We start from the raw sequence: 57,406 nt of genomic DNA on the forward strand, positions 1-57,406 counted from the left end.
TTTCTTACGCTCGTAGAATATTGACTCTGAGCGGAGCGCTATCAAGCAGCCCAAGACGTCCTGGGCGATTTCCAGTCTATGAGCATCTGATGGTTGGATCATCTTTGAGACCTCCTGCTGATCATGATCAGTACGTCATGTGCGAGTTTCTGAATTTTGAATGCTTTCGTAATCGATGCTCATCGTGACTGTAGCTCGGCTGCTGTGGACTGCATCGAGTTGTAGCTGGGAAACATCCCGCGATCTAGGACACGTTTTGACAGACGCTGTTGTTAGCTGAAGAATGGCTGCATGCACAAAACAGAATCAGAAACTTTGGGTATTGAGGAGTATGAAGCATTCGAGCTTGTGGCTCGGGAGCTCCATACCCATTTTTCAAGCGGGCGGAAAAATTTTGCGGTGCGAGTACCCTTAAATTTAGTGAGCTATTTGTTCATTGGGATTTTGCGGAAATCTCGGTTGCCGAAAATTCAACTTGAAGAGGCTATATCGAAATTAGAGCTTGCTGTCGAGGCCAGGACGTTACGGCGGTACGTCAGCGGGCATGCCCGGATGACATGGTTGGCGTTTCAACGAATGGTTTTCTGGGCGCGGGAACAGAAGTGGATTAGCACGTGGACGTGCTGCGACTTGATATCGAAAGCCCATCTCTGTGAGGTTGCTCAAATCAGTGCGCGAGAGCTTTTGAACGAGCGTAAGCGCCTTGTTTCAGCGACTGAAATACGCAGAGAGGAAATGGTCACGCGCTTTTATGAAAACCTCGCACTCAAGGACTTAGAGCGAGAGAAAAAAGCAGTCCCATCTATTCGAAGATACGATGAAGTCAGAGAGCTCGCGCGCTCCCTGGGATTAGATACACCTGATTAGCCTCAGGCCAGCTTGGCCACCAACGCTTCAGCATGTCTACCTCGCGATGCTCGGTGACACTGACATGCGCTGCAATTTCGCGTTTGCTCCGGGGCGCTTTTTTTTGACACAAAGTCCGTATCTATTTTTATGCTCTGCCACTTGTGAAGGGAATCCTGATGTCCGTTCCGACATACGACAAATTCATTGAACCGATCTTGCGCTACTTGGCAGCTAATCCCGAAGGCGCCACAGCACGCGACACCCATGAGGCTGCGGCCAGGGCTTTAGATTTATCCGAGTCACAACTTCAAGAGCTAATCGCGAGTGGGCAGGCGACTTATAAAAACCGCGCCGGATGGGCTCACGACCGCCTCAAACGTGCCGGTTTATCTTCCAGCGCCAGGCGAGGCTACTGGAAGCTTACCGAAGCTGGGACGGATTATTCCGTCCAGCACCCGTCACCGCTAACAGCCGATCAGGTGGAAAAACTTGCCATAGGTTTTATGGACGTGAGGCTGAGGAGCCCTACCGATGCCGTCCCGCTTGACGGGGTAGAGCAAGGCGAAGACACACCAGTATCAGCAACAGTTAGCCCTGACGATCGGTTGGATCAGGCTTTGCGCGAGCTACGTGATGCAACCGCAAGAGACCTACTCGATAGCCTACTTCAAGTCAGTTCAAACCGTTTTGAAGTTATTGTGCTCGACGTATTGCACAGCCTCGGCTACGGAGCTAGTCGAACAGATTTGCAGCGTGTGGGAGGTAGCGGAGATGGCGGAATTGATGGAGTAATTTCCCTCGATAAGCTCGGTCTGGAAAAAGTGTATGTCCAGGCCAAGCGCTGGCAAGGCACTGTCGGTCGGCCTGAGTTGCAAGCATTCTATGGTGCTCTTGCTGGTCAAAAGGCCAAACGTGGGGTATTTATCACCACCTCCGGATTCACCAAGCAAGCTATAGACTTTGCCAGCTCTGTGGAGGGCATGGTGCTCGTGGACGGGATCCGTCTAGTTAACCTGATGATGGACCACGAGGTGGGCGTAACGTCCAGGCTTCTCAAGCTTCCGAAACTGGATAGCGATTACTTTGACGAAGAAAGAGGGTTTTGATCGCGCCATAACTTACATTTGGCAAAGCCGTCGCGATTAAAGGTAATGCCGTTACCAATCAGGCTCTAGCTCTGTGCTGAGGTGGATGCCCATAATCCTTGCTTTGCGGTACCTCAACGGCTCAGCATTGATCTCCAAGGCAACGAGGCGGCTTGCAGCGGTCACTAGGCTGTTGAGGCGGTCGTTGTGAATAGCTACATACACGACCAACTTTTTGTCAGACGCCTGCATTGAGCCGATGCAGAGAGGTGATGACTTGCCCTGTAGAAGTAGCGGGTCAGCGTATAGGTAGCACTCTATTGTTGGATATTTGAATGCTTCGGGATGTCGGACGGAACCGTAGAGCCTAAGCGCAGCATGCTCGAAGTAATAGTCACCGATTGGCTTGGTATCCGTAGCGGTGGCCATGCTAAAGGACCATGACATATCCCATCTCCATATCCGGGCTTGGACAATTATTCGCTCAACAGCTCCACGATTTCTTCCTGCCACAGCATCCTTCCTCTCGAGGGGGCCGACCTCTGTCATGCCCTGCAACCTGCTTCTCACCGTGGAACAGATCCACTCAAATTTTCAGCTAGATACAAGGTTAAGGCCATAGCATTCTGCGGCTTACCTGATGCAGATCGGTAGCTTTCTGCCATCGCATTGACTACGAGCTGAGGCCCAAATCGAAGTTTTCCGCTGGTCATTGCCTTCACAATCCCCCTGTGAACATCCGTCTGATGCTCTGCGGGAATTCCGGACATATCCAACTTGTTGGAAGCAAAATACGACGTTTGGGTTTCAGTTAATGGTTGAGGTTTAGTGTTATGCCGAACCTGGTCCGATACGGTATCGATACCGCATCCGTGGGGTATCGATATCTGTTCCAAACCTGGGTCTGGGGGCAGACGGAGGGCCTCATTGATCCATCGCTGCTGATCCGCCGTCAGCCTTTCTTTAAAGTCGCGCAGGAAATCGTCAAGCCACTCGCTCGGAATGCGGCGAATTTCTTCAAGCGCTCTCGCTCTCAGCTTTGGCCCCGTCACCTGAGTAGCGGTGTGGTGATCCCACCAGATACGTACCCAAACGACGTATCTGACATGATCGTATCTAGCCAAGCCCTCATCTTGTAGTCGATGAATGACCTGTAGCCATTGATCTGCCGTCCAGCCAATCTCAGCTCCTGCGATGCGTGGCACAAGTGGGTACACGCCTGTGATGTTGCTGTCAGGAGCCGTTAGAAGATGCAGCAACGCAACTTTGTCTTCAGTGGTGCAATTCAGCAGACGCGGGGAGCGCCAAAAGTTCTGATCCCTGATGGTTCGTTGTCTGCCCATACTCACGGCTCTTGGTGCAAACATACGGGAATGACGTAAGGGACGATCATTGCCGTGCCTCCACCTGTGCTTTCTTGGTTGGCCTCCCTATGTGTTTTGGTTTTGATAGGGCATTGGTCATGGAGGGGCGAGCAGGGCTTTCGGTATTGCCGGTGCGCATCCACGCTCTTAAGTCACCGAGCCTCCATCGCAGCCTTGATAGTCCTGGCACAGGTTCAAGCCCTGGCAACTTACGCTGACGGACCGTAAGCACGCTGAATCCCGTCAACGCAGCAACTTCAGACACGCCGATCAGGACGTCGTCGCCAAGCTTCTGTATTTTTTGGATGGTTTCGTAATCTACTGGCATCGGGTTATCGCTCGATTGATCTGTTCGGCACAGATTTCCCCAGTCGAGCGGTTAACAACTAGGACATCTTTTTAACAGATGGCTTGTGGGGAGCGGTAGCGGGGCTTTAGCCTGCTTTGGAGACCGACCGTTCGTATGGACTGCTATCGGCCATTGTGTTGAAAAAGTCGGCTTGCCCAAAACGCTCGAATACTGATGGGTGAAAAGACCTCTGTTCACGCTGCTACGTGAAATCCAAGCCTTCAACCCAAGACTCAGATTTCAATCTCCGGCGCGTTCTTTTCTGCCGTAGAGTCCGAATCCGACTTTTTCAACAGAATCGGCCAAAAGAAGACCCTCATCCACAAGCTTCCGACCCAGGCTGTGTGAAAACGCCTGCACCGTTTTTAGTCTGCGTTGCTACGTAAAATCTGTCAGCGATGGGCTGGTCTGCAGACCTGAAATTTACGTAGGAACAAGATTTTCGTTCCGGTTCCGACTAACAAACTAGCTTTAAAAGGTTTTCACACAGCCTGGACCCATAGCTGCCGGTAACGGTGTTTTGACGGATTAGATATACACCCTTGGTAGCTTGCTAAGATCGATCCGACAAAGATGAAGGCAGGACGATCTCAATAGTCCACGTACCGCGTAGCCAGATAATTGATTCTGGCCTTGTTCCTGTCCTAGGGTGTAATGTGGGGCGGATCGAAGCTAGACCCCTTGAATAACCCATACTATTCTGATGCTAATTCAAGGGCGGTGGTCCTAAGAATATTTTTTCAAGTGTATCTTAGCGGATTTTTTGTGGGCTTACGTGTAGCTCTGCTGAGTTGAGAAGCTGCATAATGGATAGCTAAGTAAAGAGCCTGATCAGTAGCGGGACCAGAACGCTTAATATATTGATAAATTTTTTGAGAGCTACGGCATGCTTAATGGAATAACGGCTTTGAAGATTAGCGACATTTACTTTGGCAGTATTGATGCTAAGCATGAGGTGGAGGGTAGGACTCCGGCCGAGATAAAGTATTTCGAAGATAGCTTTGTACTGCCGCCCAATATCGATATAAATAAGTATTTCGATTCGAAAAAGTACTACGTTTCAGGTTTGAAGGGAACTGGGAAAACAGCACTTCTGCGATATATTCAAATCAAGGCTGACAAAGAGAATATTAAGACTAGCTTTATCTTGTTTAAGTCGGAGTTTGATTCCTACGAGCGTGAATCTCTTCACAATTCTATTTACGCCGTCATCCCGGATGCCGATCAGGAGTCGAAGGTCGCTTATGATTATGAGCAGGCTTGGAGAATGTATCTCTATCAAACAATTGTCTCCTTAACCGAGTCGGGCAGGCTCGACGTATTTCAAAGTAACACGATATGGAGTGAGTTTAAGGAGTTAATTCATGCGGTAATGCCGATCAATAAGGGAGTTTCAATTTCTCTGCCGAAAATAACTGGTGGAAAGGTAACATTGTCGAAGGATCCGAAAGTTGAAATCGATTTTGAATTGGTTGACAAGAAAAAGTCAGTAAGTTTCTCTGAGTATTGCCGTATCTGTGATGCGAAATATAAAGAGTTAACTCCAAGCGCAACTAAGAACATGGTGTTTGTAGATGAGCTTGAGATTCGGGCCCTGGATGATGCCTCCACCAATCGTGACATTCACCTCGTTCGCGATCTAATTGTGAGTATAGATAGGCTGAATCAGCTAAGTCGCATGTTATCCTACAATCTAAGTTTTATATTGGCTGTTCGCTCAGAAGTCATGCAGTCAGCCATGAGCATTGGGAAAGAAATCAATAAACCATTGTTTGATTTTGGTGATACTCTGACTTGGGGGCAGTATTCAAAAAACAAACTTTCCCATCCGCTGCTAAAAATAATAGAATCGAGAATCATATCTACTGAAAAGTTACACGGCATAACAAATCATGGAGATGTCTGGATTAAATATTTTCGCGGAAATTTTCACGGGAAAGATTTTCGAGAGTTTGCACTTGAGCAGACCTGGTACCGGCCTAGAGACATGGTTAGGCTGATGGAAGTTGCGCTGAAATCGTTCAGTGGTATTGATGTTTTGTATCAGAAAAACTTCGATGAATCAAAAAGGTTGTATGCTACTGAGAGTTGGGTTGAAATTGGTGAGGAGCTATCTGCCTCTATGACCTCTGAGGAAATTGAAGGACTATCTAGAGTTCTTGGGAGATTTAGAAATCCCTTCACCATCAGGGAGTTTAAACTTCAAATGAATGAGCTAGGCGGCATCTACTCTGAGGTGGATAGTTTGGAGAGAAACCATAAGCCTGGCGATTTACTGAAGAAGCTGTATACAGTGGGTGTGCTAGGCAACTACATTACAGGTAAACGAGGTAATAAGATTCCGCAATATGCCGCCAGAGGTAACACCAAGGTGCTCCTGGAAGAGCAATTTATTGTACACCCTGCAGTTAAGCCATTTTTCAGCACAAATCTTTGAATATGTATTTCGACGGCGAGGTGAGTAATAGGATACTCGCTTCGTACCTTGCCTTATTCACTAGGTTGATCTATTTTGTAGATGCTCTAACTTCGCCACTTGCAAACATAATATCTGTGTTTTTAGTGGTCAGGATGGGCGGGACGTCAATTCGTTGAAGTTGAAATTTTACGTCAGCTTCTGACGGACTCCTGCCCGCCAGAGGCGTCAGTCAACCGATGGGGTTGGACCTAAGGGGTTCCACTCCTGCTGCACCTACTGTCTAGTGTGAAGACCCTTATATATTTACAGAGTGTTACCTTCCTCGCAGGCTGATAACGTCCTTTTGAAAATCGATGATAAAGTCTAAAAAGTCCCCCTGTTTTAGCGACAACAAAAACTCATCTGCAGGGTACCGATCTCCGTGTAGGCCTACAAAAACTTTACCCTGCCTGTCGCCGGTGCGGATAGATGATATATTTGTTTCGAGCATCGCAATCACCTCTAGCAAGCTGGGATTTGAGAGATAGTAATTAACTGTCATAGCGTACTTAAAATCTCTTGCTGTTACTTCTTGGTTTTTTTTAAACTGCCGCTTATGTATCCACGTTATTAAGGAGCACTCTTGAACAGGCTTTTCTAAGCCCATATCGGCACTGCTCGTCAGCAGGAGAAGAGCACCATTTGGGGTTGGCACGTGCCGTTTAATTCCACCGGAACCATACCCCTCAGTCCTGCCAGCAAGTTCACTTCCAGACCCTTCAAGCCACGTTATAGCAGGCAAGATTTCGTTTATGGCGTCATAAATATTATCCAGCCCAAGCCGTTGAATAAGACGTTCGAGACAATGCTTTTTGATCACCCCAACGGAATGCGCAGAAAACAACTCTTCCTTATTATGCCCTCTAGTCTTGAACAACAGCAGAATCAGTTCGTTTGTGATAGGCTTTGAACCATCTTTCACCACAAACACATTTGTGGTCTTTTTGCTCAGATTGTACGCATGCTGTGCAGACAACTGATTATTTGCAGAGACTTTCTGTTTTTCGGATTTTGAAAGTGCTTTTTCATAACTTTCGTCAAGATGGCTTTCAATAGCCAATACATGGCTTATTCCAATCTTTACTTTTTTCGAATATATTCTAGGCTTTCCCTTGGCAAGGTATTTACCAACAAAAACATCTCTTTTTTCAGTACTATTCACTCCCCGCGCTGCGTGGTACATTTTACGAGTCAGATCCTGAAAATCATCCAAAGTCCCGATCCAGTTGTCCAAACCGCTTCTTACGATTCTTTTGGCTTCAGCGTCATCCACAGTTTTCATTCGCGGCTAGTCCTACAGTAAAATTAAATTCTGTCGCTTGAAGTAGCTAGTCTGCTCACGTAAATAAATAATAAATATCTATCGTCGGTTGATGATAGATAGAGGTGGGCTAACCAGAATATCTTGAAGCTTACCGATCCGCGTAGTCAATGCAGTGCTAAAGCTATCAGGTCCGCGTAACTTGTGCTCATTTGCTACGTTGGATTATTCTAAGCGTGGCCTGAGAGACTGCTTAGAGTCGATTCTGCCGTTGACCAGTGATCGCTATTGATCTACTTCTAAGGGTCGAGGTCCTCAACTTTACTGCTCAAATTCGATGCAAACGACTAACCAAGTCGAATGCAAATGGGCCCCGTCTGAGTAATAGCCACAGACGGGTGTGGTCCGATCAGGCCAGCTTTGCTGCCAGCTCTTCCGCAGTAATGTTGTAGTAACGCTTCAGCATGTTCACCTCCCTATGTCCCGTTACGCTGGCAAGCTCGATCAGATTCGGCAGCTTGGTCGCAAGCCGACAGGTCGCCTCATGACGCAGGTCGTGAAAGCGTAGATTGATCAGGAAGTCCTCCTGTGGCGTTACCTGCGCCACCCCGCAATCTGCCAAGTATTTCAGCCTCGCACGCTCCAGACCTCGCACAAAGGCCTTCTTGAGTGCATCTGTAGTGGTGGGGAAGACTCGCCCGCACAGCGAACGCGGCAAGTCCTTCAGCAACTGAATAGCCTTCGGCGAAAGCGGGACGGTTCTGGGCAGGCCATTTTTGGTTGCGGGCAGGTGCGCGGTTCTACGGTCCAGATTCACATGCTTCCAGCGCAGCTCGAAAATCTCACCACGGCGCATTGCTGTCTCAATGGCCAATTGGACGATGGGCCGTATCCAAGGGTTGTGTGAGGCATCGGCATAAGTGCCGTCAGCACGGCGCTCACAAAGCTCCAAAGCGCCGAGCATGTATTGCTCTTCAATTGGGTCAAGGCGTCGCGAGCGCTCGTCGTTGTAGCTGGGACGGCTGACCATCCTGACTGGATTCTCTGCCATATGAATTCCCCACTCACGTCGAGCGACCTCGATCACGCATTGAAACAAAGCCAGCTCACGCTTCACCGTATTACCCTTGCGGATTTTCAAGCGCTCGTCACGGTAGCGGGCAAAATCTGAAGAGGTGAGGGTGGCAACGATACGTGTTGCCAATGGATGACGCTTGAGCGCTTCCAGACGTTTGATTTCCGAATACGCGCCTTTGTGCTTCGGAGCAATCTCGGAGATATAGCGATCAATGAGTTGGTGAAAGGCGGTGCGTTCAGCCTCGACCCGAGAAACAAAAATACCCCGGTCGATTTCGCTTTCGATCATGCGTGCCCAGGCCTGGGCATCGGATTTGGTTTCGAAGGTTTTGCGCTGGGCTGGATAGCCCTTACGGCGGATTTGCGCTTCCCACTGATACTCGCCGCGATTCCTGATTGTTGCCATTTCGACCATTCCCGCCACTTTTGAGTGTGGCAAATTTGTGGCAAAAACGACTTTCAGGACTAGGACAGGTTTCTATCAGGAGCGCTATCCCCTTGTAATACAAGGGAAAGAAGATGGTGCACCCGGCGGGATTCGAACCCACGACCCCTGCCTTCGGAGGGCAGTACTCTATCCAGCTGAGCTACGGATGCTTGTGCGGGCGACATCATACCCATGTCGACCTTGGGCGTCCATGCCGGTCTTTGGCCCTTTATAGGTAGGAATTTGCCCCCCCAGAGGCCCTGCGCCGGGTGCCAGTGGTCGCTGCGGTGGAACCCGGCTGAATCACGCGGATCAGAAAGATCTGGTAAATGCGCCGTTTTCGTTCTTTTTTTCGAACAGACTATTGCCCTGTACCCCCATTGATCCTAGGATTCGTTTGAGATTTCAAACGCTCTGTCTCCCGTGCGCTCTTTCACTTTTCTCGCGTGCTGGGGCTGATTTCCCTGACGGCAGCCCACAAGGCGCCTTTCAACAACTCTAATTCGCTCCGCGTGCGCGCGGTGCTGTTAAGGAAAGCCGACATGCAGCTCAAAGATACCCAGTTGTTCCGCCAGCAAGCCTTTATTGATGGCGCTTGGGTGGATGCGGACAACGGTCAAACCATCAAGGTCAATAACCCGGCCACGGGCGAGATTCTCGGTACCGTGCCGAAGATGGGTGCGGCCGAAACGCGCCGCGCCATCGAAGCGGCCGACAAGGCTCTGCCGGCCTGGCGTGCACTCACCGCCAAGGACCGCGCCAACAAGCTGCGTCGTTGGTTTGAGCTGATCATCGAGAACCAGGATGACCTGGCTCGCCTGATGACCCTAGAACAGGGCAAGCCGCTGGCCGAAGCCAAAGGCGAAATCGTTTACGCCGCCTCGTTTATCGAGTGGTTCGCCGAAGAAGCCAAGCGCATCTACGGTGATGTGATTCCGGGCCATCAGCCGGACAAGCGCCTGATCGTGATCAAGCAGCCGATTGGTGTTACCGCGGCTATCACGCCGTGGAACTTCCCGGCCGCGATGATCACCCGTAAAGCCGGCCCGGCCCTGGCCGCCGGTTGCACCATGGTGCTCAAGCCGGCGTCGCAAACCCCGTTCTCGGCGTTTGCCCTGGCTGAACTGGCCCAGCGTGCAGGTATCCCTAAAGGTGTGTTCAGCGTGGTCTCCGGCAGCGCCGGCGATATCGGCAGCGAGCTGACCAGCAACCCGATCGTGCGTAAATTGTCCTTCACCGGCTCCACCGAAATCGGTCGCCAGCTGATGGCCGAATGCGCCAAGGACATCAAGAAAGTCTCCCTGGAGTTGGGCGGCAACGCGCCGTTCATCGTGTTTGACGACGCGGACCTGGATAAGGCTGTCGAAGGCGCGATCATTTCCAAATACCGCAACAACGGCCAGACCTGCGTCTGTGCCAACCGCCTGTACATCCAGGATTCGGTGTACGACGCCTTCGCGGAAAAACTCAAAGTGGCCGTGGCCAAGCTCAAGATCGGCAACGGTCTGGAAGAAGGCACCACTACCGGCCCGCTGATCGACGAAAAAGCCGTGGCCAAGGTTCAGGAGCACATCGCTGATGCCCTGAGCAAAGGCGCCAAGCTGTTGGCCGGTGGCAAGGTCATGGAAGGCAACTTCTTTGAGCCGACCATCCTGGTCAACGTGCCGAAAGACGCTGCCGTGGCCAAGGAAGAAACCTTCGGCCCACTGGCGCCGCTGTTCCGCTTCAAAGACGAAGCCGAAGTGATCGCGATGTCCAACGACACCGAGTTCGGCCTGGCGTCCTACTTCTATGCCCGCGACCTGGGCCGTGTGTTCCGTGTGGCCGAAGCCCTGGAATACGGCATGGTCGGCGTCAACACCGGGTTGATTTCCAACGAAGTGGCGCCGTTCGGCGGCATCAAGGCCTCGGGCCTGGGCCGTGAAGGTTCCAAGTATGGGATCGAGGATTACCTGGAAATCAAATACCTCTGCCTGGGCATCTAAGCCAGGCACGAGCATGCAGTAAACGCAGAGGGCACGAGAGCGCTGTCCCTTTGCGTGTTTCAAACCGTAATTCGTAGTGGCCGGGAAAGCTGTGGCAGTCGATCATCGCATGCTGCCGTAGTTGCCTCCCCGCCACGTATTCCTTGGACCACGCCACCCGATGAGTGGCGAATGAGGACTTTATGAGCAAGACCAACGCATCCCTGATGAAACGCCGCGAAGCCGCTGTACCGCGCGGTGTTGGCCAGATTCACCCGATCTTCGCCGAATCCGCGAAGAACGCCACCGTGACCGACGTTGAAGGTCGCGAGTTCATCGACTTCGCCGGCGGTATCGCCGTGCTGAACACCGGCCACGTGCACCCGAAAATCATCGCCGCCGTGACCGCGCAGCTGAACAAGCTGACCCACACCTGCTTCCAGGTACTGGCCTACGAGCCTTACGTGGAACTGTGCGAAAAAATCAACGCCAAGGTGCCAGGCGACTTCGCCAAGAAAACCCTGCTGGTCACCACCGGTTCTGAAGCCGTTGAGAACGCCGTGAAAATCGCCCGCGCCGCCACTGGCCGTGCCGGTGTGATCGCCTTCACCGGCGCCTATCACGGCCGCACCATGATGACCCTGGGCTTGACCGGTAAAGTCGTGCCTTACTCGGCCGGCATGGGCCTGATGCCAGGCGGCGTATTCCGCGCGCTGTTCCCGAACGAACTGCACGGTGTGAGCGACGACGACGCCATCGCCAGCATCGAACGTATCTTCAAGAACGATGCCGAACCGCGTGATATCGCTGCCATCATCATCGAGCCGGTGCAGGGCGAAGGCGGTTTCTACGTCGCGCCAAAATCCTTCATGAAGCGCCTGCGCGAACTGTGCGACAAGCACGGCATCCTGCTGATCGCCGACGAAGTGCAAACCGGCGCTGGCCGTACCGGTACCTTCTTCGCCATGGAACAGATGGGCGTTGCTGCCGACCTGACCACCTTCGCCAAATCCATCGCCGGCGGCTTTCCGTTGGCCGGTGTGTGCGGCAAGGCTGAATACATGGACGCCATCGCTCCAGGCGGCCTGGGCGGCACCTACGCCGGTAGCCCGATCGCTTGCGCCGCTGCTTTGGCGGTGATGGAAGTGTTCGAAGAAGAACACCTGCTGGACCGTTGTAAAGCGGTCGGCGAGCGTTTGGTAACCGGCCTGAAAGCCATTCAAGGCAAGTACCCGGTGATCGGCGAAGTGCGTGCCCTGGGCGCGATGATCGCCGTGGAGCTGTTCGAAGAGGGCGACAGCCACAAGCCGAACGCCGCTGCCGTTGCCTCCGTGGTGGCCAAGGCGCGCGACAAAGGCCTGATCCTGCTGTCGTGCGGTACCTACGGCAACGTGTTGCGCGTGCTGGTTCCGCTGACCTCGCCGGACGAGCAGTTGGACAAAGGTTTGGCGATTATCGAAGAGTGCTTCTCCGAGCTGTAAGCGGATTGACCTGATCGACAGAAAAAACCCGCTTCGGCGGGTTTTTTTGTGGCCGATGCAACACATTCAGGCCTTGTTCATTGTACGTAGGCGGCTTGATTGTCTAAGGTGCAAGCATTGCCGATGGAGCGTGCTGGATGACTGCAGTTGATTTACCGGCTGTACCCCGAGTGTTGATTGCTGAAGCGGACCCTTGGTCGCGGGATTTGCTCAAGCAAGTGTTGTTGAACGTGCGCTGCGACGCACGGCTGGATGTATGTGGTGACGGGCAGCAAGCAGCGACGCTGTTGCGAGAAAAAACCTACGACCTGATCCTGGCGGATTGGGAGCTGCCGGGCATCGATGGTCTGAGCTTGCTGCGCAACGTACGCCAGCAGCGCCGTTCGCTGCCGTTTATCCTGCTGAGCAGTCGCAACGACAGTGCCAGCGTGCGCGAAGCCTTGCCGCTGGCGCCTACCGCGTACCTGACCAAACCGCTGAACATGGAAGGCCTGACCCAGCGCCTGCAAGACCTGCTGCTCAACGAAGGCGAAAGCGTGTATTGCGAAATTCCGCCGCTGGCGCCTGGCGTGACCTTGCCGGTGTTCCTGGAGCGGCGCCGCGAAGCCTCCGACGGCGCGCCGCTGCGCGTCGACGTGAAAGCCGCCGTGCAACACAGCCTTGAACCTGATGGCCTGGACCTCAAGCGCCTGGAAGACCAGGTGCGCATGGACCCACAAATTACCGCCGTACTGATCGCCGCCGCCAACAGCGCCGGGCATCACGGCACGCCGGTGCAAACCCTGTCGGCTGCGCTGCACAAGCTGGCGGCCGGGCAGAGCATGAACTTGATCCTGGGCCTGGCCCTCAAGCACAACGTGGTGCTGGGCGACCCGGCGCTGGTGGACTATGCCGAGCGCCACTGGCAGTTGTCAGAAGACACCGCCGACTACGCCCGCCGCCTGGCGCGCTTGCTCGAGCTGGACCACGAGCGCTGTTACTGCGCCGGCATCCTGCACCGGCTGGGTGACTTGGCGTTGCTGCGTTGCCTGGAGGATTGGCGCCAGGGCGGCGGGGCGTTGGATGACGAGGCGATTGGTGAGTCCCTTGATACCTTTGGTGCGGCCTACGGCTCGGCATTGCGTGCGCGCTGGCGCTTGCCGTTGGAGCTGCGCCAGTTGATTGCGGCGATCTATTCGCTCGAAGGCGGGGTGTATTCGCGTGAAGCGTTGGTGATGAACCTGGCGGCGCAGATGGCGCGCCTGACCGAGCACGAAGGGCTTGAGGCGCTGGCGAGGAGCAAGACTGCGCGGTTGCTGAGGGTCGGGTTGTCGGAGTTGATGCGAGTGCGCAAAAACTAGCTGGCAACGAGGATCAAGTGTGGGAGCGGGCTTGCTCGCGAATGCGGTGGATCAGTCAATATTTTCGGCGACTGGCACACCGCATTCGCGAGCAAGCCCGCTCCCACATTTTTGACCGAGTTCTAACTCGCTATGACGCGGTTCTTGCCCTGGCGCTTGGCCTCATACATGGCCGCATCAGCCCGCGCGAACAGGCTGTCCAGGGCTGAATCGTCTTCGCGCAAGTTGGCCAGGCCTTGGCTGACGGTCACCGTGAATTGCCGGCCTTCATAGCTGAAACTCAGCGCCTGGATTTCCTTGCCCAGCCGCTCGGCCACCTGCAACGCCATGTGCGGCGCACAACCGGGCAGTACGGCGGCGAATTCTTCGCCGCCAATGCGCCCGAACAGGTCGCCACGGCGCAATACACTGCGACCGCTCTCGGCGATACGCCGCAACACCTGATCGCCCTCCAGATGGCCGTAGGTGTCGTTGACGTCTTTGAAATCATCGATGTCCAGCAACAGGAACGCCAGCGGTGCGCCCTGGGCACAAGCGCTGTCGAAGGCCTGGTTGGCGCATTCGAAGAAGTGCCTGCGGTTGCTGCTTTGGGTCAGCACATCGGTGGTGGCGAGGCGGTGCAGTTCCAGCTCCATCTGTTTCTTTTCGGTGATGTCTTCGGCCATGCCGACCACAACCACCGGCTTGCCGGGCTGGACCTGCTGGTTGATATAGCACTTGTCGCTCAGCCAGCGAATTTGCCCGTCGGCGGTGATGATGCGGTACTCGCGGTCCTCCACGGCGCCTTGTTCCAGCACGCGGGCGAGGCTGTGTTCGGCATAGTCGAGGTCTTCGGGGTGAACGCTGTTGCGCCATTCGCGGTAGTCGGCGAGCAGCAAACCGGCCGTACGGCCAAATACCCGCTCATAGGCCGGGCTCACATACAGCACACGGCGCGTTTCCCAATCGATGGCCCACAGCACGGCATTTACACTGACCAGCAACGAACTCAGCAACTGCTCGCGTTCGCTCAACCGTTCGACTTCACCCTGGGCATGCATCAACGCCAACAGGGTTGCCGCCGCGGCCGGGCGGGGAGCCTCGGCAGCAGGGGCATCTGGCAGGTAGGGATGTTCGTGAACCATCGGTACAACTCTCTCTGGGCGCGCCGCAGGATGGAGCAGCGGTCACTACAAGGGTTCACCATGATGGCGAAGTGTTCTCTGAGAGAGGGTAAATGCAGTGAAGTTCCGTGAGCGGGCTAACTAAGAAATGGCGCCAAAAACCGGTGGTAAGCCAAGCCCTGTGCTGAATGGGTCGGTTTTAGTGAGCGGGCTTGTTGTGGCAACAAGCCCGCTCGCCACAGGAACGAGCGGGGTGTGCATGCCCGGTCAGACCGCTGCAGGGCGCAGCGAATAGGTCTTCAATTGATGGGCAAAATCGCGCAGTGACTGGATGCCGCTGGCTTCGGCCTCATGCACCCATTCCTTGATCGCGGCCAGCATGTCGTGGCCATTGGAACTGGTTTTCAGCCAGATCTGCTGCAACGCCAGGCGCTTCTCGTAGATCACTGTCAGCGCCTGGCTGTGCTCCAGCAGGCTCTGGATGCGCACGTGATGGCGGTCATCCAGCAAGCTGGTTTCACGCGACAGCAGGCGCTTGGCGCGGTGGAACTGGTGGCGCACCGAATGATCGACCTTTTCCAGCTCCTGCTTGACCAGTGGGCCGATCACCAACTTGCGGTACTGGGCCATGATCTGGAAGCGGTTGTTGAGGATCGCCATGGCGGTGTCCATGTCCAGGTGGCCTTTGCCCTCCACGCGGTGCGCGATAGGCGCCACGCGCTGCACCTTGGCCAGGCGCAGGAAGCTGAACACTTTGATCCACGCCCAACCCAGGTCGAACTCCCACTTCTTCACCGACAGCTTGGCCGAGTTGGGGTAGGTGTGGTGGTTGTTGTGCAGTTCTTCGCCGCCGACAATGATGCCCCACGGCACCAGGTTGGTCGCCGCGTCCCGGCATTCGAAATTGCGATAGCCCACGGCATGCCCCAGGCCGTTGATCACGCCGGCGGCCCAGAACGGAATCCACATCATCTGGATCGCCCAGATGGTGATGCCGATGGTGCCGAACAGCAGCAGGTCGATCACGCCCATGATCGCCACGCCCAGCAGCGGGTAAGGCGTGTAGATTTTGCGTTCGATCCAGTCATCCGGGCAGTTCTTGCCGTAGATGCGCAGGGTTTCGGGGTTTTCGGCCTCGGCGCGGTACAGCTCGGCACCTTTGCGCAACACGGTGGACAGGCCTTTGATGACCGGGCTGTGCGGGTCGTCGACGGTTTCGCATTTGGCGTGGTGTTTGCGGTGGATAGCGGTCCACTCGCGGGTGTTCTGCGCCGTGGTCAGCCACAGCCAGAAGCGGAAGAAGTGTTTCAGGCCGGCATTGAGCTCCAGGGAGCGATGGGCTGAATAGCGGTGCAGATAGACCGTGACCCCAACGATGGTCACATGGGTCATCAACAGAGTGACTGCAACCAGTTGCCAGGCTGACAAGTCAAGAAAACCGTTGTACCACATAGGCTGTATGGCCCTCAGATAAAGAAAAAAACAGCTCACGCATTATCACTAAGCCTACAGAGAAAACCAGCCGCCCTTTCAGATAGAAGTGACTGGATGTTTCTTATTCTATAATCCGCAGCCTTTGTGGGGCGATTTTGTTTTTTGGTAAGGATTACTGACTCTATGCTGTTTTCATACCGAGGTGCCCTGCGTGTGGGGCTGGTATATCTGCTGGTTTCCATTGTGTGGCTTCAGCTCAGCCACCACCTATTGATCGACTTTCTCGATGACCCGCGGGAGTTGGTCCGCTGGCTGCAGCTGCGCGACTATGTGTGGGTGGCCCTGAGCGCGGCGGCGATTTACTTGCTGTGCGCGCGTTTTGCCCGCACCCACCAGGTGCAGCAACCCCTGAAAGAAAACCGTGAGCGCCTGCGCCAGGCGGCTGCCGTGTTCGATTGCACCCGCGAAGGCGTGCTGGTCACCGACGCCGACGGGCTGATCGTGCACGTCAACCGGGCGTTTATGGAAATCACCGGCCACAGCCGCAAGGACGTCATGGGCGAGCGGCCGAGCCTGTTCAAGTCGGGGCGCCATTCGTCGAATTTCTACCTGCAGATGTTCCAGACCCTGGAGCAAACGGGCGAATGGAGCGGCGAAATCTGGAACCGACGCAAAAGCGGTGAAATTTATCCACAGTGGCAAACCATCCGCGTGATCCGCGATGACCACGGCAAGGTCAGCCACTACGTTGCGGTGTTTTCCGATATCAGCGCCATCAAGGATTCCCAGCACGAACTGGCGCACCTCGCCCACCACGACCCGCTCACCGACTTGCCCAACCGCCTGTTGTTCACTGACCGTGCCGAGCAGGCGCTGGCCTCGGCGCAAGTGCATAAACGCGGCTGTGCCTTGCTGCTGCTGGACTTGGACCATTTCAAGATCATCAACGACAGCCTGGGCCATAACGTTGGCGACCAGTTTCTCAAGGCCGTAGGCGAGCGGCTCAAAGGGCTGTTCGGCCCCGGCGTGACCTTGGCGCGCTTGGGGGGTGACGAGTTCGCTGTGCTGGCGGAAAGTTGTCCACAGGTGGTGCAGGCCGCCGCGATCGCGCAGCGCATGCTCGATGCGATGAAGGAGCCGTTCGTGTTTGATGGCAACCAGTTGTTTATCAGCGCCAGCATCGGCATCAGCCTGTTCCCCAGCGACGCGTTGAGCGCTGAACAGCTGCTGCGCAATGCCGATTCGGCGTTGTTCAAGGCCAAGAGCGCCGGGCGCGAAGGCTACGCGCTGTACACCGAAGAGCTGACCGCCCACGCGCAGAACCGCGTGGAAATCGCCAGCGAACTGCGCCGCGCCCTCGATCAGCAGGAACTGCGCGTCTACTACCAGCCGGTGTACGACCTGCGCGGCAGCCGCCTGGTCGGCGTCGAAGCGCTGGTGCGCTGGCAGCACCCGGCGCGCGGCTTGGTGCCACCGGGCGAGTTCATTCCGATTGCCGAGCGTACCGGGCTGATTGCCGACATCGACGCCTGGGTGATGGACCAGGCCTGCCGCCAGATGTGCCGATGGTTGGCCGATGGCGCACCGCTGAGCTTTATTGCGGTGAATGTTTCCAGCCGTCTGTTCGCCCGGCGCGAGCTGTACGAGCAAGTCGCCCAGGTGCTGCACGCCACCGGCCTCGACCCGGCGTTCCTGGAACTGGAAGTCACCGAAAGCGCGGTAATGGATGACCCGGAGGTCGCCCTTGAGCAACTGCACCGCCTGCGTGAGCTGGGCTTGCGCCTGGCCATCGACGATTTTGGCACCGGCTATTCCTCGCTGCTGCGCCTAAAGCGCCTGCCGGTGCAAAAGCTCAAGATCGACCAGGGCTTCGTCGCCGGGTTGCCGTGGGACGAAGACGACGCGGCGATTGTGCGCGTGGTGATCGCCCTGGCCAAAAGCATGGGCATGCAGGTGCATGCCGAAGGTATCGAGCAGGTTGAGCAGGCGCGGTTCTTGTTGGAGCAGGAGTGCGATATGGGGCAGGGGTATTGGTTTGGGCGGCCGATGCTGGCCAGTGAAATTGACTGGGAGCGTGCGCCCGCCATTCGATAGGCACAACTCGGTCAATGTGGGAGCCGGGCTTGCCCGCGATGAGCATAGGTATCTACACAACTTTCAAAGGCCGCCACATCCCTCTGTGGCGAGCGGGCTTGTCGAATCGTCGCACCGCCGCTCCCACATTTAATCTTCGCTGCTTTGGGCATTGCGTTCGCTTAACTGAACGGCATCAGGGCAAGCCCGCTCGCCACAAAAGCCCATCTGCTACAGATTTTGCGCTCACCGAAAGTTGTGTAGATACCTATCCCGCGATGAGGGACTTTCAAGCGAAATGTTCTGTGCCTGACACACCGCTATCGCGGGCAAGCCCGGCTCCCACAGGGTTCAGCAGCGCCTGGGTATGAGTATTTTCGGTACCAAAACCCGCGCAACCCCACGTCCTGCCAGAAAATTCTTTCTGGTTATATAAACATTCTTAAATAGTATTTTTAAGAATATCCGCGCTTATCTACTATCGCCCTCACGCCGCAAGCAGTGCCGCCACTGCCAGGCACTATTCATTTCAGGAGCGAGACCATGAGCGCATCTCTACGTAGCGTCGACGGCCAGGACGAAGCAGCCATTTTGCGTGAGATCCAGAGCGCCTTGCGCGACCTGCGGTTTGGCGCGGTGGAAATCACTGTGCACAACGCCCAAGTGGTACAGATCGAACGCAAGGAAAAATTCCGTTTGCAAAACCCGGGTAACAAACCGAGCTAAGCACTCACGGCGATAGACCCCCGCATCTATAAGAAAAGCCAACACCAAGAATTCTCAGGAGCCTTCTATGTCGTCGATTCGCCGTTACGCCCTGGCCGCACTGGCCAGCGCCGTGTTTGCCGGTTCCGCTGTTGCCAAGGACTACGAGTTGCTCAACGTCTCGTACGACCCTACCCGTGAGCTGTACCAGGACTACAACGCTGAGTTCACCAACCACTGGAAACAGTCCCACCCCGGCGACAACGTCAAGATCCAGCAATCCCACGGTGGTTCGGGCAAACAAGGCCGGGCAGTGATCGACGGCCTGCGCGCCGACGTGGTGACCCTGGCCCTGGCCGGCGACATCGACGAAATCGCCAAATTGGCCAAGACCCTGCCGGAAAACTGGCAAACCCGACTGCCGGACGCCAGCACCCCGTACACCTCGACCATCGTGTTTTTGGTGCGCAAGGGCAACCCTAAAGGCATCAAGGATTGGGGCGACCTGATCAAGAAAGACGTTTCCGTGATCACCCCGAACCCGAAAACCTCCGGCGGTGCGCGCTGGAACTTCCTCGCCGCCTGGGCCTACGGCCTCAAAGCCGGTGGCAGCGAAGCCAAGGCCCAGGAATACGTGAAAGAACTGTTCAAGCACGTGCCGATTCTCGACACCGGCGCTCGCGGTTCGACCATCACGTTCGTCAACAACGGTCAGGGTGACGTGTTGCTGGCCTGGGAAAACGAAGCCTTCCTGGCGCTGAAAGAAGACGGCGGCGCCGACAAGTTCGACATCGTCGTGCCTTCCCTGTCGATCCTCGCCGAGCCGCCAGTGGCGGTGGTCGACAAGAACGCCGAGAAAAAGGGCAACACCGAAATCGCCACTGAATACCTCAAGCACCTGTACAGCCCCGCTGGCCAGGAGATTGCGGCGAAGAACTTCTACCGCCCACGCGATGAAAAAGTCGCCGCCAAGTACGCCCAGCAGTTCCCGAAACTGGACCTGGTGACTATCGACAAAGACTTCGGCGGCTGGAAAACTGCCCAACCGAAATTCTTCAATGACGGTGGCGTGTTCGACCAGATTTACTCGGCGCAGTAAGCCAAAGTACCTGTAGGGGCCTGATTTTCTGTAGGCGCTGGGCTTCTATGGGAGCTGGCTTGTCGAATCGTCGCACCGCTGCGATAGCATCACCGCGGTGTGACTGACACACCAAGGTGCCTGTATCGCGGGCAAGTCCGGCTCCCACAGAAAAGCCGGCCCCCACAGAAAGCGCGCTCCTACCGTGGTTTCTACCTTTTAACCAAGGAGTCTTATGTCGCGTCGTACTTCCCCCGTCATACCCGGCTTCGGGCTGACGCTGGGCTACACCGTGGTGTACCTCAGCCTGATCGTACTCATCCCCCTGGCGGCGATGTTTGTACACGCCGCTCAACTCACTTGGGATCAGTTCTGGGCCATTATTTCCGCACCACGCGTGCTGGCGGCGTTGAAACTGAGTTTCAGCACCGCGTTGTACGCTGCGCTGATCAACGGCGTGATCGGCACGCTGCTGGCTTGGGTGCTGGTGCGCTACACCTTCCCCGGCCGCAAGATCATCGATGCGATGATCGATCTGCCCTTTGCCCTGCCCACGGCGGTTGCCGGTATTGCGCTGACCGCGTTGTACACGCCGACCGGCCTGGTCGGCCAGTTCGCCGCTGACCTGGGCTTCAAGATCGCCTACAGCCCGTTGGGCATCACCCTGGCGCTGACCTTCGTCACGCTGCCTTTCGTGGTGCGCACGGTGCAGCCGGTGTTGGCCGATATCCCCCGGGAAATCGAAGAAGCCGCCGCCTGCCTAGGTGCCAAGCCGTTGCAGGTGTTCCGCTACATCCTCGTGCCCGCATTGCTGCCCGCCTGGCTGACCGGCTTCGCGCTGGCCTTTGCCCGTGGCGTGGGTGAGTACGGGTCGGTGATTTTCATCGCCGGCAACATGCCGATGAAAACCGAGATCCTGCCGCTGCTGATCATGGTCAAGCTCGACCAATACGACTACCGCGGTGCCACCTCCATTGGCGTGTTGATGCTGGTGGTTTCCTTTGTCTTGCTGCTGCTGATCAACTTGTTGCAGCGGCGCATCGAACGTCCATAAGGAGGCGCGGAACATGTCCCAATCGTCTATTTCCGCTGCGTCCTCGGCCAACGCTGCCCGTCGTGGCAGCGCGGTGTCCCGGCGCATCCTGATCAGCCTGGGCTGGCTGGTGTTCTTCCTGTTCCTGCTGCTGCCGCTGTTTATCGTGGTGTCCCAGGGCTTGAAGAATGGCCTCGGCGCGTTCTTCACCGCCATCCTGGAACCCGACGCGCTATCCGCACTGAAACTCACAGTAATCGCCGTGTTGATTTCTGTGCCGCTCAACGTGGTGTTCGGCGTCAGCGCCGCGTGGTGCGTGAGCAAGTACTCGTTCCGTGGCAAGAGCATCCTGGTCACGCTGATCGACTTGCCGTTCTCGGTATCGCCGGTGATCGCGGGTTTGGTCTATGTGCTGATGTTCGGCGCCCAGGGTTTCTTCGGCCCATGGCTGCAAGACCACGACATCCAGATCGTGTTCGCCTTGCCCGGCATCGTACTGGCAACCATCTTCGTCACCGTGCCGTTCGTGGCCCGTGAACTGATCCCGCTGATGCAGGAGCAGGGCACCCAGGAAGAAGAGGCGGCGCGCTTGCTCGGCGCCAATGGCTGGCAGATGTTCTGGCATGTGACCGTGCCGAACATCAAATGGGGCCTGATTTACGGCGTGGTGCTGTGTACCGCACGGGCCATGGGTGAGTTCGGTGCGGTGTCGGTGGTGTCCGGCCACATTCGCGGCGTGACCAACACCTTGCCGCTGCACGTCGAGATCCTCTACAACGAATACAACCACGTTGCCGCGTTTGCCGTCGCGAGCCTGTTGCTGATCCTGGCGCTCTTCATCCTGCTGCTCAAGCAGTGGAGCGAGAACCGTATCAACCGCCTGCGCAAAAGCGCCGGTGAGGAATAAGTCATGTCGATTGAAGTCCGTAATGTCAGCAAGAATTTCAACGCCTTCAAGGCCCTGAACAGCATCAATCTGGACATCCAGAGTGGCGAGCTGGTGGCGTTGCTGGGCCCGTCCGGCTGCGGCAAGACCACTTTACTGCGCATCATCGCCGGCCTGGAAACCCCGGATGACGGCAGCATCGTGTTCCACGGTGAAGACGTGTCCGGCCACGACGTGCGTGATCGCAACGTCGGCTTTGTATTCCAGCACTACGCGCTGTTCCGCCACATGACCGTGTTTGACAACGTCGCCTTCGGCCTGCGCATGAAGCCGAAAAACCAGCGCCCGAACGAGAGCCAGATTGCGGTCAAGGTGCACGAGCTGCTGAACATGGTGCAGTTGGATTGGCTGTCTGATCGCTACCCGGAGCAACTCTCCGGTGGCCAGCGCCAGCGTATCGCCCTGGCCCGCGCCTTGGCGGTAGAGCCCAAAGTGCTGCTGCTGGACGAACCCTTCGGCGCCCTCGACGCCAAGGTGCGTAAAGAGCTGCGCCGCTGGCTGGCGCGCCTGCACGAAGACATCAACCTGACCTCGGTATTCGTGACCCACGACCAGGAAGAGGCCATGGAAGTCGCCGACCGTATTGTGGTGATGAACAAGGGTGTGATCGAACAGATCGGCTCACCGGGTGACGTCTACGAAAACCCGGCCAGCGATTTTGTGTACCACTTCCTGGGTGATTCCAACCGTCTGCATCTGGGCGAGGACAAGCACGTGCTGTTCCGGCCGCATGAAGTGTCGCTGTCGCGGCATGAGTTGGAGGATCACCACGCGGCTGAGGTGCGTGATATTCGGCCGTTGGGCGCTACCACTCGGGTAACGCTCAAGGTCGAAGGCCAAAGCGAACTCATCGAGGCTGAAGTGGTGAAAGACCACGACAGCCTGACCGGCCTGGCCCGTGGCGAGACCCTGTTCTTTAAACCCAAGGTCTGGCAAAAAGCTTAAGCACCCTGCAAAAAACCAATGGGGAAGCTGGCTTGTCGAATCGTCGCACCGCTGCGATAGCATCACCTCGGTGTGACTGAAGCACCGAGGTGCCTGCATCGCGGGCAAGCCCGGCTCCCACATTGAATCTCTATTAACCCTTAGACCGCTGCCCTTTTTCCGCGCACCGCCACCGGCCCTGACCGCTGCTCAATCTGCTGCTTAAGCCCCTGGCGCAACCCCAGCAAAAACGCCAACTCCGCCACCACAAACAACGGCCCGACGATCAGCCCCGACACGTCATCCACAAACGCGGGCTTTTTGCCCTCGTAATAGTGGCCGACAAACTGGATCACCCAGCCCACCACAAACATCCCAATGCCGCTGCTGAGCCACACCAGCGTGCTCTGCGCCGCCAGTACATGCCCGGCCCACACCGACAAGCCCATCAACAGCGTCATCAGCACGCCCAGCGCCAGTTCCAGGCGCAGGTAAAACCACGCCGAGAACAACGCGAGCAGCACCGCTGGCGACAGCCAGAGGCCGCCCACTGCCCATTCGGGGCGTGACAGCAGCACGGCCACGGCGACCACAATCAGTGGGATGCCGATAAAGTGGCTGGCGATATTGCGTGGGTCGCGGTGGTAGGCGGCGTATTGACTGAGGTGGTCGACGAGGCTTTTCATTGTTGTTCCTCCTGTAGGATGCTTGATCATGCCCTGCCAGCCTGCGCCTGACTGTCAGCTGGGCGACAATCATCGGAGTTCTCATGGGCACAGAGAAATGGCACTCGCGGCTGGCCACGGGTCATTGGTTCAGCCACTTGCCTGCCTCGTTTCAGCATAGCCTGCTGGCCCACGCCCGGCAGCGGCAGCTGGCGGCGGGGCAATACCTGTTCAAGCGCGGCGACCCGCCGTGTGGCCTGTATGCGGTGCTCGACGGCACCTTGCGCATCAGCGCGGTGAATGAGCATGGCAAGGAAGCGCTATTGAGCCTGGTGGAGCTGCCGTACTGGTTTGGCGAAATCTGCCTGTTCGACGGCCTGCCGCGCACCCATGACGCCTGCGCCGTGGGGCCATGCACGCTGTTGCAGGTGCCGCAGCAGGCGCTGCTGAACATCCTCGATGAGTCCCCGCAATACTGGCGCGACCTGGCCTTGTTGATGAGCCAGAAGCTGCGCCTGAGTTTTATCAATATCGAGCAACTGAGCCTGATGCCGGCCTCGGTGCGGCTGGCGCACCGCTTGTTGATGATCGTTGAAGGTTACGGCGATACCGAACACGCAAAAAGCATGGTGCAACTGCCCCAGGAAGACTTGGCGGCGCTGTTGAGCCTGTCGCGCCAGACCACCAACGCCTTGCTCAAGGACTTGCAAGCCCAGGGCATCGTGCGCCTGGGTTATGGCGAGATCGAAATCCTGGATGCCCAACGACTGCGTGAGGCGGCGCACACCTGAGGGTGGTAGCCTGCAAGCCTGATTAATCGAGGTATGTTATGCGCGTCCTGTTAGTGGAACACGAATCCGAAGAGGCACAGCGGATGGCCCAAGGCTTGAACGAGGCCGGCTACAGCGTCGAAGTCGCGGCCAATGGCATGGCGGCGTTGCGTTTAGTGGAGAGCGCCGACTACGAGCTGGTGATTCTGGATGTGATGCTGCCGGGCTTGAATGCCTGGAAGTTGCAGCAGGCTATTCGGTTGAAGGGTGCCACGCCGGTGTTGTTCCTGACCACGACGGGCGGGATTGAAGACCGTCTGCGTGGGTTGGAATTGCATGAGGATGATTATTTGCTCAAGCCGTTTGATGCCCGTGCATTAGCGGCTCGATCAGCCAAGCTGTTGCGTCGAGATCGAGGCCGCTGACAGGTGCATACCTGTCAAGTTTGACAGTAGATGAACGATGATCGGAATAGCACACTTGAGTTGTCAATTTTGACGCTCAAGGAATTAACATCATGTCAACTACTACTTCCGGCAGGGATACTGCTCCTGTTGTTATATCTCCGGCCCAAAATGGCAGGTATTCGCAAATGGTCGAGTTTTCGGGTACTGGCGCTCCGGGTTGGCTCGTCTGGCTTACACTCGTTCCAATTGATGCAGCTAATCAACAGCTCCAAGGTGCTCTCGTCGATCCGGGGGGGAAATGGAAATTTACCCAAAGAATTGACCGTGGCATTAAATCGGTAATTGCCTTTCAAAGCTTTAACCGTGAGCGATCCCCACTTTCGGGCATCATCAAATTCACGGTGTTGTAGTTCACTGGCTAGGCTAGTGGACGGGTGGCCGAGAGGGAGCAATAAGTTTGGGGCGCAGTTACCCCACACTTTCCCGAAAATGCCCCGGCGTCATCCCCGTCCAGCGCTTGAACGCCCGGCTGAAGCTGCTAGTGTCGGCAAACCCGAGCAAATGACTGATCTCGGCCAATGAGCACTGCGGGTCCCGCAGGTGCAGCAGCGCCAAATTCTCCCGGCACTCATTGAGCAACGCATCAAACCGGCACCCTTCATCCGCCAGATGCCGCTGCAAACTGCGCAAACTCAAGTGCAGCGCCTGGGCAATCCGTTCGGCACTCGGTTCACCTTCCGGCAATTGCGCCTCAATGGCCGCGCGGACCTTGCGCTCCCAGGTCAGCGGTTGCAGTTGGGCGAGAGTGCGTTTGAGCACGGTTTCGTTGTGTTCGGCCAGCTCCGGGTTGGCGTCATCCAGGTGGCTGTCGAAGTCATGCGCGGCAAACTCCAGGCGGTCTTCTTCGGCGCCAAAGAAGACCGGCGCGCGGAAGACCGTGTGCCAGGGCTTGGGGTCAATGGGTTGCGGACGGCGCAAATAAACAGCCAGCGGCGCGTATTCACGGCCCAGCCGATTACGGCAAGTGCGCACATAAATTGCCGCAAACGCATCAATCGCTTCCAGCGCCGGTGCCGGGTTGCCCGGCGGTTGCAGCAGGCGAAAACGGTAGCGTTCGCCGTCTCGGCTAAGTTCCAGCGTCAGGGCATCGCTGACCACCTGGTGGTAGCGCACGATCCGCTCGAACACCTCGCGCAAGCTGCCGCTGGCCACCAATGCATAACCCAGTGCATGAAAGGTGGTGGGGCTGACGAACCGCGACACCCGCAAGCCGATCGCCGGATCACCGCTGGCCTGCACCGCCAGCGCCCACAACCGCGTGGTCGCCGACAGCGGGTAGCGCGCGTTAGGGTCATCCATCTGCTGCGGGTCGAGCCCGGCCTGGGCGCACAGCGCGGCGCTGTCGAGGTCCAGGGCATCGAGCTGCTTGCGCAGGGCGCGGGTCCAGCTGGCGAGTGAGGTGGCTTCGGTCATGACGATTGGCGCTTGCGGTCAACAAGTTGGCGTCCGCGGCTAGCGTCCTGCCAGATCGCTTGGGGCAGGATGGACGTATCAATGAACAAGAGAATGGAAGCATGGACGGTACTTGTGCAAGCCCCCAACAGATGAACGCGCAACAACGCTCAGCGCATATCCGCGAAGTGGTGCTGGCCGAGGGCGTCAGGTTGCGCCAGCAGCACCCCTGGCTGCTGCATCAGGACGCGCTGGGCGCGGGCATCCTGGCGTTTGCGCTGGTCGGCATGCTCGGCTCGGCGGCGCTCTACATCAGCGGCCATATGGCTTGGTGGGTGTGCCTGCTGCTCAACGCCTTCCTCGCCTCGCTGACCCACGAGCTGGAACACGACCTGATCCACAGCATGTACTTTCGCAAGCAGCGCCTGGCGCACAACCTGATGATGGGGCTGGTGTGGCTGGCGCGGCCGAGCACCATCAACCCGTGGATACGCCGGCACCTGCACCTCAATCACCACAAGGTGTCGGGCACCGAGACCGACATGGAAGAGCGCGCCATCACCAACGGCGAGCCCTGGGGCATCGCGCGGTTGCTGATGGTGGGCGACAACCTCATGTCAGCCTTCATCCGCATGCTGCGCGCCAAAACCTGGAAGCACAAATTCAACATCCTCAAGCGTGCGCTGCTGGTGTACGCCCCGCTGGCACTGCTGCATTGGGGCGCGTGGTATGTGTTTTTGGGCTTTCATGCGGCCAATGGCATTGCCAGCCTGATGGGCGCGCCGATCGAGTGGTCAGCCGGCACCTTGCAGATGATGCAGGTGATCGACATCGCCGCCGTGGTGATCATTGGCCCTAACGTGTTGCGCACCTTTTGCCTGCACTTTGTCAGCTCCAACATGCACTACTACGGGGACGTGGAGCTGGGCAATGTGATCCAGCAAACCCAAGTGCTGAACCCGTGGTGGATGTGGCCGCTGCAAGCGTTCTGCTTCAACTTCGGCAGCACCCATGGCATTCACCATTTTGTGGTGAAAGAGCCGTTTTACATCCGCCAGATGACGGCCAAGGTGGCGCATAAAGTGATGCGCGAAATGGGCGTGCGCTTCAATGATTTCGGCACCTTTGCCCGGGCCAATCGGCTTGAACGCCAGGAGCGTTCGCAGCCCCGGCTTAATCCGGCTGAAACGGCGATGCGCTGAGTGCCGCGCCGGTTTTGTCCGCCAGGAAACCCAACCACGGCTTGCCGGGGTGGCGCGCACCGGCTAAACCCATGGCGGATGCGGCCTTTAATGCGGCTCGTGGGATGCCATCAGCGTTTGTACCGTTTGGGGAAGCAATAGTGCCAAACGATGAGTCCCCACGTAGCGGCTTTCCCGTGCGCCCTCAAATACAATGAGCAAATTGATAGCCAGTACCTCGTGGTTCTTGAAGCCTGCGGCACGGCACATCCCGATCAGATGATCGAGGTGTATGTGCTTGATCTCATCAAGCGCCACTCGCGCTGGATGTTCAGCATCGCTGACATCTAGTGCCTTATCCATGAGTTTGCAGGTCGGTTCGTCTGGCGACTGGATATAGGCATACATCATTTCTAACCAGCCGTTGAGTTCTCCACGCGGATCATTCAGATGCGCCTCGTGCAAGGCTTTCCACGCAGCTTCACTCGCTTTGTGATGCTCTCGAATGGTGGCTTCAATCAACATCTCCTTAGAGGCAAAATGCCGATACAAGGTCATTTTGTTGCTCTGCGCTGCTGCTGCAATCGCCTCAACGCCGACGGCGTGAATGCCGTATTTGTGAAACATCTCGCCTGCAGCACGCAAGATTCTCTCTCGCGGCGGAATTGAACTCGCCAATTTTTCGGCAGGCGGTACCTGGTCCGTTGAAGTGTTAGCCATCACATAACGCCTATTTTTTGGTATAGGTCCCGCTGCACTTGACATGTTACTTACCGGTAAGTAACATCGTGTGTAAGAGGGTAATTATCGCGCGGACTATACCGTGAATCTGGCTAGCGTTGCGCTGGGGGAGGCGATCGCTCAGGGGAAATACAGGCTTGGCGACTAAGGCTTAGGTGGCATCAAGCTCACTGCCGCAGGGGTGTTGTCGGTTTTGTATAGCGATGCCATCCCATCGACCATAGGCGTCGAGGATGTTTGGTGTGGCCAGGCCGTGCAATCGGATTTAGCGGTGAAGCTGAAAGGGTAGTTAAAAAAGAATCTGTGTCAGTGGTTTCTTTGGGCGCACTCTTTAGTTTGAGAGTGTGTAGGGCAACCGCTTTTTCAAGAATGTTATTCAGGTGTGTTGTTGTTATGGGTCTGTGTTACGGGCGTTTACATAGCCCGTGCAGAGGTTGCCCTTGAGTCTGCCGAATATGCTTTAGTTGGTTCAATCGTCGTGCTGGACTGTTGGTCGGTGATTGGGTTTTGTTTTTAAAGTTTGGTCTTTCTCTAAATATAGTCTTGATGGCCTGAGTATTAATCCGTTCAGCGACTCACGTGTATAAGCCAACGTTACTGCCTAACTAGGTGGCCGGGTCACCTCTTGATGGCGCTTAAAAAACAGGGATGAAAAATGAATATATTTTCTCTTTCGAGACTTGTTAGTGGAAGGTTTATTCTCTCGTTTTGGGCAGTTTCATTAAGTATTTTTAATTATGCTGATGCAGGCGTGTTGGATCCTTATATTGGCATGCAGACGGGAAGTTCATCACCTTGCATTAATGCGCCTGGGGCTGCGTGGCGAGGCGGTTGTGCGAAGTGGAGCTCTACCGCAACTGATGTTATGGGGTTGAAGTTAGCTTATCTTTCGTCAGCGTCGTCCGAGACCGGAGGGGGCGTGTGGGCAGGATCAAAAAGTAGTGGTCTTTGGTTTGGTGGCGGCCCTTCTGGAGAGAACAGTGTGGTGGTCAACGCTGACGGTACGACCGTCTCGGGGGCGAACATAACGTTGAAATCCACTCAAGGTACGGTAGATGTTTCCAGCGCCAAAATAACTAATTTGTCTGCCGGAGATATTTCCTCGGCCAGTCAGGAAGCCGTCAACGGCAGTCAGTTGTCTGCTACCAATACGACTGTAGAAGGCCTTGGCACTACGGTGAACAACATCGTCAATAACGGTTCGGGGATCAAGTATTTCCATGCCAACTCGACGGCTCCCGATTCAAATGCAGTCGGTACCAACAGCCTGGCGGCGGGGCCGCTAGCTGTCGCCGATGGCATCGCCTCGACGGCTGTCGGCTACAACACGTCCGCAACCGGACTGGACACCACGGCTCTGGGCGCCAATGCTTCGGCAGCAGGTATTCGAGCGATTTCGGTGGGCAATACGTCGGCGGAAGGTGACGGTAGCATCGCGATCGGTGGTACGGGGGCGACGAATAGCAGCTTCAAACCAACGGCAACGGGTCAGGATGCTATCGCCATCGGTGCCAGTAATACGCAAGCGCTGGGGAATCGGGCTGTCTCCGTAGGCCGCGATACGTGGGCTAACGGTGATAACGCTACTGCCGTGGGTTACGACTCCGAAGCGTTAGGTGCCAATTCGGCCGCTTTAGGCTTCAACGCGACAGCGCGTGCCGATAACTCGATAGCGATCGGTACACAGGCCATCGCCAGTGTTATCAACGGTATCGCGATAGGCGAGGGCGCCAATGTCGACACCGCCAACAGTATTGCGCTGGGTAATGGTGCCGCCACCGCCGCGGCCAATGCCACCACCGGTGGCACCCTCAACGGCACGGCCTACACCTACGCCGGCGGCGCGCCAGTGGGTGTACTCAGCCTGGGCACAGCGGGCAATGAACGGCAAATCACCAACGTAGCGGCCGGCCAAGTCACGGGGACCAGTACCAATGCCGTGAACGGTAGCCAATTGTTCGCCACCAATACAGCAGTCGATGGCCTTGGCACTTCGGTGAACAACATCATCAACAACGGTACGGGGATCAAGTATTTCCACGCCAATTCGACCTTGGCCGATAGCTCCGCGACGGGCATCGACAGCGTGGCCATTGGTCCACAATCGGTAGCGGGTGGCGCGCAGTCCTTCGCGGCCGGCACCGGTGCAGTGGCAAACGCAACGGGCAGCGTTGCCCTGGGTAACCAGAGCAGCGTGCAAGTGCTGGGCGGTGTGGCGCTGGGCCAGGGCTCGGTCTCGGACCGTGCCATCGCGCCCTCCACCGGTTTGATTCCAGTGGGTAATGGCACCATTCGCTACGACACCTCCGACGCAACCTTATTAGGCGCCGTATCACTGGGTAAAACTGGCCAGTACCGTCAACTCACCAACGTAGCGGACGGTACCAGCGCCCAGGATGCCGTGACGTTGCGCCAACTGACCGGCGCGATTGGCTCGATCAGTACCACCGGTACGATGTACTTCCACGCCAACTCAACCAACCCGCAAGACGCGCTGTCGGTGGGGCAGGAATCGATTGCCGTCGGCCCGGCCACCATGGTCAATGGCGATAACGGTATCGGCATCGGCAACCAAGCCACCGTTGGCCAGGCAGGTGCTGGCGGCATTGCGATTGGTCGCAATACTCAGGTACTGCTGGCCTCCGGCATTGCCCTCGGTTCCCAGGCCCAGGCTCAGGGCGAGCAGTCGCTGGCTCTCGGTGCCGGTGCGGTGGCCAGTCAAGCCACCAGCATCGCGCTGGGCTCCAATTCGGTCACCACGGTTGGCGCCCAGAACGGCTACACCGCTTACGGCCTGAGCACACCGCAGACGTCTGTCGGCGAGTTGGGCATTGGCACCGTGACGGGTAATCGCAAAATCACCGGCGTAGCAGCGGGCTCAGCGCCGAACGATGCGGTGAACGTAGAGCAACTGACGGCAGTGGGTGACCAAGTGGCGCAAAACACCACCAGCATCACCAACCTCGGCGGGCGGGTCACCTCCATTGAGGGCAATATCAACAACATCACCAACGGTGGTGGCGTGAAGTACTTCCACGCCAACTCTACCCAGGCTGACTCGGTAGCCAGCGGCGTGGACTCGGTGGCGATCGGCGGCAATGCCAGTGCTTCGGGCAATGGCGCGGTAGCCTCGGGCAAGGGGGCCCAGGCGTCGGGCACTGCGTCAGTGGCCTCAGGCAACGGTGCCCAGGCAACCGGTGCAGGGGCGGTGGCGCTCGGCAATGGCGCCATGGCGAGTGCCGATGGCAGCGTAGCCGTTGGCCAAGGTGCCAGTGACAACGGCCGCGGCGCGGAGAACTACCTCGGCCAATACTCCAATGCCGGCAACGCCAGTGTGGGCACGGTTTCGGTGGGCAATGCCGCCACAGGCCAGACCCGCACGATCAGCAACGTTGCCGATGGCCGGTTGGCCACCGATGCGGTCAACGTGCGGCAACTCGATGGTGCGGTGGCCGAGTCCAAGCAGTACACCGACGATTCGCTGAAAACCGTCAACACCAACATCGGGAACGTGACGGGTGCCATCACCGCCGTGGATAACCGGGTCACCCAGGTAGAAAGCAATGTCACCAAGGTGCAGAACGGCACCGACGGCATGTTCCAGGTGAACAACACCGGTGCTGGCGCCAAACCTTCCGCCACGGGTGCCAACGCAGTTGCCGGTGGTGCTGGCTCGGTGGCTTCCGGCAATAACAGTGCAGCAGTCGGCACCAATGCCAAGGCGTCCGGGGCCAACGCCGTGGCTGTTGGTAACGGCGCCAGCGCCACGGGGAGCAACAGTACGGCCCTGGGCGCCAACTCGGTGGCGGATCGCAATAACAGCGTCTCGGTCGGTGTGAAGGGCAGCGAACGGCAGATCACCAATGTGGCGGCCGCCACCCAGGGCACTGACGCGGTGAACTTCGATCAGCTCAATAAAAGCGTGTCGAACGTTACCAACAACGTGAATGCCTACACTGACCAGCGCTACTCGGAACTCAAGCGTGACCTGAAGAAACAGGACGCCACCTTGAGCGCGGGGATCGCCGGCGCCATGGCCATGGCGAGCCTGCCACAGCCCTACTCACCCGGCGCGAGCATGACGTCTATCGGTGCAGCCAATTATCGTGGGCAATCGGCGCTGTCGTTTGGTGTATCGAGCATCTCCAGGAATGGCCATTGGGTCGGCAAACTTCAGGCTACGACTAATACCCAGGGTGATGCGGGTGTGGGCGTTGGTGTCGGCTACCAGTGGTAAGGCTTAGTACCGAACGACCAGGCTGCGCCCGTGCAGCTTGGCGCTATCCATAACTGCCCAAGGCTAATGCCCTATGTCGTTGTTCAAGATGTCTGGATGGTTGCTCCCTGTGGTGTTGCTTATCGGCTGTGATAACGGCTCTCATACTGTCGCCACCCAAGGTAAACAAGGCGTAGCGCTGCCGGCACTGCCAATTATTCAAGGCGCTGTCATGTCGCTGGTGCCAATGCCCGATGGTCAGCGCAATGAATTGATGATGAGCCAGGTCTGTGCGTTGGCACGCGGCGAAAGCACGCAGCAGCAGGTGGCTCAGAACCTTTTGCAACAAGGCATTGACCTGAGTCGCGTGCCTCAACAAGGCCACCCGCTGTCGTTACTGGTTGATCCGGATCTGTCTCGGCGCATCACCGCGTGTGCGGCCTACATCGCCACCTCAGTGATGATGCTGCCAAAAACGTCCGAGTTCATGGTGGAGGCAAACACCGCGCCCGTTTCGGGCAAGAAGAAGCTGAACGTCGACTCGCAAAAACTCAACTATTTCCTGGGCATACAACTGGCCATCGCGAAAGCCGATGCTTACTTTTTCGCGCTGATTGCCACCCGACTGGAGAAGACCTCAGGCCTGACGCTGGAGCAATACACTCAGCAGGCCAAAATACAGTTCGTGGCCATCGCCCCGCTGTACTTGCAGCGGGTCAAGGACCTTTATGCACAGGGGCAGAATGTCCAGTACTCGTTGGTTGAGTATTCCGATAGCAACTTCAAGTTCACCAGCAACAATGGCTATCTTTTTGAGTTCGGATACGACGGGCTGAACCTGAGTTTCAACCGAATGCCTTGGTATGGAGCGGGGAAGCTGTTGGGTAAAAGCTACTTGCTGGAGGTTGATTGTTTTGCCAAACACGCCATCGAAAAAAAACATAGGCGCAACGCATAGTTGGATTCGTTGCCATGCTGCGTGCGATAGCTTCCTGGCATGTGGTTTAGTGTTAATCAACTATGTCAGAACATTGGGCTGGGCGTGATTCAATCGTTGCCGTTTGGCCAGAAAGCCAGTGTGACCTCCTACGTTTTTCGAAAAAAAATTACAAACACTGTAATGCATCGCTTTGATCTAACTCTACGTCCGTAACTCTCATTGTTATTAAGGAAAAACCCCCATGCACTCATCACTGTATTCCCGTTTTCTTCGTCAGCCGTTTGAGGTCGAGTTCATGCGCTGGGTGCTGGTTTTGATATTTCTGATGTTTGGCTACACAAAATGGTTTGATTACGAAGCCCAGGCTTTGATTCCGCTGATTAGTAACAGCCCCCTCCTTTCTTGGATGTACGGTGTGTTTGGCATTCAGGGCGCGAGTTATGCGCTAGGCACAGCTGAATGGGCGATCGGTCTGAGTCTGGCCATCGGCGCATGGTCATCGAGAGTCACACTGATTGCCGCGGCGGCCTCCTCTGTGACTTATCTGACAACCGCCAGTCTGCTCCTGACCACTCCGGGTGGGTGGGAGGCTTCGGCCGGAGGTTTCCCCGCCATGGGCGGCGCCACCTCTTTCCTGATCAAGGATCTGGTGTTGATGGCCGGCTCGTTGGTGCTGCTCAAGAACGCGGCGCAACAATTGACGGCACGCGCCAAACAGACTGATAGGGAGCATGCAGCGCTCTAGCCTAAAACCGTCACTGGTCCACTACAGCAACAGGTGGACCAGCGATTAGAACGGAACTCAAGATCAAGTACTTCGATTATTTCTACCTTGAAGGAAAACGAACGATGCAGTGAGAACGTTCTCACCGGCAGCGTTTCTAGGAGGATGTATGGCTCGAGTAGTGCCCTATGGGCTGATGATGGCGGCGGTAGCCTTGGCGGGGACCTATGCCCTGGCTGGAACCTTTGAGAAGCAATCCAACGATGTCGGACAGCCTCTCCCAGCTGTGAAGCTCGTGTTTAACGAAGACGGTGAGGCGGCCCTCCCGAAAGGCTACCGCTCGTGGGTGCACGCCTATGCCGCGTGGGAATCTATCACTGTAACTCCCCTGGACAGCACCGTAACGAAGACGCCCGAATTCCATAGCGTCTATGTTGAGCCAAATGCCTATCGCGCCTTCATGAAAACAGGGAAATGGCCGGAAGGCTCTCTGATGGTCAAGGAGTTCAGTATCACGAGTATTGATCCGAAGAACTGCGATGGTCCGCCAGCTTATCTTTGCAACCTCGGTAGCAGTAAGGTCATTTTTGCCCACGGGCAAACAGGGCTCAGCCTAATGCTCAAGGACAGCAAACGCTATCCCGACGAGCCAGGCGGTTGGTCGTACTTCAGTTTTGGGCATCAGGCGCCACCCTATGAACAATTTTCTCCAGCGCGAGCGCGTGCCCAGTGCGCCCAATGCCACATCGACAACGTGGGTCCCAAACACGACTACGTGTGGTCCGTAAAGTTGAACCAGCCTGGCTTTCAACGGGAAGGCGGTGCGGCAAAACTTAATCTAGAAGCCGCTTTCGCCGAGTAGTCACGGCCAAGATTGGTCGTCTAACAGCGCAGCAATTTTTGCTATGTAAATGAGTCTGCAGCTAGCCTGCCGAGGAGGGTGAGATGGCCTACGATTTTGATCTTTATGTAGTGGGTGCCGGTTCTGGCGGTGTCAGGGCTGCGCGTTTTTCCGCAGGCTTTGGTGCCAAGGTGGCTGTGGCTGAAAGCCGCTACCTGGGCGGGACGTGTGTCAACGTCGGCTGCGTACCGAAGAAGTTATTGGTCTACGGCGCTCACTTTGCAGAAGACTTCGAGCAGGCTAGTGGTTTTGGCTGGTCCCTGGGAGAGGCAAACTTTGATTGGGCAACCTTGATTGCCAACAAAGACCGCGAGATCAATCGCCTCAATGGCATTTATCGCAACCTGTTGGTCAACAGCGGCGTGACCCTGCATGAAGGGCATGCGCGCCTGGTTTCCCCTCATCAAGTCGAGATCAACGGTGAGCGCTTCACTGCCAAACACATTTTGATCGCCACCGGTGGCTGGCCGCAGATCCCGGACATTCCGGGGCATGAGCATGCAATCGGCTCCAATGAAGCCTTCTTTCTCAACACGTTGCCCAAGCGCGTACTGGTGGTGGGCGGGGGTTATATCGCGGTGGAGTTTGCCGGGATTTTCCATGGCCTTGGCGCACACACGACGCTGCTGTATCGCGGCGATCTGTTTCTGCGCGGTTTTGACGGCGCGGTGCGCAGGCATTTGCAGGAGGAGCTGACCAAACGTGGGATGGACTTGCAGTTCAATGCTGATATCGAACGCATCGACAAACAGGCCGACGGTAGCCTCAGGGCTACGTTGAAAGACGGCCGCGTGCTGGAAGCCGATTGTGTATTTTACGCCACGGGTCGACGCCCGATGCTCGATAACCTGGGGTTGGAAAACACCGGCGTCAAACTGGACGAGCGTGGCTTCGTTGAAGTGGACGACCTGTACCAGACGGCCGAGCCGTCGATCCTGGCCATTGGCGATGTGATCGGGCGTGTGCAATTGACGCCAGTAGCGCTGGCGGAAGGCACGGCGTTGGCTCGTCGCCTGTTCAAGCCTGAGCATTATCGTCCAGTGGATTACACGATGATCCCGACGGCAGTGTTCAGCCTGCCGAACATAGGCACCGTTGGCTTGAGCGAAGAGCAGGCCAAGGCTGACGGCCATACGGTGCAGATTTTCGAAAGCCGCTTCCAGCCGATGAAACTGAGGTTGACTCAGTGCCAGGAGCTCACACTGATGAAGCTGGTGGTCGATGCAGACACTAACAAGGTCCTCGGTTGCCACATGGTGGGTCCGGATGCGGGTGAAGTCATCCAGGGACTGGCTATCGCGCTCAAGGCGGGCGCGACCAAGCAGCATTTCGATGAAACTATCGGAGTGCACCCAACAGCGGCGGAAGAGTTTGTCACCCTGCGTACGCCCTTGTCAGGCTGATCAATTGTCGGCAGTTGCCTCTGGCGCCTGTGCAAAAACGCCCGCCAGTCGCAATGCCTCGATACTGGCTTAGGCATTTGACCAGGCCCCGAAAGCGACAGTAAGTTTAGTGCGCCGTGGTCACTGTCGCGTTCGCGAATTGAGTCCTTTAGGCCTCTACAACAACGAAAAGGCAGTTCTCTTTCAGCAAGCAATAAAAGCCAGCGGCAGGTCACGAATCTGTTCGCGCACGGGCGGCTGGTAGTGGTCATCGCTGATCAGTTCATGCAGCAGTTCTTCGCGCAGTTGGTGGAACTCGAAACTGCTGCGCTGGCGCGGGTGAGGCAGGGCGATATCGACGACTTGCTTGATGCGCCCGGGCCGGGGCTCCATCACCACCACGCGGTCGGCGAGGAAAATCGCCTCCTCCACATCGTGGGTCACCAACACCGTGGTGATCTTGGCGCGCGCGCGGATCGCCAATAGCTCGTCCTGCATCTGCTGGCGGGTCAGCGCATCGAGGGCGCCGAAGGGCTCATCCAGCAGCAAAATGCGCGGGCTGGCCACCAGGCCCCGGGCAATCGCCACGCGTTGCGCCATGCCGCCGGACAGTTGGTGAGGGTAGGCGCGGGTGAAATCGGTAAGGCCGACCAGCTCGATAAAATCACTGATGCGCCGGTTGCGCTCGGCCTCGCTCAGCGGCTCGTTGACCAGCCCTAGGCCGATGTTTTGCGCCACGGTCAGCCAGGGAAACAGGCGGTGCTCCTGGAACACGATGCCGCGCTCGCCGCCGATGCCGCTCACGGCTTTGCCGTCGACCTGAATCTCGCCGCGAAACTGCGTGTCGAGCCCTACCAACAGGCGCAGCAGGGTGGATTTGCCGCAACCGCTGGAGCCGACAATCGCGACGAATTCGCCTTCGGCAATCTCCAGGTTGAATTCACGAATGGCTTCCAACTCGAAGCCGTCGACGTCGAAGGACTTGCCCACATGGTTGAAGCTGACGATAGGTGCGTTCATGCGTGTCTCCAGCGGGTGGCGCGGGTTTCGATGCGTTGGCCGATAAAATTGAGGGTGGCGCCGGTGAGGCCGACCAGCAGCATGCCGCTCATGATCACGTCCATGCGCAGCAGCTGTTGGGCGCCGATCATCAGGCTGCCGATGCCGCCGTTGGACGGCATGAAATATTCCGCGCCAATGGTGCCCAGCCAGGCGTAGATCAGGCTCAGGCGCAGGCCGGCGAAAATTCCCGCCGCCGCGCCCGGCAACACTAGGCGGCGCAGGCGTTGGAACAGGCTCAGGCGCAGTACTTGCGCCGCTTCACGCAGCTGCGGCGAGAGGTTGAGCACGCTGCGTTGCGTGGCGATAAACAGCGGGAAAAACGCCGCCAGTGCGATAAACACCGACTTGGCCAATTCACCCAGGCCGAACCACGCGGTGAGCAACGGCACCCAAGCGAAAATCGCGATCTGGCGCAGCGCGGCCAAGGTCGGGCCAAGTACCCGCTCACTGCGCCGCGACAGCCCCAGCCACAACCCCATGGCAAAGCCCAAGCCGCCACCCAGGATCAAGCCGCCCAGCGTGCGCCCCAGGCTTTTGCCCAAGGCGCCGGACAAGCTGCCATCCAACACGCCGGCGGCTGCGGTGTGCAGCACCGACCATGGGCTGATCAGAATATTCGGGTCAACCCAACCCTGTTGCGTCGCCACCTGCCACAGCGTCAGCAATAGCAGCGGCAACAGCCACGGTTGCAGGCGCTGCCAACCTTCATAGCGCGGCCCGCGCCGAATCTGCGCGGTGGCCGGGTGCGGCCAGTGCACCCACTTGCGATCCAGCCCGCCGATGCCGCGATCCATCACCACGCCTAACACGCCGATGACCACGATGCACACGAAGACGATGTCGAGCATGAACAGCTGGCGCGCCCAGACCATCAGGTAGCCGATGCCTTCACTCGACGCCAGCAACTCCACCGCCAGCAGCGACGTCCAGCCGGCCGCCAGCGCCAGGCGTACACCGGCCATGAACGCCGGCAGCGCAGCGGGCAGGATCAGGCGGCGGATCAACAGGTGCGTGGGCAGGCGCAGCACGCGCGCGGCTTCACGCAGGTTGGGCTGGGCGTCGCGCACGCCGACCAAGGTATGCAGGGTGACGGGCACCACGATTGCCTTCACCAGCACCACCAGTTTCAGGGTTTCGCCGATGCCGAAAAACACCATGAACAGCGGGATCCAGGCCAGGGTCGGCACTTGCGACAGTGCGCTGAACGTCGGGAATACCAAGCGCTCGGCCCGCGCGCTGAAACCCAACAGCGCGCCCAATAACGCACCGGCGCTCACACCCGCCAACAGCCCCCAGAACAAACGCTGCAAGCTCATCGCCAAGTGGCTCCACAGCTCGCCGCCGGCCAGTTCCACCGCACTGCTCCACACCAGCGAAGGAGGCGGCAGAATTTGCTCGCTCATCCAGTGATTGCGGCTTGCCAGCCACCACAACGCAAACAGCCCCAGTGGTAGCAGCCATGGCAGCAGGCGTTCGTTCAGCTTCGGCCAGCGCGCTACGGCGCCATGGCTGGGGGCCGCAAGAGGTAGGCTCAGAAGTGAAATTCGGGCCATGGAGGACCTCCGTTGTCGCCGAGGGCGTTATGTGATTTCGATCTTATAAAAACGCAATCAAGATGATTGAGGGATAAGAAAAATCATTTAAAGCCTCCGCCCGGCACGCATCCAATGCATTCGAAGAATATTTTCGATGCTGTTTATGCATATCCCTCTGGAGCCTGCGTTTTAGCTCGCATAGTCCTAAAAGCTATTAAATTGTGAATTTATAGTATTTAAAGTTTTGATCAGCCTGTGCCTACTTTCTGCTCCCCAGGCGACCGTCGCCCACCAGGAGCTGCGCTTATGAAACTGCCCTTCAAACGTCTGATCAGCCTGTTCGCGGGCACCGCCCTGGCCGGGCTGGTGCACGCTGCCGACCTCAAGGAAATTCGCATTGCCGTGCCCGACCTCAGCGCGGGCAGCCAGCACAGCGGCGGCGGAGTGACCGACGTGCTGCAAAGTCAGCAGATCTTTGAAAAAGCCTTTGCCGACCAGGGCATCAAGATCCAGTGGAATTACTTCAAGGGCGCAGGCCCCGTGATCAATGAGGCTTTCGCCAACGGTCAGGTGGACCTGGCTTACCTGGGCGATCTGGCGGCGATCATCGGCCGCTCCAATGGCCTGGACACTCGCCTGCTCAGTGCCTCGGCGCGCGGTGTGAAGCACTACCTTGGCGTGGTGCCGGGTTCTGGCATCAAGACCTTGCAAGACCTCAAGGGCAAGCGCGTGGCGGTGTTCCGTGGCACGGCGAGCCAGTTGTCGTTTGACACCGCGCTGGCCAGCCAGGGCCTGAGTGAGAAGGACCTCAAAGTCATCAACCTGGATTTCAGCGCAGCCATTGCCGCCCTGGCCGCCAAGCAGATTGACGCTACCTGGGGCGGTTCCGGCCTCACTGGGCTGCAAGCCAAGGGCCTGGCCGAGATCCCGCTGACCACCAAAGACATCGGCGGCGCCGGCAGCGTGCAGGCAGTGCTGGTGGGCAGTGCCAAGTTTGTCGATGAACACCCGGAGGTTGTGGCCAAGTTGCTCAAGGCCCAGCAGCAAGCGGTGCAGTGGCTGACGGATGACAGCAACAAGCAGGCCTACATTGACCTGGTGTCGGGGCGGGCCAGTTACCCGCCGGTCATCCTGGCCAATGATTTGAAAGACCAGAAACTCAGCGAGATTTTCCCCTCGACCCTGGACCCGGTGTTCCTCGGCAAATTGCAGGACGCGGTGGATCTGGCGTCCAAAGAGCGGCTGATTCGCAAGTCGTTTCAGGTGAGTGATTGGGTGGCGCCAAACTTGGCTGCGGCGGGGCTCTGAGTCGGGTGGTGTATGGGCTATTGCTATCGCAGGCAAGCCAGCTCCCACCTTTGAACGGTGCCTACATTCAAAGTTTGGGAGCTGGCTTGTCTGCGATGAGGCCCTCAAACCGCCACACTCACCTCTTGCCTGTCGACCTCCACCAACGTCTCAATCATCGCTTTCGCCGCCGGTGACAACCGCGACCCCGTGCGGCTGACAATCCCACACCGCGCGCTCATGGTCTCCATGTTCTGCGGCAGGTTGCGCCAGTGCAGCAGTACCAGTGAGCCCCTTGCGATGTCCTCGGCAAACGCTTCCTCAGTGCCCACGCCGATGGCGTTGGACTGCAGCACGATTTTCACCAATGCAGGGAAATGTTCGGTCTGAATGCTTGGCGAAAAATCCATGCGCCCGCTCAGGTTCGCCAGTAATTTGCGAATGCCCTGGGAGATCAGCGGTGAGGCCAGCGGGTAGTCGAACATGTCGTTGGTCGACAGGCTGTCCTTGGCCAATAGCGGGTGCCCTGGGCGGCAGAAAAACACCCCGCGCTTGGGCGTCAGTGCGCGGGTCTGGAAGTTTGGGTCCGACTCGAACTGGCGGATGTCGGCGATAAAAAATTCGATCTCTTCACGGCTTAAGGCACGGCTGAGTTTTTCCCAGTTATCCACCTGGAAACTGGTGCGGATTTTCGGGTGCGCGCCGATAAAGCGCGCCACCGCATCCGGCACCAGTTTCACCGCCGGCGCCGGGCCGGTGCCGAAGCGCAGGTCGCCGGCGTCGAGCTTGGTCATACGCGTGACTTCGCTGCTCAGCAAGGCGGCCCCGTGCACCAGGCTCAGGGCGTGTTGCAGCACCACTTGGCCTTCGGGCGTGGGGCGCAAATCCTTGTTGCCGCGGTCTACCAGCACGCAGCCGAACTCCTGTTCCAGCCCCTGAATGCTGCGGCTGAACGCCGGTTGGGTGATGCCCATGGCGTCCGCCGCACGCACGAAACTGCGGTGTTCGTTGAGGGCGATGAAGTACCGAAGTTGGCGAAGATCCATATGCTTTCCCGGCATTTGAAAAATAGGTCGAAGGCATTTGCGACCGTGGGAGCTGAGGTTTTAAATGCAAGCTCGTATTCCGTCAACGAAGCATTTGTTTAATTGCTAGATCTAAATTGCATATGAATAGAGCGTTGTTGGAAAGCATCCCACCATCAGCAGGCACAAGAGGGTCATCACAATGAGCAACGCCGCATTAGCTGTTCAACCCGTCGCCCAGGCACTCGACATCCACCCGGTCGCCGGCCGCATCGGCGCCGAGATCCGTGGCATCAAACTGTCCGGTGACCTGGACGCCGCCACCGTCGCAGCCATCCAGCATGCGCTGGTGCAGTACAAGGTGATCTTCTTCCGCGAGCAGACCCACCTCGATGATCAGAGCCAGGAAGCCTTCGCCCACTTGCTGGGTGAGCCGATTGCCCACCCGACGGTTCCGGTGCGTGACGGTACGCGGTTCCTGCTGGAACTGGACGGCACGCGCGGCCAGCGCGCCAATTCCTGGCACACCGACGTGACCTTCGTCGACGCCTACCCGAAAGCCTCGATCCTGCGTTCGGTGCTGGCGCCCAAGGCCGGTGGCGACACGGTGTGGGCCAACACCGCCAGCGCCTACAACGACCTCAGCGTGGAGCTGCGCGCACTCGCCGACAACCTATGGGCGGTGCACAGCAACGAATACGACTACGCCGGGCGCAAGCCGGATGTGTCGGTAGAAAAGCTTGAGGAATACCGCAAGGTCTTCACCTCTACGGTGTACGAAACCGAACACCCGGTGGTGCGCGTGCACCCGGTCAGCGGTGAAAAAACCTTGCTGCTGGGGCACTTCGTCAAGCGCCTCAAAGGCTACTCCCAGGCGGACTCGACGCAGCTGTTCAACCTGCTGCAAAGCCACGTCACCCGCCTGGAAAACACCGTGCGCTGGCGCTGGAACACCGGCGACGTGGCGATCTGGGACAACCGCGCCACCCAGCATTACGCAGTGGACGACTACGGCACCCAGGAACGCATCGTGCGCCGGGTGACGCTCAAGGGCGATGTGCCGGTGGGTGTGCAAGGGCAGCGTAGCCAGACCACCAAAGGTCTCTAAGCGAACACAGTTCCAAATGTGGGAGCAGGTTTGTGTGGGCGCTGGCTTGCCTGCGATAGCATCACCTGGGTGTAACTGATACACCGAGGTGAAAGCATCGCAGGCAAGCCAGCTCCCACATTAGTTTTGTGTGGTTTTACCAGACGCCTATCTGTACGACCTTCTCTGCCTCCGGCTCGCCATACCGAAACCATTGGCCACGCTGATCAATCTCCGCGTGGCTGATGGTGGTGCGCCGTTTCAACCCGCGCAGCCATTCGAACAAATACCCCAAGTGCGTCTCGCGCACCGCCGCATAGGCCGGATCGGCGCCCAAGTCGTGCAACTCCTGTGGATCATTTTCCAAGTCAAACAGCTGTGGACGAAACCCGTCATACGCCAGGTATTTCCAGCGCTCGCTGCGCACCATGGTCATGCGGCAACGGTCGATGGGCTGCGCCAGGCGCTCGCGGGCCGGGGCCTGGAAGGCGTAGTCGTATTCGGCGATGGCGTAGGTGCGCCAGGTGAGGGGCGCGCCGTGCAGCAGTGGGATCAGCGAGCGGCCTTCGAGGCGATGGTCGGCGTTGGGCAGGCCCAGGGCGTCGAGGAAGGTGGGCAGGGCGTCGATGGTTTCCACCAGGCGTTCGTCCACCGAGCCACGGCTGATGTCGGCACTGGCGCGCGGGTCGCGAACGATCAGCGGGACACCCACCGCAGGCTCCAGCAAAAATTCTTTTTCACCGAGGAAATGATCGCCGAGGAAGTCGCCGTGGTCGCTGGTGAACACGATCAACGTGTCGTCCCAACGGCCGTTGCTTTGCAGAAAGTCGAACAGCCGCCCGAGTTGATCGTCGATCTGTTTGATCAGGCCCATGTAGGTCGGAATCACCGTGAGCCGTACCTCATCACGGGAGAAGTTCAGGCTCTCCTGATGCTGACGAAATGCCTGGTACACCGGGTGATCGCTCGTGTGCTGGGGCTGAATCGGCGCCTGGATATGCTCGGCGCCATACAACGCGTGGTACGGCGCCGGGGCGATATAGGGCCAGTGCGGCTTGATGTAGGACAGGTGCAGGCACCACGGCTGCTCGGCCTGCTCGCGGATAAAGTCGATGGCGCGATCGGTGGTGTAGACGGTTTCCGAATGCTCCTCGGCCACCCGTGCGGGCAGCCCGGCATTGCGCATGTGCCAGCCGCTGAGTACTTCACCGCCTTCGCCCTCGGCGGCATTGGCCCATTCATGCCACGGGTTGGTGCCGTCGTAGCCTTGGGCGCGCAGGTAATGGATGTAGGGCGCGGACTCGCGTTTGTCATCGAACAGCGGGCCGTCGGGGTAGATGCCGTCGTGACGGAAATAGGCGTCGAAGCCGACCTCATTCAGCGGCTCGGCCTGCTCGCTGTCGGGGTCGATATTCAGGCGCTGCAAGGCCTCCAGATTCGGCGTGGCGTGGGTCTTGCCCACCAGCGCAGTGCGGATGCCATGGGGGCGCAAGTAGTCGCCAATCGTCAGCTCTTCCAGCGGCAGCGGCACCGCGTTCCACGCCACCTGATGGCTGCTGACATAGCGCCCGGTGTACGCCGACATCCGCGATGGCCCGCAAATGGTGCCTTGGGTATAGGCGCGGCTGAAGCGCACGCCGGCCGCGGCCAGGCGGTCGATATTGGGCGTGTGCAAATGCGCGTGGCCGTAGCACGACAGGTAATCGCGACGCAGTTGGTCGCACATGATGTAGAGCACATTGCGCACGGGTTTTGGTTGAGACATGGGGCTTCACCGAACAGAAGAAAGATGACGGTTTTCGCTGTTCGGATGGGGCACTGGCAAGTGCATTTGAGGACTGGGTTATATGCAATGAATGCATTTCAAATGGGGGCGCTGGCTTGCCTGCGATAGCGCCCTTTCAGACAGCGACATTTTCCAGCGCACACACCTCCTCATCCAACTCATCCATCTGCTTGATCTGCTCAATCATCGCCTGCGCCAACGGCGACAACCGATACCCCGCGCGACTGACGATGCCATAGCGGGTGTAACGCTCCTCCAAGTCTTCAGCCAGCCCATCAATCTTCAAACACACCAACTCGCCCCGGGCCATGTGCAGCACATCGCTGTTGGCGCTGACGATGCCGATGGCGTCCGAGCGAAGCACCACCCCCATCAGGCTGTAGCCGTTTTCGCATTCCACATTGGGTAGGTAATCCGGTCGGCCGCTGAGGTCGACGATGACCTTGCGCAAGTTCGGTGGGCGGATGGTCACGGCCAGCGGATAACTCATCAGCTCGGCGGCGCTTACGCTGTCGCGCGCCGCTAACGGGTGCCCGGCGCGGCAGCAGAAATACCAACGCCGCGCGCGCAGGCGGTAGGTGTGATAGTCCGGGTTGGCTTCGAAGTGGCGGGTGTCGGCGACGAAGAATTCGAACTCTTCGCTGAGCAGGCGTTTGCTCAGGTTTTGCCAGTCATCCACCTGGAACTGCACGCGGGCCTTGGGGTAACGCCCGATAAAACTGCCGATGGCACGTGGGATCAACCCGCCCGCCGGGGCCGGGCCGCAACCGAAGCGCAGCTCACCGGCTTCCAGGCCATTGAACTGGCTGATCTCGTTGGCCAGTTGTTGGGCGCCGCTGACCAGCCGCCGCGCATGTTCCAGCAATACCTGGCCTTGTTTGGTTGGCGCGAGGTCCTTGCGGCCGCGGTCCACCAACAGGCAACCGGCACTGTGTTCCAGCGCCTGGATACTGCGACTGAACGCCGATTGCGAGAGGTTCACGGCCAACGCAGCCGCGACAAAACTGCGTTGTTCAGCGAGGGCGATGAAGTGGCGAAGCTGGCGCAAATCGATATGCATTTTTCACATCAAAAATATCCGGGAAATGCATTGGCTATGCATTAGGTAGACTCCTTATAAAGGCTATCTCTTATGCAGTAAATGTTCGTAAAAACATAAATAAATAACCTAATGGAATATCTGGTGTTGGATATTCCTGGGTTTCGGAGCCGCTTATGAGTCTGTTGAAGTCCTTGCCCCTGGCCATGTTGGTGGCCGGCAGCACCAGTTGGTCGCCCACTCAGGCGGCCGAACCCCCCGCACCTGCCAGCAAGGGCGAAAACGCCAGCGGCCAGCTTGAAAGCGCCAGCGGCCGGCTTGAAACAGTCACCGTGACCGCCCGGCGGCGTACCGAAAGTGCTCAGGAGGTGCCCACGCCCATGAGCGTGATCGGCGGCCAGGCGCTGGAGAGCCAACGGGTGTATCGGATTCAGGATTTGCAGCAATTGGTGCCCAGCGTCAACGTCGCCTATATGCATGCGCGTCAGTCCAGCGTGTCGATCCGTGGGCTGGGCAACAACCCGGCCAGCGACGGCCTGGAGGGCAGCGTGGGGCTGTACATCGACAACGTGTACCTCGGGCGACCGGGCATGGCGGTGTTCGACTTGATGGACATTGAGCAGCTTGAAGTGTTGCGTGGCCCGCAGGGCACGCTGTTCGGCAAAAACACCACCGCTGGCGTGATCAACATCAGCACCCGCGCGCCGAGTTTTACCCCGGAGCGCAGCATCGAAACCTCGTTGGGCGAGGACGGTTATTTCCAGACCAAGGGCACCATTTCCGGCCCGCTCACCGATGATTTGGCCGGGCGTTTCTCGGCTTATCGCACGCGCAGCGACGGCGACATCAAGAACGAATACAACGGCCATGATCTTAATGGCGGTTCACGCCAGGGCTTTCGCGGGCAATTGCTGTACAAGCCCAGCGAGACATTCAACCTGCGCTGGATCGGTGACTACAACGAGGAAGATTCCAGCGCTGGCACGCGCGTGCTGTATAGCACCGGGCCGACGATCAATGGCACCAACCTGTATCAAGCCCGGGCAGCGGCGGCGGGGGCGACCCTGGTGAATGGCACCCACCGCAAGGTCAACCTGGACAACGACCAGCAGGTCACGGTGTTCCAGGGCGGCACATCGGTGGAGGCCAATTGGACCCTGCCGAGTGACTTCACCCTGACCTCGGTCAGTTCCTATCGCTGGTGGAATTTCACCCCGCGCAACGACGATGGGCTCAACGTCCCGGCCTCGTACAACGCTGGCGTGTCGGTGGAGGATAAGCAGTGGTCCCAGGAGTTTCGACTGGCCTCACCCACCGGCGGCTTCTTCGACTATGTGCTGGGCGCCTACTACTTCGGCAATTCGCTGGATAACAAATCCTTCGCCTACTACGGGCCCAAGGCCGATATTTGGAATGGCACGCCGACCGGTGCGTTGAACAATGTGAGCAGCGTCGGCAACGGGCATATCCGCACCGACAGTTTTGCGCTGTTCGCCCAAGGCACCTGGCACCTGACCGAGCGCCTGGATTTCACCGCCGGCCTGCGCGGCACCTATGAAGAGAAAAGCGCCTGGGTCACGCGTAACGCGCCAGTGGGTGGCGCTGCGGTGACCGGCGCGGCAGCCACCGCGCGGCGTGGGCGTGCCGGGGTGTATGACTCGGGCGACCTCAGCCAGTACAGCGCCACGCCGTCAGGGCTGCTCAACCTCACGTATCACTTCAACGAAAACCTGCTCGGCTACGCAACGCTGTCCCACGGCGAGAAGTCTGGTGGGGTCAACCTGGCCGTGGGTTCCGCGCCGACGGCCGGGGCCGATTCCTTGCTGATCGGCACCGAGCGCGCCAACAACGCCGAACTGGGCTTCAAGAGCACGCTGTGGGACCGCCGCCTGCAGCTCAACGCCAACCTGTTCTGGACCCAGGTCAACGGCTACCAGACCAACGCCTACGACCAGGACAACCGGGTGCAGTACCTGACCAATGCCGGCTCCGTGCGCTCGCGCGGGGTTGAAGTGGAAAGCACGCTGGTGCCGATCAAGGGCCTGACGCTGAACCTCAACGGCTCGTTCAACGATGTGAGTTACCTGTCTTACAAAGATGCGCCGTGCCCGCCGGAAATCAGCCTGCGCCCCGGTGCACCGGCGTCCTGCGACCTGACCGGGCACCAGGTGGTTGGCGCGTCCAAATGGATCGCCAACGCCAACGGCGAATACAAGTGGAACCTGGCTAACGGCTTCGAACCTTACGTCACCGCCAGCTATGCGTTCCGCTCCAAAGCGGTGGGCACCGTGGAGGATTCCGACTACGGGCAGATCCCTGCCTACGCGGTGGTCAACCTCTCCACCGGCCTGCGCGGCAACTACCAGCAAGGGCAGTGGGATGTGTCGTTGTGGCTGAAAAATGCCTTCGACAAAACCTACTACACCACCCTGTGGACCGGCGGTAACGGCGGCTATGAAGGCCTGCTGGGCACCCCGCGTACGCTAGGTGTGACCGGGCGCTACGACTTCTGAGCCGGTGCGGTAGGTGGCCGGGCTGAACACCCGCGTCACCAGCAGCATCGCCACCACCGTGACCGTCAGCACCACCCAGGCGCTGACGAAATTGCCGGTGAGTTCGCGCAGCCAGCCGGTCAGCCACGGCGAAACCGCGTTGATCAAAAAACCCACGCCTTGCACGAAGGCCGCCAGTTGCCCGGCTTGGCGTGGGTCGCGGTGGTGGTCGAGGGTCAGCAGCAAGCTCAGGGCGAAACACGCGCCCAGGCCGAAGCCGCATAGCGCCACCCACACGTGCGGATACTCCAGCGGCGCGAGGATCAGGCCGAGGTAGCCGATGGTCTGCGCCAACAGGCTAATGCTGAGCAGTGGGCGGCGGTCGATACCGCGCTGCGCCAACACCGGCATCAACAGCGCGGCGATCACCTGGAAGATGGTCATGAACGCCAACAGCGAACCACTCGGCAATACGCCCCAGCCCAGCTGCTGATAGTACGCAGGCAGCCACGCCACCATGCTCATGTAGCCGCAGTTGACCAAACCGAAATACAACGCCAACAGCCAGGCGCGGCGATTGCGCAGGCCTTTGAACGCGGGGGCTGCCTGCAGCTTTCTCGGCGCACCCAACGGCAGCCACGCCCACAGCAACAATGCCCCCAGCGCCGGCAATAGCCACACGCCCAACCCCGCCTGCCATTGCTGAAAGTGCGTGGACACCACCGGGCTGAGCAGCGCCGCCAACCCACCACCGGCCATCAACGACGCCGAGTACACGCCCATCGCCACCGGCACACGGTGATGGAATTCACGCTTGATCATCGCCGGCACCAACGCCTGGATCAGCGCCACACCGGCGCCGCCGAGCAAGGCGGTGACCAGCAGCGCCGAGGCCTGGCCCATCAGCCAGCGTACCAGGCACGCCAGCAGAATCATCATCAAGCCCAGGGCGATGCCGCGCCGTTCGCCCAGCCGCGCTTCCACACGCACGCCGACCAGCGCCACCAGGCCCATGCACACCACGGGCAGGCTGGTGAGCAAGGCGCTGCTCTGAAAGCTCAGGCCGGTGGCCTGGCGAATCTCGCCAAGCAACGGGCTGATGGAACTGAGGATCGGCCGCAGGTTAAGGCTCAGGACCACCAGCAGGCCCCAGCCGGCGAGTTTGCCCATGAGTGATGGGTTAAGCGGCATGCATGACCTCTCGGGTGCGCAAAAGAGGCATGCAGTATGCGGAGCCGTCGAGGTATTTTGAATTTAAATCTAAGCCTGGCAGGGTGTGTCCTAGGGCGCTTAAACCAACTTCAAGGCGAAAACCCCTGCGTCCGGCGTGCGCCCCAACGTGCCGTAGTCTTCTACTTTGCCATTGAGCACTGCGGCAACGTGGTCGTTTTGGGCTATGACCCCGGCCGCGCCATTGGCCAGCTCCCGTGCAGTCGCCTGCTCGACATGGTTTTGCAGGCCCAGGCGCTTAAAGCCGTTTATGGCAGGTTGAGAGTGGTTCAGAGCGCCCAAGGCATCGCCGAAACTGCCACCGTTTTCCTCCTGTTCCCGCTTGGCGCTGACCGCATACATGAAGTTGGCATCTTTGAGCATCTCTTTGTTATCGCCTTTGAACCCTGATTTCTGGGCGGCTTCATCGAGTTCTGCTTTGCTCACATGGTAGATTTTGTCAGAGTCTTTCATTTTGACGTCAAAGCCGTCGCCGCTTTCTTCTACCGATTCGTATACTTCTTTGGGGCCACCCTCTTTTTGCATGGCTGCCTTTATCGCACCGACGGTTACACAATTCTCCGTGCCCCCTTCTTGTCGAAATCCATCCACAAGTTCCGTCTCGCTATAGGGGCCACGTTTTTTGGGCACGTCACCCGCTTGGCCGCTGTATGAAGCCTGCCCGCCTTGCTGTGCATTGCTCTGGCCTGCCCCACTCGCACGCTTCGCCGAGTTATCGTAGTTAATGGCATTAGGGCTGGAGCCCGGGTTGTTGGCGTTTGAGGTCTGCGCCTGCGGCTGAGCTTTGTTCTGATCCGAACCACTCAAAATTGCCGCGAGTTTGCTCATAAAAGAGCTGATTAGGTCCCAGGCTTCCGGCGAGGCCGGGTTCGTGTTCCCAGCATTCGCTGCACTGAAGGCTGAGTTGGGTGCCGGGCTATTATCGCTACCAAAGTTAATCTGAGATCCCTGTTGGGCGCGTGGCACGTTCGGGGCGGAATCCTGCGTGCCTGGCTGGGGAGCGTGGGGCGAGTAACTAGCGAACAGGTTTCTGAGTTGGGAGCCGATGTTCATGGGGTTTTCCAATTAAGAGCGATCTCCCAGCACCAGGGAGCATTTCGCGCGCGTTATCGAATGTGTATCGACGTGCTCTCAAGCTCGCCGTGTTGAACCCTTGGTGGTTCATGGCGGGTTTGGGTTCCAGGCGAGTGTGCGAATAAATACCCTTCGCCAGTAGGCCGAAGACGGGGCTGACGCCCTTCGGAGCGAACGCTGCGCACACTGACAATCGCGGGCAAAACCATGCCTTCGATGAATATTTTTCATGCCTGAAAAGCATTGGAAAACAACCCCTTCACCACAGGCCGCGCCGGCCGTGGCTTTGGCATATCAGGAGGTTTCGTTTATTCAATTTAGATCTATGTATAACTTTAAAGATTACTTTAAGAGATAAGCGTCTGGCCCCGATGATTCAGCCCTCGACGGCCGCTTTGGCAGGCCTGTCGGTTTTTTTGTTTCAAAACCGTAGGGAGTGAATCAATGGGCAATGTCCAGACCGCCGCCAGTGCACCAGAGGCGCAGTGGCGCCAGGCACCGGGTGGTGAGTTGGTCGACCTTGGCCGGCCGCACCGCGCACCACTAGGGCAGTTGAGTTTGCAGAAGACCCCGAAGCGCTTCTCGAGCCGTCGCGAAGGGATTCTGCTGGGCTTGCTGGTGTTGGCCTTGCACGGCGCGGTGATCTACTGGGTGAGCCAGAAGCCCACGCCGGTGCTGCCGATTGTGCCGCCGGAAATCCCGCCGATGACCATCGAATTTTCCCAGCCGGCGCCGCCGGTGGTTGAACCGCCCCCACTTGTTCCGCCCCCACCGCCCCCACCGCCCGTGGTCGAGCCTCCGCCGCCGGTTGTGGATGAATTGGCCGCCAAACCGGCGCCGCCAAAACCGATTCCAAAACCTAAACCCAAGCCGGTACCGAAGCCCGAGCCCAAGCCCGCACCGAAACCGGTCGAGCAGCCACCCGCGCCACCGAAGCCAGCGCCACCTGCACCGCCCGCGCCCGCCGCACCGCCGTCGCCGGCACCGGTTACACCGGCCTCGGCCAACGCCGCGTACCTGAAGAACCCGGCGCCTGAATACCCGTCACTGGCCCAGCGCCGCGGTTGGGAAGGCACGGTGTTGTTGCGGGTGCATGTGTTGGCCAGCGGCAAGCCGGGTGAGATCCAGATCCAGAAAAGCAGCGGCCGCCAGCAACTCGATGACGCCGCACTGACCGCCGTGAAGCGTTGGAGCTTCGTGCCGGCCAAGCAGGGCGATGTGGCCCAGGACGGCTGGGTCAGCGTTCCGATCGATTTCAAGATTCACTAACTATTCGGCAGCGGTGTGTTGGACACGCCGCGACCTGCACAGAGGGAAAACATCATGGCATTAGCATCTCCACTTGAATCCATCGAAAGCACGGTGATCTGGCTGCTGGTGGCCTTTTCGGTCGCCACCTGGGGCTTCGCCTTGCTCAAGGGCCTGCAGTTCGGTCGCCTCAAGGCCCAGGATCGCAAATTCCACAAACAGTTTTGGGCGGCGTCGAGTCTCGACTCTGCCGCTGAACTGGCCGAAACCCAACCCGGCGCCGCAGCCCGTGTGGCCCAGGCCGGTTATGCCGCGATCCAGGTCGGTGACGCGCCACACGCTGCAGATTTGAGTCAGGCGATCAACCACCAGGACCGCCTCGAACGCGCCCTGCGCCAGCAGATCGTGCGTGAACGCCGCTCCCTGGAAACCGGCCTGGCCGTGGTCGCCAGTATCGGCAGCACCTCGCCGTTTATCGGCCTGTTCGGCACCGTGTGGGGGATCATGGAAGCGCTGAAGGGCATCAGCGCCGCCGGTTCCGCCAGCCTGGAAACTGTAGCCGGGCCGATTGGTGCGGCGCTGGTCGCCACCGGCGTAGGTATCGCCGTCGCGGTACCGGCGGTGCTGGTCTACAACTACTTCCTGCGGCGCCTGAAGCTGACGGCGGCTGACCTTGATGACTTTGCCCACGACTTCTACAGCCTGGCGCAGAAGAATTCCTTCCGCGTGCTGCTGCACCCTGCGCTGACCAAAAACGCGGCGGGCAACCCGCAAAAAGTGAAGGAGGCGTCCTGAGATGGCCTTCTCCACGCAAGACAGTGATGAGGTGCTGAGCGAGATCAACGTCACACCGCTGGTGGACGTGATGCTGGTGCTGCTGGTGGTGTTTATCGTCACCGCGCCGTTGCTGACCAACGCGATTCCGATCAACCTGCCCAAGACCGAAGCGGTCGCGCCGGTTGAGCAAAAGGACCCGCTGGTGGTGAGCATCGACGGCGCCGGCAAACTGTTTATCAACAAGGACGAAATCCAGCCGGACCTGCTGGAGTTCAACCTGCAGGCGGCCAAGGCCAAGGACCCCGATGTGCGGGTGCAACTGCAGGCTGACGATGGCGTTAACTATGGCGAAGTGGCGCGAGCCATGGCGTCTATCGAGCGTGCGGGCATTACCAAGCTGTCGGTGATTACTGCTCGTTAGTTTCAAAAGCCTCGACAAGTTTTTGGCCGTTTTCCTTGGCAGGGTGCGGCCTTTTTTTTGCCTGGGATTTACCTGGTATCCCAATTTCCAATGTGTAACCCGGTCAATGTGGGAGCTGGCTTGCCTGCGATAGCGGTTTATCAGCCAACATCTCTGTCGCTGAAAGATCGCTATCGCAGGCAAGCCAGCCCCCACGTTTTGAATGTCGGTAGTTTTGATATTTTGGTTATTAATAAATAGCTTCTTATTCCTTAACGAATATAACCCTCGTCCCTATACTGGTCAGCAACGTTAAACGCTGCAGGAGGGCACACCCATGCACAGCGAGTCGATTCGTTATCTGATCGTGCCGGGCTGGCAAGGATCGCCAGAAGATCATTGGCAAAGTCATTGGCAGAACAGCCTGCCCAACAGCGCGCGGGTGGAGCAGGCCGATTGGCTGACGCCGCGACGCGAAGACTGGGTGGCTGCACTGGCCGAGGCCATCGCCGCCGACAGCACCCCCGTCATCCTGATCGCCCATAGCCTGGGTTGCATCACCGTCGCCCATTGGGCGGCCACCGCTCCTGTGCATTTTTTGCGTCAAGTGCGCGGCGCCTTGCTGGTGGCGCCGGCGGATGTCGAGCGCCCTGCCTGTTCACCGGCCCTGCGCAACTTTGCGCCGATACCCAGCGACCTGCTGCCGTTTCCCAGCCAAGTGGTCAGCTCCGATAACGACAGCGCCGTCAGCGCCCCTCGGGCTCTGGAACTGGCGCGCAATTGGGGCGCGGAGGCCGGGATTTTGTCCGGTGCCGGGCATATCAATGTGAAGTCCGGCCACCAGCGCTGGGAGCAGGGTTTCGCCTACCTCTATCGCCTGCAAAACCGCCTCGAGCATCACGCCCGGCGCAGTGCCTAAATTCTTTTCAACGCCCCGTCCCTGAGTGGATTTGGGGCGGGAGCCTGCCATGAGTCATGAAACCTTCGGTCAGCCACTGCTGACCTTCCCCGACGCCGAAAAGAGCCCGCTGAGCATCCGTGCCAAAGCACTGGTGTTTGTCGACCCGCGCTCGCGCCAACTGCGTGAAGACCTGGAAAGCCTGGCGCCGCGCGCCTTGCCCGTGTTGATTCGCGGCGAGACCGGTAGCGGTAAAGAGCTGCTGGCGCGGCATATCCACCGTGGCAGCGACCGCAGCGGGCTGTTTGTCTCGGTCAATTGCGGCGCGATCAGCCCTACTTACGCCGACGCCGAACTGTTTGGCTACGCCGCAGGCAGCCACAGCGGTGCGGCCAGCAGCCGCGCCGGCTGGTTTGGCTCGGCCAACGGCGGCACTTTGTACCTGGATGAGATCGGCGACTTGCCGCTGCCGATCCAGGTGAAATTGCTCGCCGCCCTGGAAAATCACGAAGTCACCCGCGTCGGCGCCCACCAGCCAAGCCCGGTGGATGTGCGCTTAGTCGCCGCTACCAGCATCGACCTGGCCCAGGCCGTGGCGGCGGGAAAGTTTCATGAGCGCCTGTTCCACTACTTGAGCGAAGGCCGGCTGGACTTGCCGGCGTTGCGCGAGCGCGTCGGCGACATCCTGCCCCTGGCGGAATACTTCCTGGGCATCTACAGCCAGCGCCTGGACCTGCCGGTGCCGCTGATCAGCGACGCCGCCCAGCGCGTGCTGGAGCACCACAGCTGGCCGGGCAATACCCGCGAGCTGGAAAACGTTATTCACTTTGCGTTGCTGGTCAGCAGTGGCGATGAAATTTTGCCCGAGCATCTGAATCTGCCGGCGGCGGGTTCGCCGCTTGCGCAAGTGCAGCAGATTTTCGCCAGTGCCAGCCCGGCTGAGCAGCAGACCCTGCTCAGCTTTCTAAATGAACAGCAGCTACATGAACAAAATGGAATATCAAAGTGAATAAAAGATATTGTTCGGGAATAAAAAATCTAGGTATTGTCCATTCCACGCCGCGATAGCACTTCGCTGGCACACCATAAAAACGGTCGTCAGAGACGCCCCGGAATTTCGATAAGGACACTGCATGAAAAAGGTTCTGTTGTTTACCGCTCTGGCGGCTGCCCTGACTGCAAGCTTCGCCCAGGCCAACGAGAAACTGGTGGTTGCCGCCACTCCGATCCCGCACGCCGAGATCCTTGAGCTGGTCAAACCGACCCTGGCCAAAGAAGGCGTGGACCTTGAGATCAAAGTCTTCACTGACTATGTACAGCCCAACACACAGGTTGCCGAGAAACGCTTGGACGCTAACTACTTCCAAACCCTGCCGTACCTGGAAACCTTCAACAAGGGCAAGGGCACCAACCTGGTCACGGTCATCGGTGTGCACGTTGAGCCCATCGGTGGTTACTCGAAGAAGATCAAGAATATTTCCGAACTCAAAGATGGCGCCACCGTGGCCATTCCGAACGAAGGCTCCAACAATGGCCGTGCCCTGTTGCTGCTGCAAAAGAACGGCCTGATTACGCTCAAAGACCCGACTAATCCCCTGTCCACGACGAAAGACATCGCCAGCAACCCGAAAAACCTCAAATTCAAAGAGTTGGAATCGGCCTTGCTGCCACGCGTGCTGGACCAGGTTGACCTGGACGTGATCAATACCAACTACGCCCTGGAAGCCGGCCTGAACCCAGCCAAAGACGCGCTGATCATCGAAGACGCCAAGTCGCCGTACGTGAACTTCCTGGTGGCACGCCCGGATAACAAGAACAGCGACGCTATCCAGAAGCTGGCCAAGGCCCTGACCAGCCCTGAAGTCAAAGCCTTCATTGAGAAGAAGTACAGCGGCGCGGTAGTGCCTGCGTTCTGATGTAAACAAAACCCCCTTCAAGGTTTCAACGCCGACGGCTTGCATAGCGTCGGCGTTTTTTTGATCGTTCCCACGCTCCGCGTGGGAGTGCCTGCTGTGACGCTTCGCGTCACAATGTTAGAAGCGGACGCAGAGCGTCCTGGGCAGCATTCCCACGCAGAGCGTGGGAATGATCAGGGGCTATGCGGCCCGGCTATTGATCGCCCTGCGCAACGCCACCAACCACTTCACCAGCTCCTGCGGATCAATCGGTTTCGCCTCGTTCATCTCTCATTCCCTCGATTCGGCTTTCCCTCGACCCAAGACCATAGCCGCCCCCGGTCAAACCCGCGAATCCGGCGGTTATCTTTTTGCGTGATATCAATATGCTATTTCGGTATTTAAATTTTACTTTTTATACCTTTAAAGTTCGCGCTACCCGACGTTACCCACGCCGGAACAGACTGCGCTCGCCGCATTACCCTTGCGGCGTTATGGACTCACGATGACCTTCGATTTCGCTTTTATCCTCAGCACCTTGCCGGCGTTTCTCAACGCCGTGGGGGTGACGCTGCAAGTGGGCCTGATCGCTATTGCCACCTCCTTGCTGGTGGCGTTGATCAACGCCGCGCTGCTGGTGTTTCGCACGCCGTACCTGTCGCGCCTGGTGGCGCTGTATGTGGAGCTGGCGCGTAACACGCCGCTGCTGATCCAACTGTTCTTCGTGTATTTCGCCTTGCCGGCTCTGGGTTTGAATATTTCCGGGTTCTGGGCGGCGATCATCACCATGACCTTCCTCGGCGGCGCCTACCTCACCGAAGTGCTGCGCGCCGGTGTGGAAGCGGTGCCGCTGGCGCAGATCGAGTCGGGCAAGTCCATCGGCCTGTCCGACTGGCAACTGCTGCGCCATGTGATTTTGCCCCAGGCCGGCATCCTCAGCCTGCCGGCGCTGTTCGCCAATTTCATTTTCCTGCTCAAGGAGACCACGGTGGTGTCGGCCGTGGCGGTGCCGGAGATTCTCTACACCACCAAGAGCTACATCGCGCTCTACTACAAGACTTACGAAATGCTCGCCGTGCTGACGCTGATTTGCGTGTTGTTGTTCTTGCCGCTGTCGCTGCTGCTCAGCCGCCTGGAAAGGAGGCTCCAGCATGGCCAGTTCGGGTCTTGAGTTGTTGTGGGTGTCGTTGCCGCAACTGGGCAAGGGCGCTGCGCAAACGCTGTCGATTTCGTTTTTAAGCATCGCCTTCAGTACGGTCGGCGGCGTGTTGTATGGCGTGCTGCGCACGTTGAACAACACACTGATCAACGCGGTGCTGCGGGTTTACCTGGAGCTGTTTCGCGCGATCCCGGTGCTGGTGTGGTTGTACCTGCTGTTTTTCGGCCTGCCGATTTTCTTCGGCTTGAGCATTCCGAGCTTCTGGTGCGCGGTGCTGGTGCTGTCGCTGTGGGGCGCCAGCGAGGTGGGCGAAGTGGTCCGTGGTGCGCTGCATTCGCTGCCGCGTGGTCAGCGCGAAGCGGGGTTGTCGATTGGGTTGTCCGATCCGCAGCTGTACGGCTACGTGCTGCTGCCCCAAGCCCTCAAACGCCTGACGCCGCCAACCATCAACGTCTACACGCGCATCATTAAGACCAGCTCCCTTGCGGTGCTGATCGGCGTGGTGGACGTGATCAAGGTCGGCCAGCAAATCATCGAGCGCACCTATGAGTCGGTGCTGATCTACGGCGTGCTGTTCCTGTTTTTCTTCTTTATCTGCTACCCGTTGTCGGCCGCCTCCAAGGTGCTGGAACGGCGCTGGGCCCAAGCATGAGCGCATTGATCGAGTTTCAGGGTTTCAACAAATTCTTCGGCGAGCAGCAGGTGCTCAAGGGCATCGACCTGAGCGTGAAAAGCGGCGAAGTGGTGGTGATCCTCGGCCCCAGTGGCTGCGGCAAAAGCACCTTGCTGCGCTGCCTCAACGGCTTGGAAGTGGCGCACAGCGGCAGCCTGCGGTTTGCCGGTAAGGAGCTGTTGGACAAGCACACCGACTGGCGCCAAGTGCGCCAGGACGTGGGCATGGTGTTCCAGAGCTACCACCTGTTCCCGCACATGAGCGTGCTCGACAACATCCTGCTCGGCCCGCTGAAAGTGCAGAAGCGCGACCCGCGTGAAGCCCGCGACCAGGCGGAAAAACTGCTGGAACGCGTAGGCCTGGCCGACAAGCGCGACGCCTTCCCGCGTCAGCTGTCTGGCGGCCAGCA

At 58.3% G+C, this 57,406-nt stretch carries 50 protein-coding genes and 1 tRNA gene (2 of these 51 running past the window's edge); 33 read left to right on the plus strand and 18 right to left on the minus strand.

Going from position 1 to position 57,406, the window contains the following annotated elements:
* A protein-coding gene (locus KZH41_RS02190) for a hypothetical protein (protein ID WP_263274299.1) crosses the window boundary here: on the minus strand, window positions 1–102 show its beginning. The gene continues 159 nt to the left of window position 1, outside the view; the window shows 102 of its 261 coding nt (coding positions 1–102); the start codon lies at window positions 100–102; its stop codon lies beyond the left edge, outside the window.
* A 189-nt stretch (window positions 103–291) separates the two neighbouring features.
* On the opposite strand from KZH41_RS02190, the gene KZH41_RS02195 reads away from it, so the two are divergent.
* Both KZH41_RS02195 and KZH41_RS02200 read left to right on the plus strand, forming a co-directional pair.
* Entirely contained in the window at window positions 292–867 is a 576-nt protein-coding gene (locus tag KZH41_RS02195; protein WP_263274300.1) for a hypothetical protein, read from the plus strand.
* 158 nt (window positions 868–1,025) lie between these two features.
* Window positions 1,026–1,955, plus strand: coding sequence for a restriction endonuclease (locus KZH41_RS02200; RefSeq protein WP_263274301.1), 930 nt, complete (start codon window positions 1,026–1,028; stop codon window positions 1,953–1,955).
* A 51-nt stretch (window positions 1,956–2,006) separates the two neighbouring features.
* Here KZH41_RS02200 and KZH41_RS02205 read toward each other — a convergent pair whose 3' ends face one another.
* Entirely contained in the window at window positions 2,007–2,483 is a 477-nt protein-coding gene (locus KZH41_RS02205; protein WP_263274302.1) for a hypothetical protein, read from the minus strand.
* Between the two features lie 17 nt (window positions 2,484–2,500).
* Window positions 2,501–3,277, minus strand: a complete 777-nt coding sequence (locus KZH41_RS02210; RefSeq protein ID WP_263274303.1) for a hypothetical protein — start codon at window positions 3,275–3,277, stop codon at window positions 2,501–2,503.
* A 1,277-nt stretch (window positions 3,278–4,554) separates the two neighbouring features.
* Between KZH41_RS02210 and KZH41_RS02215 the strand changes: the two genes are divergently transcribed.
* On the plus strand, window positions 4,555–6,084 hold the full coding sequence (locus KZH41_RS02215; RefSeq protein ID WP_263274304.1) for a P-loop ATPase, Sll1717 family: 1,530 nt from the start codon (window positions 4,555–4,557) through the stop codon (window positions 6,082–6,084).
* A gap of 295 nt (window positions 6,085–6,379) precedes the next feature.
* Here KZH41_RS02215 and KZH41_RS02220 read toward each other — a convergent pair whose 3' ends face one another.
* The 3 genes from KZH41_RS02220 to KZH41_RS02230 all read right to left on the minus strand — a co-directional run bounded on the left by KZH41_RS02220 (window position 6,380) and on the right by KZH41_RS02230 (window position 9,040).
* A complete protein-coding gene (locus KZH41_RS02220) occupies window positions 6,380–7,387 on the minus strand; it encodes a hypothetical protein (RefSeq protein ID WP_263274305.1) in 1,008 nt (335 codons plus the stop codon).
* A 388-nt stretch (window positions 7,388–7,775) separates the two neighbouring features.
* On the minus strand, window positions 7,776–8,858 hold the full coding sequence (locus KZH41_RS02225) for a site-specific integrase (protein ID WP_263274306.1): 1,083 nt from the start codon (window positions 8,856–8,858) through the stop codon (window positions 7,776–7,778).
* Between the two features lie 105 nt (window positions 8,859–8,963).
* Window positions 8,964–9,040 (minus strand) — tRNA-Arg (locus KZH41_RS02230).
* Window positions 9,041–9,412: 372 nt separating this feature from the next.
* Here KZH41_RS02230 and gabD point away from each other — a divergent pair.
* The 3 genes from gabD to KZH41_RS02245 all read left to right on the plus strand — a co-directional run bounded on the left by gabD (window position 9,413) and on the right by KZH41_RS02245 (window position 13,655).
* Window positions 9,413–10,855: an NADP-dependent succinate-semialdehyde dehydrogenase gene (gene gabD / locus KZH41_RS02235; RefSeq protein ID WP_242153841.1), complete on the plus strand. Its 1,443-nt coding sequence runs from the start codon at window positions 9,413–9,415 to the stop codon at window positions 10,853–10,855.
* Between the two features lie 182 nt (window positions 10,856–11,037).
* Window positions 11,038–12,315 carry a 4-aminobutyrate--2-oxoglutarate transaminase gene (gene gabT, locus KZH41_RS02240; protein ID WP_263274307.1) on the plus strand — a complete coding sequence of 426 codons (1,278 nt, stop codon included), beginning with the start codon at window positions 11,038–11,040 and terminating at the stop codon, window positions 12,313–12,315.
* Window positions 12,316–12,452: 137 nt separating this feature from the next.
* Window positions 12,453–13,655, plus strand: coding sequence for an HDOD domain-containing protein (locus tag KZH41_RS02245; RefSeq protein WP_242153845.1), 1,203 nt, complete (start codon window positions 12,453–12,455; stop codon window positions 13,653–13,655).
* 122 nt (window positions 13,656–13,777) lie between these two features.
* Here the strand turns inward: KZH41_RS02245 and KZH41_RS02250 are convergent, their stop codons facing one another.
* Window positions 13,778–14,779: a GGDEF domain-containing protein gene (locus KZH41_RS02250; protein WP_242153847.1), complete on the minus strand. Its 1,002-nt coding sequence runs from the start codon at window positions 14,777–14,779 to the stop codon at window positions 13,778–13,780.
* 246 nt (window positions 14,780–15,025) lie between these two features.
* Window positions 15,026–16,210: a delta-9 fatty acid desaturase DesA gene (desA, locus tag KZH41_RS02255; protein ID WP_094951091.1), complete on the minus strand. Its 1,185-nt coding sequence runs from the start codon at window positions 16,208–16,210 to the stop codon at window positions 15,026–15,028.
* 165 nt (window positions 16,211–16,375) lie between these two features.
* Here desA and dibA point away from each other — a divergent pair, with 165 nt between their 5' ends.
* The 6 genes from dibA to KZH41_RS02285 all read left to right on the plus strand — a co-directional run bounded on the left by dibA (window position 16,376) and on the right by KZH41_RS02285 (window position 22,972).
* Window positions 16,376–18,286 carry a phosphodiesterase DibA gene (gene dibA / locus KZH41_RS02260; RefSeq protein ID WP_263274308.1) on the plus strand — a complete coding sequence of 637 codons (1,911 nt, stop codon included), beginning with the start codon at window positions 16,376–16,378 and terminating at the stop codon, window positions 18,284–18,286.
* 522 nt (window positions 18,287–18,808) lie between these two features.
* Window positions 18,809–18,991, plus strand: a complete 183-nt coding sequence (gene oscA / locus KZH41_RS02265) for a sulfur starvation response protein OscA (protein ID WP_003170956.1) — start codon at window positions 18,809–18,811, stop codon at window positions 18,989–18,991.
* A gap of 67 nt (window positions 18,992–19,058) precedes the next feature.
* Window positions 19,059–20,069, plus strand: coding sequence for a sulfate ABC transporter substrate-binding protein (locus tag KZH41_RS02270; RefSeq protein ID WP_242153851.1), 1,011 nt, complete (start codon window positions 19,059–19,061; stop codon window positions 20,067–20,069).
* A 214-nt stretch (window positions 20,070–20,283) separates the two neighbouring features.
* Complete coding sequence (cysT, locus tag KZH41_RS02275) at window positions 20,284–21,102, plus strand: sulfate ABC transporter permease subunit CysT (RefSeq protein WP_094951094.1); 819 nt, start codon at window positions 20,284–20,286, stop codon at window positions 21,100–21,102.
* 13 nt (window positions 21,103–21,115) lie between these two features.
* Entirely contained in the window at window positions 21,116–21,988 is an 873-nt protein-coding gene (gene cysW, locus KZH41_RS02280) for a sulfate ABC transporter permease subunit CysW (RefSeq protein ID WP_094951095.1), read from the plus strand.
* A 3-nt stretch (window positions 21,989–21,991) separates the two neighbouring features.
* Window positions 21,992–22,972: a sulfate/molybdate ABC transporter ATP-binding protein gene (locus KZH41_RS02285; protein ID WP_028615256.1), complete on the plus strand. Its 981-nt coding sequence runs from the start codon at window positions 21,992–21,994 to the stop codon at window positions 22,970–22,972.
* 140 nt (window positions 22,973–23,112) lie between these two features.
* Here the strand turns inward: KZH41_RS02285 and KZH41_RS02290 are convergent, their stop codons facing one another.
* The gene (locus tag KZH41_RS02290) at window positions 23,113–23,637 is read right to left on the minus strand and encodes a DUF962 domain-containing protein (RefSeq protein WP_094951096.1); all 525 of its coding nucleotides are present in this window, start codon (window positions 23,635–23,637) and stop codon (window positions 23,113–23,115) included.
* Between the two features lie 83 nt (window positions 23,638–23,720).
* Between KZH41_RS02290 and KZH41_RS02295 the strand changes: the two genes are divergently transcribed.
* From KZH41_RS02295 to KZH41_RS02305, 3 genes are all read left to right on the plus strand, one after another.
* Entirely contained in the window at window positions 23,721–24,407 is a 687-nt protein-coding gene (locus KZH41_RS02295) for a Crp/Fnr family transcriptional regulator (protein WP_263274309.1), read from the plus strand.
* A 38-nt stretch (window positions 24,408–24,445) separates the two neighbouring features.
* A complete protein-coding gene (locus tag KZH41_RS02300; protein ID WP_094951098.1) occupies window positions 24,446–24,811 on the plus strand; it encodes a response regulator in 366 nt (121 codons plus the stop codon).
* A gap of 92 nt (window positions 24,812–24,903) precedes the next feature.
* The gene (locus KZH41_RS02305; RefSeq protein WP_141240547.1) at window positions 24,904–25,203 is read left to right on the plus strand and encodes a hypothetical protein; all 300 of its coding nucleotides are present in this window, start codon (window positions 24,904–24,906) and stop codon (window positions 25,201–25,203) included.
* A gap of 58 nt (window positions 25,204–25,261) precedes the next feature.
* Here KZH41_RS02305 and KZH41_RS02310 read toward each other — a convergent pair whose 3' ends face one another.
* Window positions 25,262–26,266, minus strand: coding sequence for an AraC family transcriptional regulator (locus KZH41_RS02310; RefSeq protein WP_094951099.1), 1,005 nt, complete (start codon window positions 26,264–26,266; stop codon window positions 25,262–25,264).
* Between the two features lie 101 nt (window positions 26,267–26,367).
* Between KZH41_RS02310 and KZH41_RS02315 the strand changes: the two genes are divergently transcribed.
* Window positions 26,368–27,447: a fatty acid desaturase gene (locus tag KZH41_RS02315; RefSeq protein WP_094951100.1), complete on the plus strand. Its 1,080-nt coding sequence runs from the start codon at window positions 26,368–26,370 to the stop codon at window positions 27,445–27,447.
* An 87-nt stretch (window positions 27,448–27,534) separates the two neighbouring features.
* On the opposite strand, the gene KZH41_RS02320 is transcribed toward KZH41_RS02315, so the two are convergent.
* A complete protein-coding gene (locus tag KZH41_RS02320; protein ID WP_176462938.1) occupies window positions 27,535–28,146 on the minus strand; it encodes a TetR/AcrR family transcriptional regulator in 612 nt (203 codons plus the stop codon).
* Window positions 28,147–29,248: 1,102 nt separating this feature from the next.
* Between KZH41_RS02320 and KZH41_RS02325 the strand changes: the two genes are divergently transcribed.
* The 5 genes from KZH41_RS02325 (at window position 29,249) to gorA (ending at window position 36,351) form a co-directional block, all read left to right on the plus strand.
* Entirely contained in the window at window positions 29,249–32,404 is a 3,156-nt protein-coding gene (locus KZH41_RS02325) for a YadA-like family protein (protein WP_141240548.1), read from the plus strand.
* Between the two features lie 73 nt (window positions 32,405–32,477).
* Window positions 32,478–33,341, plus strand: coding sequence for a hypothetical protein (locus KZH41_RS02330; RefSeq protein ID WP_094951103.1), 864 nt, complete (start codon window positions 32,478–32,480; stop codon window positions 33,339–33,341).
* A gap of 223 nt (window positions 33,342–33,564) precedes the next feature.
* The gene (locus KZH41_RS02335) at window positions 33,565–34,068 is read left to right on the plus strand and encodes a YkgB family protein (protein WP_094951104.1); all 504 of its coding nucleotides are present in this window, start codon (window positions 33,565–33,567) and stop codon (window positions 34,066–34,068) included.
* Between the two features lie 148 nt (window positions 34,069–34,216).
* The gene (locus KZH41_RS02340) at window positions 34,217–34,909 is read left to right on the plus strand and encodes a cytochrome P460 family protein (RefSeq protein WP_263274310.1); all 693 of its coding nucleotides are present in this window, start codon (window positions 34,217–34,219) and stop codon (window positions 34,907–34,909) included.
* Between the two features lie 83 nt (window positions 34,910–34,992).
* Entirely contained in the window at window positions 34,993–36,351 is a 1,359-nt protein-coding gene (gorA, locus tag KZH41_RS02345) for a glutathione-disulfide reductase (RefSeq protein WP_242153861.1), read from the plus strand.
* Window positions 36,352–36,534: 183 nt separating this feature from the next.
* On the opposite strand, the gene KZH41_RS02350 is transcribed toward gorA, so the two are convergent.
* Both KZH41_RS02350 and KZH41_RS02355 read right to left on the minus strand, forming a co-directional pair.
* Window positions 36,535–37,350, minus strand: coding sequence for an ABC transporter ATP-binding protein (locus tag KZH41_RS02350; protein WP_094951107.1), 816 nt, complete (start codon window positions 37,348–37,350; stop codon window positions 36,535–36,537).
* The gene (locus KZH41_RS02355; RefSeq protein ID WP_263274311.1) at window positions 37,347–38,945 is read right to left on the minus strand and encodes an ABC transporter permease; all 1,599 of its coding nucleotides are present in this window, start codon (window positions 38,943–38,945) and stop codon (window positions 37,347–37,349) included. The genes KZH41_RS02350 and KZH41_RS02355 overlap by 4 nt, the downstream gene beginning before the upstream one ends.
* 288 nt (window positions 38,946–39,233) lie before the next feature.
* Between KZH41_RS02355 and KZH41_RS02360 the strand changes: the two genes are divergently transcribed.
* On the plus strand, window positions 39,234–40,235 hold the full coding sequence (locus tag KZH41_RS02360) for an ABC transporter substrate-binding protein (RefSeq protein ID WP_263274312.1): 1,002 nt from the start codon (window positions 39,234–39,236) through the stop codon (window positions 40,233–40,235).
* 104 nt (window positions 40,236–40,339) lie between these two features.
* Here KZH41_RS02360 and KZH41_RS02365 read toward each other — a convergent pair whose 3' ends face one another.
* The gene (locus KZH41_RS02365) at window positions 40,340–41,260 is read right to left on the minus strand and encodes a LysR family transcriptional regulator (protein WP_094951110.1); all 921 of its coding nucleotides are present in this window, start codon (window positions 41,258–41,260) and stop codon (window positions 40,340–40,342) included.
* Window positions 41,261–41,441: 181 nt separating this feature from the next.
* Here KZH41_RS02365 and KZH41_RS02370 point away from each other — a divergent pair, with 181 nt between their 5' ends.
* On the plus strand, window positions 41,442–42,347 hold the full coding sequence (locus tag KZH41_RS02370) for a TauD/TfdA dioxygenase family protein (RefSeq protein ID WP_242153871.1): 906 nt from the start codon (window positions 41,442–41,444) through the stop codon (window positions 42,345–42,347).
* Between the two features lie 136 nt (window positions 42,348–42,483).
* On the opposite strand, the gene KZH41_RS02375 is transcribed toward KZH41_RS02370, so the two are convergent.
* Complete coding sequence (locus KZH41_RS02375) at window positions 42,484–44,091, minus strand: alkaline phosphatase family protein (RefSeq protein ID WP_263274313.1); 1,608 nt, start codon at window positions 44,089–44,091, stop codon at window positions 42,484–42,486.
* Window positions 44,092–44,227: 136 nt separating this feature from the next.
* Window positions 44,228–45,172 carry a LysR family transcriptional regulator gene (locus KZH41_RS02380; RefSeq protein WP_094951113.1) on the minus strand — a complete coding sequence of 315 codons (945 nt, stop codon included), beginning with the start codon at window positions 45,170–45,172 and terminating at the stop codon, window positions 44,228–44,230.
* Window positions 45,173–45,327: 155 nt separating this feature from the next.
* Between KZH41_RS02380 and KZH41_RS02385 the strand changes: the two genes are divergently transcribed.
* The gene (locus tag KZH41_RS02385; protein ID WP_263274314.1) at window positions 45,328–47,664 is read left to right on the plus strand and encodes a TonB-dependent receptor; all 2,337 of its coding nucleotides are present in this window, start codon (window positions 45,328–45,330) and stop codon (window positions 47,662–47,664) included.
* Here KZH41_RS02385 and KZH41_RS02390 read toward each other — a convergent pair.
* Both KZH41_RS02390 and KZH41_RS02395 read right to left on the minus strand, forming a co-directional pair.
* The gene (locus KZH41_RS02390) at window positions 47,635–48,834 is read right to left on the minus strand and encodes a CynX/NimT family MFS transporter (RefSeq protein WP_263274315.1); all 1,200 of its coding nucleotides are present in this window, start codon (window positions 48,832–48,834) and stop codon (window positions 47,635–47,637) included. The genes KZH41_RS02385 and KZH41_RS02390 overlap by 30 nt on opposite strands.
* Before the next feature lie 99 nt (window positions 48,835–48,933).
* Window positions 48,934–49,926: a hypothetical protein gene (locus KZH41_RS02395; protein WP_263274316.1), complete on the minus strand. Its 993-nt coding sequence runs from the start codon at window positions 49,924–49,926 to the stop codon at window positions 48,934–48,936.
* A gap of 465 nt (window positions 49,927–50,391) precedes the next feature.
* Here KZH41_RS02395 and KZH41_RS02400 point away from each other — a divergent pair, with 465 nt between their 5' ends.
* From KZH41_RS02400 to KZH41_RS02440, 9 genes are all read left to right on the plus strand, one after another.
* Entirely contained in the window at window positions 50,392–51,216 is an 825-nt protein-coding gene (locus KZH41_RS02400) for an energy transducer TonB (protein ID WP_263274317.1), read from the plus strand.
* A gap of 51 nt (window positions 51,217–51,267) precedes the next feature.
* A complete protein-coding gene (locus KZH41_RS02405; protein WP_263275077.1) occupies window positions 51,268–51,990 on the plus strand; it encodes a MotA/TolQ/ExbB proton channel family protein in 723 nt (240 codons plus the stop codon).
* Between the two features lies 1 nt (window position 51,991).
* The gene (locus tag KZH41_RS02410) at window positions 51,992–52,393 is read left to right on the plus strand and encodes an ExbD/TolR family protein (RefSeq protein ID WP_010565408.1); all 402 of its coding nucleotides are present in this window, start codon (window positions 51,992–51,994) and stop codon (window positions 52,391–52,393) included.
* A gap of 316 nt (window positions 52,394–52,709) precedes the next feature.
* On the plus strand, window positions 52,710–53,291 hold the full coding sequence (locus KZH41_RS02415; protein WP_094951118.1) for an alpha/beta hydrolase: 582 nt from the start codon (window positions 52,710–52,712) through the stop codon (window positions 53,289–53,291).
* Between the two features lie 49 nt (window positions 53,292–53,340).
* Window positions 53,341–54,279, plus strand: a complete 939-nt coding sequence (locus KZH41_RS02420; protein WP_094951119.1) for a sigma 54-interacting transcriptional regulator — start codon at window positions 53,341–53,343, stop codon at window positions 54,277–54,279.
* A gap of 124 nt (window positions 54,280–54,403) precedes the next feature.
* Complete coding sequence (locus tag KZH41_RS02425) at window positions 54,404–55,186, plus strand: MetQ/NlpA family ABC transporter substrate-binding protein (RefSeq protein ID WP_094951120.1); 783 nt, start codon at window positions 54,404–54,406, stop codon at window positions 55,184–55,186.
* A 484-nt stretch (window positions 55,187–55,670) separates the two neighbouring features.
* The gene (locus KZH41_RS02430; RefSeq protein ID WP_065941074.1) at window positions 55,671–56,336 is read left to right on the plus strand and encodes an amino acid ABC transporter permease; all 666 of its coding nucleotides are present in this window, start codon (window positions 55,671–55,673) and stop codon (window positions 56,334–56,336) included.
* The gene (locus KZH41_RS02435; protein ID WP_094951121.1) at window positions 56,317–56,976 is read left to right on the plus strand and encodes an amino acid ABC transporter permease; all 660 of its coding nucleotides are present in this window, start codon (window positions 56,317–56,319) and stop codon (window positions 56,974–56,976) included. Before KZH41_RS02430 ends, KZH41_RS02435 begins: the two co-directional genes overlap by 20 nt.
* Window positions 56,973–57,406: the 5' portion of an amino acid ABC transporter ATP-binding protein gene (locus KZH41_RS02440; RefSeq protein ID WP_263274318.1), read on the plus strand. It continues 343 nt past the right edge of the window; 434 of the gene's 777 nt are visible here — the first part of the coding sequence; its start codon is at window positions 56,973–56,975; the stop codon falls past the right edge of the window. Before KZH41_RS02435 ends, KZH41_RS02440 begins: the two co-directional genes overlap by 4 nt.

Source organism: Pseudomonas sp. YeP6b (assembly GCF_025642995.1).
In the GTDB taxonomy this organism is placed as follows: Bacteria; Pseudomonadota; Gammaproteobacteria; order Pseudomonadales; family Pseudomonadaceae; genus Aquipseudomonas.

Coding starts and splice junctions, on each gene's coding strand:
- gabT (WP_263274307.1), top strand. CDS start 11,038: ATGAGCAAGACCAACGCATCCCTGATGAAACGCCGCGAAGCCGCTGTA.
- KZH41_RS02340 (WP_263274310.1), top strand. CDS start 34,217: ATGGCTCGAGTAGTGCCCTATGGGCTGATGATGGCGGCGGTAGCCTTG.
- KZH41_RS02425 (WP_094951120.1), top strand. CDS start 54,404: ATGAAAAAGGTTCTGTTGTTTACCGCTCTGGCGGCTGCCCTGACTGCA.
- KZH41_RS02310 (WP_094951099.1), bottom strand. CDS start 26,266: ATGACCGAAGCCACCTCACTCGCCAGCTGGACCCGCGCCCTGCGCAAG.
- KZH41_RS02360 (WP_263274312.1), top strand. CDS start 39,234: ATGAAACTGCCCTTCAAACGTCTGATCAGCCTGTTCGCGGGCACCGCC.
- KZH41_RS02375 (WP_263274313.1), bottom strand. CDS start 44,091: ATGTCTCAACCAAAACCCGTGCGCAATGTGCTCTACATCATGTGCGAC.
- KZH41_RS02305 (WP_141240547.1), top strand. CDS start 24,904: ATGTCAACTACTACTTCCGGCAGGGATACTGCTCCTGTTGTTATATCT.
- KZH41_RS02430 (WP_065941074.1), top strand. CDS start 55,671: ATGACCTTCGATTTCGCTTTTATCCTCAGCACCTTGCCGGCGTTTCTC.
- KZH41_RS02295 (WP_263274309.1), top strand. CDS start 23,721: ATGGGCACAGAGAAATGGCACTCGCGGCTGGCCACGGGTCATTGGTTC.
- KZH41_RS02350 (WP_094951107.1), bottom strand. CDS start 37,350: ATGAACGCACCTATCGTCAGCTTCAACCATGTGGGCAAGTCCTTCGAC.
- desA (WP_094951091.1), bottom strand. CDS start 16,210: ATGTGGTACAACGGTTTTCTTGACTTGTCAGCCTGGCAACTGGTTGCA.
- dibA (WP_263274308.1), top strand. CDS start 16,376: ATGCTGTTTTCATACCGAGGTGCCCTGCGTGTGGGGCTGGTATATCTG.
- KZH41_RS02250 (WP_242153847.1), bottom strand. CDS start 14,779: ATGGTTCACGAACATCCCTACCTGCCAGATGCCCCTGCTGCCGAGGCT.
- KZH41_RS02370 (WP_242153871.1), top strand. CDS start 41,442: ATGAGCAACGCCGCATTAGCTGTTCAACCCGTCGCCCAGGCACTCGAC.
- KZH41_RS02225 (WP_263274306.1), bottom strand. CDS start 8,858: ATGGTCGAAATGGCAACAATCAGGAATCGCGGCGAGTATCAGTGGGAA.
- KZH41_RS02420 (WP_094951119.1), top strand. CDS start 53,341: ATGAGTCATGAAACCTTCGGTCAGCCACTGCTGACCTTCCCCGACGCC.
- KZH41_RS02210 (WP_263274303.1), bottom strand. CDS start 3,277: ATGGGCAGACAACGAACCATCAGGGATCAGAACTTTTGGCGCTCCCCG.
- KZH41_RS02335 (WP_094951104.1), top strand. CDS start 33,565: ATGCACTCATCACTGTATTCCCGTTTTCTTCGTCAGCCGTTTGAGGTC.
- KZH41_RS02395 (WP_263274316.1), bottom strand. CDS start 49,926: ATGAACATCGGCTCCCAACTCAGAAACCTGTTCGCTAGTTACTCGCCC.
- KZH41_RS02385 (WP_263274314.1), top strand. CDS start 45,328: ATGAGTCTGTTGAAGTCCTTGCCCCTGGCCATGTTGGTGGCCGGCAGC.
- KZH41_RS02410 (WP_010565408.1), top strand. CDS start 51,992: ATGGCCTTCTCCACGCAAGACAGTGATGAGGTGCTGAGCGAGATCAAC.
- KZH41_RS02220 (WP_263274305.1), bottom strand. CDS start 7,387: ATGAAAACTGTGGATGACGCTGAAGCCAAAAGAATCGTAAGAAGCGGT.
- KZH41_RS02205 (WP_263274302.1), bottom strand. CDS start 2,483: ATGACAGAGGTCGGCCCCCTCGAGAGGAAGGATGCTGTGGCAGGAAGA.
- KZH41_RS02435 (WP_094951121.1), top strand. CDS start 56,317: ATGGCCAGTTCGGGTCTTGAGTTGTTGTGGGTGTCGTTGCCGCAACTG.
- KZH41_RS02390 (WP_263274315.1), bottom strand. CDS start 48,834: ATGCCGCTTAACCCATCACTCATGGGCAAACTCGCCGGCTGGGGCCTG.
- oscA (WP_003170956.1), top strand. CDS start 18,809: ATGAGCGCATCTCTACGTAGCGTCGACGGCCAGGACGAAGCAGCCATT.
- KZH41_RS02290 (WP_094951096.1), bottom strand. CDS start 23,637: ATGAAAAGCCTCGTCGACCACCTCAGTCAATACGCCGCCTACCACCGC.
- KZH41_RS02380 (WP_094951113.1), bottom strand. CDS start 45,172: ATGCATATCGATTTGCGCCAGCTTCGCCACTTCATCGCCCTCGCTGAA.
- KZH41_RS02270 (WP_242153851.1), top strand. CDS start 19,059: ATGTCGTCGATTCGCCGTTACGCCCTGGCCGCACTGGCCAGCGCCGTG.
- gabD (WP_242153841.1), top strand. CDS start 9,413: ATGCAGCTCAAAGATACCCAGTTGTTCCGCCAGCAAGCCTTTATTGAT.
- KZH41_RS02330 (WP_094951103.1), top strand. CDS start 32,478: ATGTCGTTGTTCAAGATGTCTGGATGGTTGCTCCCTGTGGTGTTGCTT.
- KZH41_RS02300 (WP_094951098.1), top strand. CDS start 24,446: ATGCGCGTCCTGTTAGTGGAACACGAATCCGAAGAGGCACAGCGGATG.
- cysT (WP_094951094.1), top strand. CDS start 20,284: ATGTCGCGTCGTACTTCCCCCGTCATACCCGGCTTCGGGCTGACGCTG.
- KZH41_RS02415 (WP_094951118.1), top strand. CDS start 52,710: ATGCACAGCGAGTCGATTCGTTATCTGATCGTGCCGGGCTGGCAAGGA.
- KZH41_RS02200 (WP_263274301.1), top strand. CDS start 1,026: ATGTCCGTTCCGACATACGACAAATTCATTGAACCGATCTTGCGCTAC.
- KZH41_RS02315 (WP_094951100.1), top strand. CDS start 26,368: ATGGACGGTACTTGTGCAAGCCCCCAACAGATGAACGCGCAACAACGC.
- KZH41_RS02195 (WP_263274300.1), top strand. CDS start 292: ATGCACAAAACAGAATCAGAAACTTTGGGTATTGAGGAGTATGAAGCA.
- KZH41_RS02245 (WP_242153845.1), top strand. CDS start 12,453: ATGACTGCAGTTGATTTACCGGCTGTACCCCGAGTGTTGATTGCTGAA.
- gorA (WP_242153861.1), top strand. CDS start 34,993: ATGGCCTACGATTTTGATCTTTATGTAGTGGGTGCCGGTTCTGGCGGT.
- KZH41_RS02355 (WP_263274311.1), bottom strand. CDS start 38,945: ATGGCCCGAATTTCACTTCTGAGCCTACCTCTTGCGGCCCCCAGCCAT.
- KZH41_RS02320 (WP_176462938.1), bottom strand. CDS start 28,146: ATGGCTAACACTTCAACGGACCAGGTACCGCCTGCCGAAAAATTGGCG.
- KZH41_RS02285 (WP_028615256.1), top strand. CDS start 21,992: ATGTCGATTGAAGTCCGTAATGTCAGCAAGAATTTCAACGCCTTCAAG.
- KZH41_RS02400 (WP_263274317.1), top strand. CDS start 50,392: ATGGGCAATGTCCAGACCGCCGCCAGTGCACCAGAGGCGCAGTGGCGC.
- KZH41_RS02365 (WP_094951110.1), bottom strand. CDS start 41,260: ATGGATCTTCGCCAACTTCGGTACTTCATCGCCCTCAACGAACACCGC.
- cysW (WP_094951095.1), top strand. CDS start 21,116: ATGTCCCAATCGTCTATTTCCGCTGCGTCCTCGGCCAACGCTGCCCGT.